68 protein-coding genes, 1 other RNA gene, 1 pseudogene and 1 other annotated feature (2 of these 71 only partly in view) are annotated in these 54,236 nt (G+C 60.9%); of the genes and pseudogenes, 59 read left to right on the forward strand and 11 right to left on the reverse strand.

Annotated elements, in window-relative coordinates:
- From recN to INF37_RS04305, 5 genes are all read left to right on the forward strand, one after another.
- Positions 1-1,100: the 3' portion of a DNA repair protein RecN gene (gene recN / locus INF37_RS04285; protein WP_193536637.1), read on the forward strand. 601 nt of this gene lie to the left of the window's left edge; the window shows 1,100 of its 1,701 coding nt (coding positions 602-1,701); the start codon falls outside the window, past its left edge; it ends in the stop codon at positions 1,098-1,100.
- Positions 1,101-1,164: 64 nt separating this feature from the next.
- Positions 1,165-1,405: a binding site (T-box leader), on the forward strand.
- Positions 1,406-1,450: 45 nt separating this feature from the next.
- A complete protein-coding gene (locus INF37_RS04290) occupies positions 1,451-1,750 on the forward strand; it encodes a zinc ribbon domain-containing protein (protein WP_193536639.1) in 300 nt (99 codons plus the stop codon).
- A 50-nt stretch (positions 1,751-1,800) separates the two neighbouring features.
- On the forward strand, positions 1,801-3,027 hold the full coding sequence (tyrS, locus tag INF37_RS04295; protein ID WP_101693054.1) for a tyrosine--tRNA ligase: 1,227 nt from the start codon (positions 1,801-1,803) through the stop codon (positions 3,025-3,027).
- Positions 3,028-3,059: 32 nt separating this feature from the next.
- Positions 3,060-4,280 carry an AI-2E family transporter gene (locus tag INF37_RS04300; RefSeq protein WP_207730439.1) on the forward strand — a complete coding sequence of 407 codons (1,221 nt, stop codon included), beginning with the start codon at positions 3,060-3,062 and terminating at the stop codon, positions 4,278-4,280.
- Between the two features lie 67 nt (positions 4,281-4,347).
- Positions 4,348-4,812: a GNAT family N-acetyltransferase gene (locus tag INF37_RS04305; protein WP_193536640.1), complete on the forward strand. Its 465-nt coding sequence runs from the start codon at positions 4,348-4,350 to the stop codon at positions 4,810-4,812.
- Here INF37_RS04305 and dapA read toward each other — a convergent pair.
- Positions 4,788-5,723, reverse strand: a complete 936-nt coding sequence (gene dapA / locus INF37_RS04310) for a 4-hydroxy-tetrahydrodipicolinate synthase (protein ID WP_235964206.1) — start codon at positions 5,721-5,723, stop codon at positions 4,788-4,790. The genes INF37_RS04305 and dapA overlap by 25 nt on opposite strands.
- Positions 5,724-5,727: 4 nt before the next feature.
- Complete coding sequence (gene asd / locus INF37_RS04315) at positions 5,728-6,816, reverse strand: aspartate-semialdehyde dehydrogenase (RefSeq protein WP_193536644.1); 1,089 nt, start codon at positions 6,814-6,816, stop codon at positions 5,728-5,730.
- 279 nt (positions 6,817-7,095) lie between these two features.
- On the opposite strand from asd, the gene INF37_RS04320 reads away from it, so the two are divergent.
- The 22 genes from INF37_RS04320 (at position 7,096) to INF37_RS04425 (ending at position 25,230) form a co-directional block, all read left to right on the forward strand.
- Positions 7,096-8,754 (forward strand): SpoIID/LytB domain-containing protein, encoded by a 1,659-nt coding sequence (locus INF37_RS04320; RefSeq protein ID WP_193536646.1) that lies wholly within the window; start codon positions 7,096-7,098, stop codon positions 8,752-8,754.
- Positions 8,751-9,821, forward strand: a complete 1,071-nt coding sequence (gene queA / locus INF37_RS04325; RefSeq protein WP_193536648.1) for a tRNA preQ1(34) S-adenosylmethionine ribosyltransferase-isomerase QueA — start codon at positions 8,751-8,753, stop codon at positions 9,819-9,821. The genes INF37_RS04320 and queA overlap by 4 nt, the downstream gene beginning before the upstream one ends.
- A 189-nt stretch (positions 9,822-10,010) precedes the next feature.
- Entirely contained in the window at positions 10,011-10,433 is a 423-nt protein-coding gene (locus tag INF37_RS04330) for a DUF3842 family protein (RefSeq protein ID WP_101693060.1), read from the forward strand.
- A 103-nt stretch (positions 10,434-10,536) separates the two neighbouring features.
- Positions 10,537-11,667: a tRNA guanosine(34) transglycosylase Tgt gene (gene tgt / locus INF37_RS04335; RefSeq protein ID WP_193536650.1), complete on the forward strand. Its 1,131-nt coding sequence runs from the start codon at positions 10,537-10,539 to the stop codon at positions 11,665-11,667.
- A 114-nt stretch (positions 11,668-11,781) separates the two neighbouring features.
- The gene (yajC, locus tag INF37_RS04340; RefSeq protein ID WP_328821024.1) at positions 11,782-12,105 is read left to right on the forward strand and encodes a preprotein translocase subunit YajC; all 324 of its coding nucleotides are present in this window, start codon (positions 11,782-11,784) and stop codon (positions 12,103-12,105) included.
- Positions 12,106-12,224: 119 nt separating this feature from the next.
- The gene (locus tag INF37_RS04345) at positions 12,225-12,647 is read left to right on the forward strand and encodes a TIGR04086 family membrane protein (protein ID WP_193536652.1); all 423 of its coding nucleotides are present in this window, start codon (positions 12,225-12,227) and stop codon (positions 12,645-12,647) included.
- A gap of 68 nt (positions 12,648-12,715) precedes the next feature.
- Positions 12,716-12,859, forward strand: a complete 144-nt coding sequence (gene scfA / locus INF37_RS04350; RefSeq protein ID WP_101693063.1) for a six-cysteine ranthipeptide SCIFF — start codon at positions 12,716-12,718, stop codon at positions 12,857-12,859.
- Between the two features lie 122 nt (positions 12,860-12,981).
- Positions 12,982-14,343: a thioether cross-link-forming SCIFF peptide maturase gene (gene scfB, locus INF37_RS04355; protein ID WP_193536654.1), complete on the forward strand. Its 1,362-nt coding sequence runs from the start codon at positions 12,982-12,984 to the stop codon at positions 14,341-14,343.
- Between the two features lie 294 nt (positions 14,344-14,637).
- The gene (locus tag INF37_RS04360) at positions 14,638-15,261 is read left to right on the forward strand and encodes a stage II sporulation protein M (protein WP_101693065.1); all 624 of its coding nucleotides are present in this window, start codon (positions 14,638-14,640) and stop codon (positions 15,259-15,261) included.
- Positions 15,262-15,294: 33 nt separating this feature from the next.
- The gene (xerD, locus tag INF37_RS04365; protein WP_193536656.1) at positions 15,295-16,176 is read left to right on the forward strand and encodes a site-specific tyrosine recombinase XerD; all 882 of its coding nucleotides are present in this window, start codon (positions 15,295-15,297) and stop codon (positions 16,174-16,176) included.
- 218 nt (positions 16,177-16,394) lie between these two features.
- Positions 16,395-16,931 carry a crossover junction endodeoxyribonuclease RuvC gene (gene ruvC / locus INF37_RS04370; RefSeq protein ID WP_101693067.1) on the forward strand — a complete coding sequence of 179 codons (537 nt, stop codon included), beginning with the start codon at positions 16,395-16,397 and terminating at the stop codon, positions 16,929-16,931.
- 23 nt (positions 16,932-16,954) lie between these two features.
- Positions 16,955-17,560: a Holliday junction branch migration protein RuvA gene (ruvA, locus tag INF37_RS04375; protein ID WP_193536658.1), complete on the forward strand. Its 606-nt coding sequence runs from the start codon at positions 16,955-16,957 to the stop codon at positions 17,558-17,560.
- Positions 17,557-18,075 carry an AAA family ATPase gene (locus INF37_RS04380; RefSeq protein ID WP_328821025.1) on the forward strand — a complete coding sequence of 173 codons (519 nt, stop codon included), beginning with the start codon at positions 17,557-17,559 and terminating at the stop codon, positions 18,073-18,075. The genes ruvA and INF37_RS04380 overlap by 4 nt, the downstream gene beginning before the upstream one ends.
- 4 nt (positions 18,076-18,079) lie before the next feature.
- Entirely contained in the window at positions 18,080-19,144 is a 1,065-nt protein-coding gene (ruvB, locus tag INF37_RS04385; protein WP_101693070.1) for a Holliday junction branch migration DNA helicase RuvB, read from the forward strand.
- 58 nt (positions 19,145-19,202) lie between these two features.
- The gene (glmM, locus tag INF37_RS04390) at positions 19,203-20,555 is read left to right on the forward strand and encodes a phosphoglucosamine mutase (RefSeq protein WP_193536660.1); all 1,353 of its coding nucleotides are present in this window, start codon (positions 19,203-19,205) and stop codon (positions 20,553-20,555) included.
- An 87-nt stretch (positions 20,556-20,642) separates the two neighbouring features.
- Entirely contained in the window at positions 20,643-21,278 is a 636-nt protein-coding gene (locus INF37_RS04395; protein ID WP_101693072.1) for a sigma-70 family RNA polymerase sigma factor, read from the forward strand.
- A gap of 79 nt (positions 21,279-21,357) precedes the next feature.
- On the forward strand, positions 21,358-21,639 hold the full coding sequence (locus INF37_RS04400; RefSeq protein ID WP_101693073.1) for a zinc-ribbon domain containing protein: 282 nt from the start codon (positions 21,358-21,360) through the stop codon (positions 21,637-21,639).
- Between the two features lie 332 nt (positions 21,640-21,971).
- Positions 21,972-22,184, forward strand: a complete 213-nt coding sequence (locus tag INF37_RS04405) for a DUF1858 domain-containing protein (RefSeq protein WP_101693074.1) — start codon at positions 21,972-21,974, stop codon at positions 22,182-22,184.
- Positions 22,185-22,254: 70 nt separating this feature from the next.
- Positions 22,255-22,971, forward strand: a complete 717-nt coding sequence (locus INF37_RS04410; protein ID WP_193536662.1) for a class I SAM-dependent methyltransferase — start codon at positions 22,255-22,257, stop codon at positions 22,969-22,971.
- Positions 22,958-23,752 carry a Nif3-like dinuclear metal center hexameric protein gene (locus INF37_RS04415; protein WP_101693076.1) on the forward strand — a complete coding sequence of 265 codons (795 nt, stop codon included), beginning with the start codon at positions 22,958-22,960 and terminating at the stop codon, positions 23,750-23,752. The genes INF37_RS04410 and INF37_RS04415 overlap by 14 nt, the downstream gene beginning before the upstream one ends.
- A 115-nt stretch (positions 23,753-23,867) precedes the next feature.
- A complete protein-coding gene (locus tag INF37_RS04420) occupies positions 23,868-24,596 on the forward strand; it encodes a YebC/PmpR family DNA-binding transcriptional regulator (RefSeq protein WP_101693077.1) in 729 nt (242 codons plus the stop codon).
- Positions 24,597-24,855: 259 nt separating this feature from the next.
- Positions 24,856-25,230: a DUF6291 domain-containing protein gene (locus INF37_RS04425; protein WP_193536664.1), complete on the forward strand. Its 375-nt coding sequence runs from the start codon at positions 24,856-24,858 to the stop codon at positions 25,228-25,230.
- A 54-nt stretch (positions 25,231-25,284) separates the two neighbouring features.
- Here the strand turns inward: INF37_RS04425 and rnpB are convergent.
- Positions 25,285-25,743, reverse strand: an RNA gene (rnpB, locus tag INF37_RS04430) — RNase P RNA component class A.
- Positions 25,744-25,776: 33 nt separating this feature from the next.
- Entirely contained in the window at positions 25,777-26,004 is a 228-nt protein-coding gene (locus INF37_RS04435; RefSeq protein WP_193536666.1) for a hypothetical protein, read from the reverse strand.
- Between the two features lie 258 nt (positions 26,005-26,262).
- Here INF37_RS04435 and murD point away from each other — a divergent pair, with 258 nt between their 5' ends.
- The 9 genes and pseudogenes from murD to INF37_RS04480 all read left to right on the forward strand — a co-directional run.
- Positions 26,263-27,651 carry a UDP-N-acetylmuramoyl-L-alanine--D-glutamate ligase gene (murD, locus tag INF37_RS04440; protein WP_193536668.1) on the forward strand — a complete coding sequence of 463 codons (1,389 nt, stop codon included), beginning with the start codon at positions 26,263-26,265 and terminating at the stop codon, positions 27,649-27,651.
- A 48-nt stretch (positions 27,652-27,699) separates the two neighbouring features.
- Positions 27,700-28,734 (forward strand): zinc-binding metallopeptidase family protein, encoded by a 1,035-nt coding sequence (locus INF37_RS04445; RefSeq protein WP_193536847.1) that lies wholly within the window; start codon positions 27,700-27,702, stop codon positions 28,732-28,734.
- The gene (locus tag INF37_RS04450) at positions 28,728-29,753 is read left to right on the forward strand and encodes a M42 family metallopeptidase (protein WP_193536670.1); all 1,026 of its coding nucleotides are present in this window, start codon (positions 28,728-28,730) and stop codon (positions 29,751-29,753) included. Before INF37_RS04445 ends, INF37_RS04450 begins: the two co-directional genes overlap by 7 nt.
- 16 nt (positions 29,754-29,769) lie before the next feature.
- Entirely contained in the window at positions 29,770-30,768 is a 999-nt protein-coding gene (locus tag INF37_RS04455; protein WP_193536672.1) for a M42 family metallopeptidase, read from the forward strand.
- 43 nt (positions 30,769-30,811) lie between these two features.
- Positions 30,812-32,062: a methionine gamma-lyase family protein gene (locus INF37_RS04460; RefSeq protein ID WP_101693083.1), complete on the forward strand. Its 1,251-nt coding sequence runs from the start codon at positions 30,812-30,814 to the stop codon at positions 32,060-32,062.
- A 64-nt stretch (positions 32,063-32,126) separates the two neighbouring features.
- Positions 32,127-32,807: a sporulation protein YunB gene (gene yunB / locus INF37_RS04465; protein WP_193536675.1), complete on the forward strand. Its 681-nt coding sequence runs from the start codon at positions 32,127-32,129 to the stop codon at positions 32,805-32,807.
- 62 nt (positions 32,808-32,869) lie between these two features.
- A complete protein-coding gene (gene ligA / locus INF37_RS04470) occupies positions 32,870-34,852 on the forward strand; it encodes an NAD-dependent DNA ligase LigA (RefSeq protein ID WP_193536677.1) in 1,983 nt (660 codons plus the stop codon).
- Between the two features lie 248 nt (positions 34,853-35,100).
- Entirely contained in the window at positions 35,101-35,601 is a 501-nt protein-coding gene (locus tag INF37_RS04475; RefSeq protein ID WP_235964209.1) for a spore coat protein CotJB, read from the forward strand.
- Positions 35,601-35,696 (forward strand): annotated as a pseudogene (locus INF37_RS04480) (manganese catalase family protein); the annotation flags it as partial. The gene INF37_RS04475 and the pseudogene INF37_RS04480, both read left to right, overlap by 1 nt.
- Positions 35,697-35,715: 19 nt before the next feature.
- Here the strand turns inward: INF37_RS04480 and INF37_RS04485 are convergent.
- From INF37_RS04485 to INF37_RS04505, 5 genes are all read right to left on the reverse strand, one after another.
- Positions 35,716-37,179 (reverse strand): recombinase family protein, encoded by a 1,464-nt coding sequence (locus INF37_RS04485; RefSeq protein ID WP_193536679.1) that lies wholly within the window; start codon positions 37,177-37,179, stop codon positions 35,716-35,718.
- Positions 37,176-37,754 (reverse strand): Uma2 family endonuclease, encoded by a 579-nt coding sequence (locus INF37_RS04490; protein WP_193536681.1) that lies wholly within the window; start codon positions 37,752-37,754, stop codon positions 37,176-37,178. Before INF37_RS04490 ends, INF37_RS04485 begins: the two co-directional genes overlap by 4 nt.
- 105 nt (positions 37,755-37,859) lie before the next feature.
- A complete protein-coding gene (locus tag INF37_RS04495) occupies positions 37,860-38,540 on the reverse strand; it encodes an Ltp family lipoprotein (RefSeq protein WP_193536683.1) in 681 nt (226 codons plus the stop codon).
- A 138-nt stretch (positions 38,541-38,678) separates the two neighbouring features.
- The gene (locus tag INF37_RS15660; protein WP_328821027.1) at positions 38,679-39,332 is read right to left on the reverse strand and encodes a DUF4236 domain-containing protein; all 654 of its coding nucleotides are present in this window, start codon (positions 39,330-39,332) and stop codon (positions 38,679-38,681) included.
- 236 nt (positions 39,333-39,568) lie between these two features.
- Positions 39,569-39,958, reverse strand: coding sequence for a helix-turn-helix transcriptional regulator (locus tag INF37_RS04505; RefSeq protein ID WP_193536685.1), 390 nt, complete (start codon positions 39,956-39,958; stop codon positions 39,569-39,571).
- Between the two features lie 147 nt (positions 39,959-40,105).
- Here INF37_RS04505 and INF37_RS04510 point away from each other — a divergent pair, with 147 nt between their 5' ends.
- Both INF37_RS04510 and INF37_RS04515 read left to right on the forward strand, forming a co-directional pair.
- The gene (locus INF37_RS04510; protein ID WP_193536687.1) at positions 40,106-40,255 is read left to right on the forward strand and encodes a hypothetical protein; all 150 of its coding nucleotides are present in this window, start codon (positions 40,106-40,108) and stop codon (positions 40,253-40,255) included.
- A 43-nt stretch (positions 40,256-40,298) separates the two neighbouring features.
- Entirely contained in the window at positions 40,299-40,499 is a 201-nt protein-coding gene (locus tag INF37_RS04515) for a hypothetical protein (protein ID WP_193536689.1), read from the forward strand.
- Positions 40,500-40,670: 171 nt separating this feature from the next.
- Here the strand turns inward: INF37_RS04515 and INF37_RS04520 are convergent, their stop codons facing one another.
- The gene (locus INF37_RS04520) at positions 40,671-41,042 is read right to left on the reverse strand and encodes a hypothetical protein (protein ID WP_193536691.1); all 372 of its coding nucleotides are present in this window, start codon (positions 41,040-41,042) and stop codon (positions 40,671-40,673) included.
- A 231-nt stretch (positions 41,043-41,273) separates the two neighbouring features.
- Between INF37_RS04520 and INF37_RS04525 the strand changes: the two genes are divergently transcribed.
- The 13 genes from INF37_RS04525 to INF37_RS15850 all read left to right on the forward strand — a co-directional run bounded on the left by INF37_RS04525 (position 41,274) and on the right by INF37_RS15850 (position 47,720).
- A complete protein-coding gene (locus INF37_RS04525; RefSeq protein ID WP_193536694.1) occupies positions 41,274-41,513 on the forward strand; it encodes a hypothetical protein in 240 nt (79 codons plus the stop codon).
- Between the two features lie 16 nt (positions 41,514-41,529).
- Positions 41,530-41,784 (forward strand): hypothetical protein, encoded by a 255-nt coding sequence (locus INF37_RS04530; protein ID WP_193536696.1) that lies wholly within the window; start codon positions 41,530-41,532, stop codon positions 41,782-41,784.
- Positions 41,777-41,989, forward strand: coding sequence for a hypothetical protein (locus INF37_RS04535; protein WP_193536698.1), 213 nt, complete (start codon positions 41,777-41,779; stop codon positions 41,987-41,989). Before INF37_RS04530 ends, INF37_RS04535 begins: the two co-directional genes overlap by 8 nt.
- On the forward strand, positions 41,980-42,312 hold the full coding sequence (locus INF37_RS04540; RefSeq protein WP_193536700.1) for a hypothetical protein: 333 nt from the start codon (positions 41,980-41,982) through the stop codon (positions 42,310-42,312). The genes INF37_RS04535 and INF37_RS04540 overlap by 10 nt, the downstream gene beginning before the upstream one ends.
- Positions 42,313-42,460: 148 nt before the next feature.
- Complete coding sequence (locus INF37_RS04545; protein ID WP_193536702.1) at positions 42,461-42,826, forward strand: helix-turn-helix transcriptional regulator; 366 nt, start codon at positions 42,461-42,463, stop codon at positions 42,824-42,826.
- A gap of 1 nt (position 42,827) precedes the next feature.
- On the forward strand, positions 42,828-43,226 hold the full coding sequence (locus tag INF37_RS04550; protein WP_193536704.1) for a hypothetical protein: 399 nt from the start codon (positions 42,828-42,830) through the stop codon (positions 43,224-43,226).
- 14 nt (positions 43,227-43,240) lie between these two features.
- Positions 43,241-44,926 carry a PcfJ domain-containing protein gene (locus INF37_RS04555; RefSeq protein WP_193536706.1) on the forward strand — a complete coding sequence of 562 codons (1,686 nt, stop codon included), beginning with the start codon at positions 43,241-43,243 and terminating at the stop codon, positions 44,924-44,926.
- An 11-nt stretch (positions 44,927-44,937) separates the two neighbouring features.
- Positions 44,938-46,119 carry a DUF3102 domain-containing protein gene (locus tag INF37_RS04560; RefSeq protein ID WP_193536708.1) on the forward strand — a complete coding sequence of 394 codons (1,182 nt, stop codon included), beginning with the start codon at positions 44,938-44,940 and terminating at the stop codon, positions 46,117-46,119.
- The gene (locus INF37_RS04565) at positions 46,112-46,357 is read left to right on the forward strand and encodes a hypothetical protein (RefSeq protein WP_193536710.1); all 246 of its coding nucleotides are present in this window, start codon (positions 46,112-46,114) and stop codon (positions 46,355-46,357) included. The genes INF37_RS04560 and INF37_RS04565 overlap by 8 nt, the downstream gene beginning before the upstream one ends.
- Complete coding sequence (locus INF37_RS04570) at positions 46,354-46,521, forward strand: hypothetical protein (RefSeq protein WP_193536712.1); 168 nt, start codon at positions 46,354-46,356, stop codon at positions 46,519-46,521. The genes INF37_RS04565 and INF37_RS04570 overlap by 4 nt, the downstream gene beginning before the upstream one ends.
- Entirely contained in the window at positions 46,509-47,150 is a 642-nt protein-coding gene (locus tag INF37_RS04575; protein WP_193536713.1) for a DUF551 domain-containing protein, read from the forward strand. Before INF37_RS04570 ends, INF37_RS04575 begins: the two co-directional genes overlap by 13 nt.
- Positions 47,150-47,596 (forward strand): hypothetical protein, encoded by a 447-nt coding sequence (locus INF37_RS04580; RefSeq protein WP_193536715.1) that lies wholly within the window; start codon positions 47,150-47,152, stop codon positions 47,594-47,596. The genes INF37_RS04575 and INF37_RS04580 overlap by 1 nt, the downstream gene beginning before the upstream one ends.
- Position 47,597: 1 nt before the next feature.
- On the forward strand, positions 47,598-47,720 hold the full coding sequence (locus INF37_RS15850; RefSeq protein ID WP_268960687.1) for a hypothetical protein: 123 nt from the start codon (positions 47,598-47,600) through the stop codon (positions 47,718-47,720).
- 14 nt (positions 47,721-47,734) lie between these two features.
- Here the strand turns inward: INF37_RS15850 and INF37_RS04585 are convergent, their stop codons facing one another.
- Entirely contained in the window at positions 47,735-48,136 is a 402-nt protein-coding gene (locus INF37_RS04585; RefSeq protein WP_193536716.1) for a hypothetical protein, read from the reverse strand.
- A 296-nt stretch (positions 48,137-48,432) separates the two neighbouring features.
- Between INF37_RS04585 and INF37_RS04590 the strand changes: the two genes are divergently transcribed.
- The 8 genes from INF37_RS04590 to INF37_RS04625 form a co-directional block, all read left to right on the forward strand.
- On the forward strand, positions 48,433-49,200 hold the full coding sequence (locus INF37_RS04590) for a hypothetical protein (RefSeq protein WP_193536718.1): 768 nt from the start codon (positions 48,433-48,435) through the stop codon (positions 49,198-49,200).
- The gene (locus INF37_RS15980; RefSeq protein ID WP_193536720.1) at positions 49,193-49,405 is read left to right on the forward strand and encodes a helix-turn-helix domain-containing protein; all 213 of its coding nucleotides are present in this window, start codon (positions 49,193-49,195) and stop codon (positions 49,403-49,405) included. The genes INF37_RS04590 and INF37_RS15980 overlap by 8 nt, the downstream gene beginning before the upstream one ends.
- Before the next feature lie 79 nt (positions 49,406-49,484).
- Complete coding sequence (locus INF37_RS15855; protein WP_193536721.1) at positions 49,485-50,234, forward strand: AAA family ATPase; 750 nt, start codon at positions 49,485-49,487, stop codon at positions 50,232-50,234.
- A 59-nt stretch (positions 50,235-50,293) separates the two neighbouring features.
- The gene (locus tag INF37_RS04605) at positions 50,294-50,692 is read left to right on the forward strand and encodes a hypothetical protein (RefSeq protein WP_193536723.1); all 399 of its coding nucleotides are present in this window, start codon (positions 50,294-50,296) and stop codon (positions 50,690-50,692) included.
- On the forward strand, positions 50,689-52,347 hold the full coding sequence (locus INF37_RS04610; RefSeq protein WP_193536725.1) for a terminase large subunit: 1,659 nt from the start codon (positions 50,689-50,691) through the stop codon (positions 52,345-52,347). The genes INF37_RS04605 and INF37_RS04610 overlap by 4 nt, the downstream gene beginning before the upstream one ends.
- Positions 52,348-52,365: 18 nt before the next feature.
- Positions 52,366-53,604 (forward strand): phage portal protein, encoded by a 1,239-nt coding sequence (locus tag INF37_RS04615; protein WP_193536727.1) that lies wholly within the window; start codon positions 52,366-52,368, stop codon positions 53,602-53,604.
- Positions 53,564-54,139, forward strand: coding sequence for an HK97 family phage prohead protease (locus INF37_RS04620; RefSeq protein WP_235964211.1), 576 nt, complete (start codon positions 53,564-53,566; stop codon positions 54,137-54,139). The genes INF37_RS04615 and INF37_RS04620 overlap by 41 nt, the downstream gene beginning before the upstream one ends.
- A gap of 3 nt (positions 54,140-54,142) precedes the next feature.
- Positions 54,143-54,236, forward strand: the start of a protein-coding gene (locus INF37_RS04625; protein ID WP_193536730.1) for a phage major capsid protein. It continues 1,034 nt past the right edge of the window; only the first 94 of its 1,128 coding nucleotides appear in the window; its start codon is at positions 54,143-54,145; its stop codon lies beyond the right edge, outside the window.

Consider the following 54,236-nt stretch of genomic DNA (forward strand, 5'->3'; position numbering starts at 1 on the left):
TGAAGGAGGGCGAGGAGGAGAGCCTCACCGAGCGTCGCACCCTGCTGCGCAACGCCGAGCGGCTCATCTCCGCCGTGGAGGGGGCCCATTTCGCCCTCTCCGGGGACGACGAGCGGGAGGGAGCGGCCTCCCTCATCGCCGCTGCCGAGGGCTCCCTCTCCAGCGTGTCCGGGATGAGCGAGGAGATCGCCGGGGTGACCGAGCGCCTGGTGGAGCTGCGCTCCGCTGCCGAGGACGCGGCCGAGCTGGTCCGGGACCTACGGGAGTCCTTTTCCTTTGAGCCGGGGGAGCTGGACGAGATCGAGAGCCGTCTGGACGTGCTCTACCGGCTCAAAAAGAAGTACGGCAACAGCGTGAGCGAGATGCTCGCCTATCTGGAGAAATGCCGGGCTGAGCTCTCCGAGATCGAGTACTCCAGCGACACCATCGCCAAGCTGGAGCAGCGGAAGGCGGCCGTCCTGGCCAAGGCCAAACGCCAGGCCGAGGCCCTCTCGGCCCGGCGGCGGGAGGCGGCCGAGGCCCTGCGGGAGCGCATCCAGTCCGAGCTGCGCCAGCTGGACATGCCCAAGGTCCGCTTTCAGGTGGACTTTTCCCCCAGGGGCGGGGAGTTTGGCATGGACGAGACCGGCATGGATGAGGTGCAGTTCCTCATGTCGGCCAACGTGGGGGAGGACCTCAAGCCCATCCAGCGCATCGCCTCGGGCGGCGAGCTCTCCCGCATCATGCTGGCCCTCAAGAACGTGCTGGCGGAAAATGAGGCGGTGGCCACGCTGATCTTTGACGAGGTGGACACCGGTGTATCCGGCCGGGCGGCCCAGAAGGTGGCCGAGAAGATGGCCGACGTGGCGGGGCACAAGCAGGTGCTCTGCGTGACCCATCTGCCCCAGATCGCCGCCATGGCGGACACCCACTTCTCCGTGGTGAAGGGGGAGCGGAAGGGGCGGACCTACACCGAGGTGGAGCTCCTGACCCGCACCCGGCGGACCGAGGAGCTGGCCCGGCTCACCGGCGGGGCCCACATCACCCCGGCCATCCTGGCCGGAGCGGAGGAGCTGCTCTCGGCTGCCGAGGGGTACAAGGCGGCCAGACGGGGGTGCTGACTGTCCGCCGCACGCGGAAATCTCTATTTGACAAACCGGGAGGACTGCGCTATAATACATCTCAATCACTGTGATGATGGGGAGAAGTAACGGCCCCACCGCTGCAAAGAGAGCCTCTGGATCGGTGAAAAGAGGAGAGCGGACGCCGTGAATACACCCCGGAGCAGCCCCCTGAACGCTCAGGTCAAATAGGGAGGGTCGGGTGCGCCCGTTATCGCGCTGGGAGTGTGATGGCACTCGACGAGGTCTCCCGCCGTGAGGGGGAGACGAACCAGAGGTGGTACCGCGTGATCCACGCCCTCTGTCCGAATGGGGACAGAGGGCGTTTTTTTGCGAAAAGGGGGGAGAATATGGAGCGGGATACCTGCATCCGCTGCGGCGGTACGATGGCGCCCATGGGATCACATTTTCTGAAGAAAGGTGCTCCCGGCTGGCATCTGCGGGGCAACCTGGAGCATTTCGACGGGGAGAATCTCCTGCCGGTCGAGGTCTGGTGCTGCCAGAACTGCCGCCGGCTGGATTTTTACCTGGATGAGAGCGCTTCCGGCAGCTCCGGCTCCGGTATCGCCCAGACCCGCTGTCCTGTCTGCGGAACGCTCCATGATCTGGATGACCCCAAATGTCCCCACTGCGGAACGCGGCTCTATTAAACTGTAACAAAACGGATTCCCATCAGAATCCGATCAAAGGAGAATGGAAGATGACTTGCTACGAAGAACTGAAGGCCCGCGGCCTGATCGCCCAGGTGACCAACGAGGAGGAGATCTCCAAGATGATCAACGAGGGCAAGGCGGTATTCTACATCGGCTTTGACCCCACCGCCGACTCCCTCCACGTGGGCCATTTCATGGCCCTGTGCCTGATGAAGCGGCTCCAGATGGCGGGCAACCGGCCCATCGCCCTCATCGGCGGCGGCACCGGCATGGTGGGCGACCCCTCCGGCCGCACCGACATGCGCCAGATGATGACCCCCGAGACCATCCAGCACAACTGCGACTGCTTCAAGAAGCAGATGGAGCGCTTCATCGAGTTCGGCGAGGGCAAGGCCCAGATGGTCAACAACGCCGACTGGCTCATGAAGCTCAACTATGTGGAGCTCCTGCGGGAAGTGGGCGCCTGCTTCTCGGTGAACAACATGCTGCGGGCCGAGTGCTACAAGCAGCGCATGGAGAAGGGTCTGTCCTTCCTGGAGTTCAACTACATGATCATGCAGTCCTACGACTTCTACCACCTCTTCCAGCACTACGGCTGCAACATGCAGTTCGGCGGCGACGACCAGTGGTCCAACATGCTGGGCGGCACCGAGCTCATCCGCCGCAAGCTGGGCAAGGACGCCCACGCCATGACCATCACTCTGCTGCTCAACTCCGAGGGCAAGAAGATGGGCAAGACCCAGTCCGGCGCCGTGTGGCTGGACCCCAACAAGACTTCTCCCTACGAGTTCTACCAGTACTGGCGCAACGTGGGCGACGCGGACGTGCTCAAGTGCCTGCGGATGCTCACCTTCCTGCCCATCGAGCAGATCGACGAGATGGACCATTGGGAGGGCGCCCAGCTCAACACCGCCAAGGAGATCCTGGCCTTTGAGCTGACCCAGCTGGTCCACGGCACCGAGGAGGCCCAGAAGGCCCAGGACGCCGCCAAGGCTCTCTTCGTGGGCGGCGGCGACATGAGCAACGTGCCCACCACCACGCTGGAGACCGGCGACCTGACCGAGGGCTCCATCGGCGTGCTGGATCTGCTCCTCAAGTGCGGCCTGGTCCCCTCCAAGAAGGAGGGCCGCCGTCTGGTGGAGCAGGGCGGTGTGTCGGTCAACGGCGAGAAGGTCTCTGATGTGAACGCCGCCTTTGACGCCGCCTCCTTCGGCGACGAGGGTCTCATGATCAAGAAGGGCAAGAAAGTGTTCCACCGTGCCCTGCTGGGCTGATTTGCCGGACCAGTACCGATGAGAAGGGTGGAATGCCTGTGAAGGAAAAGAAGAAATGGTTCTCGCTGGACGAGCGCATGTGGTCCAATCTGCTGGTAGTCCTGGCCGGAATCGCGTTTTACCTGATCTTTTCCCATTTTGATATGGTGCGCGGGGTGGTCTCCATGATCACCGGCGTGCTGATGCCGTTTATCGTGGGGTTCGCCTTTGCCTACCTCCTCAACGGCCCGACCAACTATTTTGAGCAGAAGGTCTTCTATCGATTCAAATGCCGGCGGGGCCTTGCGGTGCTGTTGGTGTATCTCCTGGTCATCGCGCTGCTGGCCGTTCTGGTCAAGCTCATCCTGCCCCAGATCGTGCAGAGCATCGTGGCGCTGTACAGCATCATCCAGAGCTTTTTCCTGAATATCAACACCTGGATGCAGGAGGCGGCGATCCAGCTGAATATCGACCAGAATGCCCTCAACGAGTTCCTTTTGGACCTGAATTCCTCCTATAAGGACATCATGACGAACCTGTCCAACATGCTCTCCAAGGCGGTGCCCTATGTGCTGAGCATGGGCGTGGCCGTGGGCAGCGGGGTGGTGTCCGGCGTGATCTCGGCCATCACCACCGTGATCTCCTCGGTCTACATGCTGCTGGACAAGGACCGCCTGTCCCTTCAGTCCAAAAAGCTGGTCTATGCGATTCTGCCCACCAGAAAGGCCAACCGGCTCATCACCGTGTGTGCCCAGGCCAACGGCATCTTCTCCGGTTTCATCAACGGCAAGATCCTGGACAGCGCCATCATCGGCGTGCTGTGCTTTTTCCTGACCTCGCTCCTGCGGATCGAATTCCCGGTGCTCATCAGCGTGGTCATCGGGGTGACCAATGTGATCCCCTTCTTCGGCCCCATCGTGGGCGCGGTCCCCTGCGTGCTCATCCTGCTGCTGGTGGACCCCTGGCAGGCCCTGCGCTTCGGCATCCTGGCCCTGGCCCTGCAGCAGTTCGACGGGAACATCCTCGGCCCCAAGATCCTGGGCGACAGCACCGGGATCTCGGCCTTCTGGGTGCTCATCTCCATTGTGGTGGGCGGAGGCCTGTTCGGCTTCCCTGGGATGCTGCTGGGCGTGCCCACCTTTGCGGTGATCTATGCGCTGGTAGGCGAGTGGACCCGGGCGCGTCTCACCCAGAAGGGCATCCGCCCCGTCAAGGGCGGCGAGCCGGAGGTGATCCCGCCGGAAGGGCCGGACGATCCCACCAATCAACCATAAAAGCGAAAAAAGGACTCTGCTTCTTACAAAGCAGAGTCCTTTTCTACCCAAAAGAAAGGAGTCCATCATGAATCTTCGACCTTATCGCCCTTCTGACGTATCGGCGCTGGCGGAGCTCTTTTACCAGACCGTCCACAGCGTGAACCGGCGGGACTATACCGCGGAGCAGTGCCGGGTCTGGGCCACGGGGCACCCGGACCTTTCGGCCTGGGACGCGTCCTTTCAGGCCCACCGGACCTGGATCGCGGAGGAGGACGGGCACATCGTGGGCTTTGCCGATCTGGACGTGGAGGCCGGATATCTGGACCGGCTCTACGTCCACAAGGACGCCCAGCGAAGGGGCGTGGGCACCGCCCTGTGCGATGCCGCCGAGGCCTGTGCCCGGGCGGCCGGGGTGCGCCGATTGGAGACCCACGCCTCCATCACCGCCCGTCCATTCTTTGCCGCCCGGGGCTACGCCCTGCTGCGGGAGCAGGAGGTGGAGCGGGGCGGAATTTTGCTGAAAAACTACGTCATGATCCTGGAGCTCTGAGCCGGGGAGGGTGTGAGGGCCGGGAGGACCCCTGAGCGCTCCATGGCCTCCCGCAGCTCCCTCCGGTGTGCCTCCGAGATGGGGCAGAGGGGGAGGCGGAGGGGCCCCACCGGGTACCCCGCCATCTCCAGGGCGGCCTTGATGGGAATGGGGTTGACCTCCAGAAAGAGGGCGTTGATCAGCTCCAGATAGCGGAGCTGAAGCTGCGCGGCCTCCGCAAAGCGCCCCTCCAGACACAGATGGCTGATGCGTCCCATCTCCCGGGGGATCAGGTTGGAGGCCACCGAGATGACCCCCTTTGCCCCCAGTGCCATGAGGGAGACCACCTGATCGTCATTCCCCGACCAGAGGAAGAGGTCCTCCCCGCACAGGTGCCGGGTCTGGGCCGCCAGGGAGAAGTTCCCGCTGGCCTCCTTGACCCCGTTGATCCCCGGGTTCTGGGAGAGGACCCGGTAGGTCTCGGCGGTAAAGGAGAGCCCCGTGCGGCTGGGCACGTTGTAGAGCAGGATGGGAAGAGACACGCGCTGGGTCAGAAACTCATAGTGCCGGATGAGCCCGGCCTGGGTGGTCTTATTATAGTAAGGAGTGACATGAAGCAGAGCATCGGCCCCCGCATCCTGGGCTTGCTGGGAGAGGTAGAGGGCGGCGGCGGTGTCATTGCTTCCCGCCCCCGCGATCACCTTCACCCGGTGGTTCACCTGCGCGACACAGAAGGCCACGGCGTCGTGGTGATCCCGGATGCTCATGGTGGCGCTTTCACCGGTGGTGCCGCAGACACAGATGGCGTCCACGCCGCATGCGATCTGCTCCTCGATCAACCTTCCGAAGACGTCATACGCGATGGCGCCGTCCGGTTCGAATGGTGTGACGATAGCGGTGCACACACCGGTAAAAACAGGCTCTTTCTTCAATCCATTACCTCCTTGTGATGTATCCCTCCGCACACAGCAGCTCGGCCAGCAGCACCGCGCCGCCGGCCGCGCCGCGCAGCGTGTTGTGGGACAGGCAGACGAACTTGTAGTCATACTGGGTATCCGGACGCAGACGGCCGGCGCAAACGGCCATGCCGCGCTCGGTCATGCGGTCCAGCTTGGTCTGGGGACGGCTGGGGTCCTCGAAATAGTGCAGGAACTGCTGGGGCGCGGAGGGAAGGCCCAGCTCCTGGGGACGGCCCCGGAAGGACGCCCACGCCTCCTTGATCTCCTCCTCCGTGGGCTTGCGGTCAAAGCTGGCAAAGACCGCGGCCATGTGGCCGTCGGAAGCGGCTACCCGGAAGCACTGGGCGGTGATGGCAGGGGAGTCGGCATTGACGATCACACCGTCCTCCACGTGACCCCAGAGCTTGAGGGGCTCCCGCTCACTCTTCTCCTCCTCGCCGCCGATGTAGGGGATCACGTTGTCCACCATCTCGGGCCAGGTCTCAAAGGTCTTGCCCGCGCCGGAGATGGCCTGATAGGTACACACCAGGGCCTTGGAGAGGCCGAAGCGCTCCCGCAGGGGATGGAGGGCAGGTACATAGCTCTGGAGCGAGCAGTTGGACTTGACCGCGATGAAGCCGCGCTCGGTCCCCAGACGGCGGCGCTGGGCGGGGATCACGCTCAGGTGCTCCGGGTTGATCTCGGGGACCACCATGGGCACGTCGGGCGTCCAGCGGTGGGCGGAGTTGTTGGAGACCACCGGGCACTCATGCTTGGCATAGGCCTCCTCCAGCGCCTGGATCTCCTCCTTCTTCATATCGACCGCGGAGAACACAAAATCCACCTGGGATGCGATGCGCTCAATATCGGTCTCGGCGTTGAGCACCACCATGTTTTTGGCCGCCTCCGGCATGGGGGCCTCCATGGCCCAGCGATTGCCGATGGCCTCCTCGTAGGTCTTGCCGGCCGAGCGGGCACTGGCCGCAATGGCGGTGAGCTGGAACCAGGGATGCTCCGCCATCAGAGTGACAAACCTCTGTCCTACCATACCCGTGCCGCCGATCACGCCTACTCTGTACTTTTCCATTCTGATGACCTCCCGTTGTTCTGATAGATTCTATGCTGGTACAGAAGAAATCAGGTCTGTCCATTGAAAAAAATCCAAGGGAAAAAAAGAAATCAGCGGGTTTACACACCGGCTGATTTTGTACTATAATGGCATAAGGTATGTGGATCGGCCTGATCTGTACTTACTGTATGGACAGGTATCCGCCGGAAACGAACGCCTGACGTTGCTCTTAGAGTAGCACAGGAATTCTTTCGTGTCAATACTTTGCTGTGTTAAATGATAAAACAGGAGAAAACCATGAAGGGAAAATGGATCAAATGGACCGCCCTGTGTCTGGCCGTCGCCCTGTCCGCCTCCGGCCTGCCCGCCCGGGCAGCCCCGGCGGAGGAGACCATTCTGCGCATCGGGCTCTACTATGGAAGCAACGCCATGCCGTCGGCCAATCTGGAAAACAGCGTTGGCTCCGGCTACCGTCTGGGGTATTTTGACGACGCCAATCAGTTTGTGGAGCTGGGACGGACCAGCAAAACGAAACTGTCCATGCTGAAAACAAAGACCCTCTACCTCTCTGGGGGGACCTATCAGACCACGCCCAGCAGCGGGGCCCAGACCATCGGGGGATATTCCCTCCAGTGGCCGGGGACTTATTCTGATTTTACCTCCGCCCAGACGGCGGCCGCTTCCGTGTCGGGGGGCTTTCCCGCCTGGGTAGAGGGGACCTATCAGGTCCGCTCCGGGGCCTATGCCACCCAGGCGGAGGCCGAGGCCGCCGCCCTGGGGACCACTGCCCAGGTGGTCCAGACCAGCTCCTCCGGGATCAATGTGGTGGAGACCGGCACGGCCCAGATCCTCTTTCAATTCGACGGGGGCAGCAGCTATGTGTTCGGCGTCATGCCCGACATCACCGGGGTGAGCCAGCCGGTCACCTGGTTCAAGGGCTATAAGTATTACGGCGGCTTCCGCTATGAGAGGGTGGGGGGCGACAACATCACCGTGGTCAACCTCATCGGCATGGAGGACTATATCAACTGCGTCATCTCCCAGGAGATGAGCGACTCCTGGCCGCTGGAGGCCCTCAAGGCCCAGGCCTGCGCGGCGCGGACCTATGCCATGCGCAAGCCCAACAGCAGCAAGCACGCCGCCGACCACTTCGACCTGTGCAACGGGACCCACTGTCAGGCCTATCCGGGCATGAAGCTGACGGGAAGCAACACCCTCCGGGCCACCCAGGAGACGGCCGGCATGGTCATCCGGTATAACGGCGCGCTCATCGACGCCGTGTACTCCTCCAGCGACGGCGGAGCCACCGAAAATTCCGAAAACGTCTGGAACGACGCGCTGCCCTACCTGCGGGGCAAGGCGGACCCCTACGAGGCCACCATTTCCAGCCAGATCCCCAACTATAACTGGAGCGTGACCTATACCGCCGACGAGCTGACCCAGAAGCTGCGCAGCAGCGGGCGCTCCTGTGACCAGATCGTGGACTTCCGGGTCTCCGAGACCACCCCCACCGGAAATGTGAAAGCCATCACCTTCACCGACGCCTCGGGCAAGAGCTGGACCTTCCAGAAGGAGCAGGCCCGGACCTTCCTGGGCCTGCGCTCCCAGCGCTATACCGTGACGGGCGGCGGGGGGAGCAGCTCCTCCAGCTCCGGCGGGCTGTATGTCAACAACGCCCAGACTCCGCTGGAGGGGAGCTCCTTCTACGCCATCGGCGGGGACGGCTCCACCGGACAGGTGGATCTCTCCGCCTCGCCCTATGTGATCACCAGCAATGGGACCGCCCTGCTGGGCGGGGGGACCGCCGCCGGTTCCGACCGCTTTGTGATCCAGGGCTCCGGCTACGGCCACAATGTGGGCATGAGCCAGTATGGCGCCAACGCCATGGCCAAGCAGGGCTATACTTACCAAGAGATCTTACAATTCTACTACACAGGAGTCGACATATCCCGATGAAAACATCTGATTTTTACTTTGACCTTCCGGAAGAGCTGATCGCCCAGACCCCGCTGGAAAAGCGGGACACCTCCCGGCTGCTGGTTCTGGACCGGGAGAGCGGCCAGACCGCCCACATGCACTTCTTCGATCTCCCCAAGCTCCTGCGGCCGGGGGACTGCCTGGTGCTCAATGACTCCCGGGTACTGCCCGCCCGGCTGCTGGGCCACCGCATCCCCTCCGGCGGCGCGGCGGAGGTCCTCCTCCTGGTGGACCGGGGCGAGAAGGTGTGGGAGTGCCTGGTCCGGCCCGGACGCAAGGTGCGCACCGGGACCCGGCTCTCCTTCGGCGACGGCCTGCTCACGGCCGAGGTGGTGGAGGTGCTGGACAACGGCAACCGCCTGATCCGCTTTGAATACGAGGGGATCTTCCTGGAGCTGCTGGAGCAGCTGGGGAAGATGCCTCTGCCGCCCTATATCAAGGAGGAGCTGAACGACCCCGAGCGGTATCAGACCGTCTATTCCAAGGAGGTGGGTTCGGCCGCAGCTCCCACTGCCGGACTCCACTTCACCAAGGAGCTGCTCCACGAGATCGAGGCGATGGGCGTGCGTATCTGCTATGTCACCCTCCACGTGGGCCTGGGCACCTTCCGGCCGGTCAAGGAGGACGACATCCTGGACCATGAGATGCACTCGGAGTACTGCATGATCTCCGCCGAGACCGCTGAGACCATCAACCGCACCAAGCGGGAGGGGGGACGCGTCATCTGCGTGGGCACCACCTCCTGCCGTACCATCGAGAGCTGGGCCGCCCCGGACGGCACCATGCAGGAGAGCGCCGGCTGGACCAATATCTTCATCTACCCGGGCTACCGCTTCAAAGTGCTGGACTGCCTGATCACGAATTTCCACCTGCCCGAATCCACGCTGGTGATGCTGGTCTCGGCCCTGGCCGGGCGGGAGCACATCCTGAACGCCTACCGGGAGGCAGTGGAGCAGCGCTATCGCTTCTTCTCCTTCGGGGACGCCATGTTCATTACAGACCAGATGCCCGCCCTGGAGGAAACCCAGCACAAATCCGACGTGTAATCCGTTCTATCCACTGCGCTGCAATATATGAAAAGTTATTCTACTTTACAGTTAACTTTTTGAGGCTTCAAAAAGCCCTTCTTAAAATAAACTGTATAGCGATATTACTTTACAGGCATTGCGGCACAATCTATATAAGCTAATGTGATATAAAAATACCCCTGAGAGAGAGAAAGAGGAGATGCCCCCATGAAGGTTCTTGTGATTGATGGCCAGGGCGGCGGGATCGGCCGTCAGCTGGTCGCCGCCATTCGGGAGACCTGCCCCGACGCGGAGATCACCGCCGTCGGCACCAACAGCCTGGCCACCAGCGCCATGATGAAAGCGGGGGCCCATCTGGCCGCCACCGGAGAGAACGCCGTCCTGGTTGGGTGCCGGAAAGCGGACGCCATCATCGGGCCCCTGGGCATCGTCATCGCCGACGCTCTGCTGGGGGAGATCACTCCGGCCATGGCCGCCGCCGTGGGGCAGAGCCGGGCCAAGCGCATTCTGATCCCGGTGAACCACTGCGACAACCTGGTGGCCGGGGTGGGGAAGCAGTCCATGGGCAGCCTGGTCCAGGACGCGGTGGACCTGCTCCGGTCTTTACAGGGAGAAGCGTGCGGGCTCTGATTGCAGGGGATTTTATCCTGTGGTATAATAGCGAATAGCGATATTATGAATTGGAAGAACGAGTGCGGCCAGGCGCGGCGTTCTCCATCAAAGGAGTTTTTCTGTGTTTGAAGTAATTAAGACGGAGGGGCGGGCCCGCCGGGGCGTCTTCCAGTGCGCCCACGGCACGGTGCAGACCCCTGTTTTCATGAATGTGGGAACCCAGGGCGCCATCAAGGGCGCGGTATCCGCCCACGACCTGAAGGAGATCGGGTGCCAGGTGGAGCTCTCCAACACCTACCACCTGCACCTGCGCCCGGGGGACAAGGTGGTCCGGGACATGGGAGGCCTCCACGCCTTCATGGACTGGGACGGCCCCATCCTCACCGATTCCGGCGGATTCCAGGTGTTCTCCCTCTCCGGGCTGCGCAAGATCAAAGAGGAGGGCGTCACCTTCGCCTCCCACATCGACGGACGGCGCATCTTCATGGGTCCGGAGGAGTCCATGCAGATCCAGTCCAATCTGGGATCGGACATCGCCATGGCCTTTGACGAGTGCGTGGAGAATCCCGCCACCTATGAGTACGCCAAGGCCTCCTGCGAGCGGACCCTCCGCTGGCTGGAGCGGTGCAAGAAGGAGCACGACCGGCTCAACGCCCAGCCCGACGCGGTGAACCCCCAGCAGATGCTCTTCGGCATCAACCAGGGCGCCACCTTCCCCGACCTGCGGGTCTGGCACATGAAGGAGACCGCCAAGATCCCCTGTGACGGCTATGCCATCGGCGGCCTTGCGGTGGGTGAGCCCACGCAGGTCATGTACGACATCATCGACGCGGTGGAGCCCCACATGCCCCAGGACAAGCCCCGCTATCTCATGGGCGTGGGCACTCCCTCCAACATCATCGAGGCGGTGGCCCGGGGCGTGGATTTCTTCGACTGCGTGATGCCCGCCCGCAACGCCCGCCACGGCAAGCTCTACACCTGGGAGGGCTCCATCAACATCAAGAACGAGAAGTACAAGCTGGACCGGAGCCCCATCGATCCGGAGTGCCGCTGCCCCGCCTGTCAGCACTTCTCCCGGGCCTACCTGCGCCATCTCTTCGCCGCAGGGGAGATGCTGGCCATGCGCCTGGCCGTGCTGCACAACCTGTACTTCTACAACAGCCTCATGGCGCGTATCCGCGCCGAACTGGACGCCGGGACCTTTGCCCAGTTCCGGGCCGAGTACAGCGAAAAGCTGGACCGCCGCCTGTAACGTGCGGCCCATTCTGGGAAAAATCGCAAAAACACTTGTCAAACGGACAAGCCTGCCGTATAATATCTTTCACGTGCAAAGCGTGATGGAACTTTGATTTTGGAGGAGATTATTTTGAACGGAATCGGAACTGCACTTCTGACGGGCAGTGATACTGCAAGCATGGTCAGCATGATCCTGCCCTTTGTCCTGCTGATCGCCATTTTCTACTTTATGCTGATCCGTCCCGAGAACAAGAAGAAGAAGGCCATGGAGAAGATGCGCTCCGAGCTGGCCGTGGGCGACGTCATCACCACCATCGGCGGCATCGTGGGCACCATCTGCGCCGTCAAGGAGGAGACCATCGTCATCGAGACCGGCGCCGACCGCGTGCGCATCGAGTTCACCAAGTGGGCTGTCTCCACCAAGGGCCAGCAGGCGGACGCTGCCGCGAAATAATGGATCAAAAGATTCCTGTCTCTCCGGAGGCGGGAATCTTTTTTTATCTCCGGTCCGGCATGACCGCTCCATGCGCCTCATAGAATGGGAGCAGAATCGATGAGGAAGGGGAGAGCGCTGTGCCGAAAAAAGAAGAGGGGCCGAAAGAATTGTGGACCCGCTACGCAGGCGGCATCCTCCTGGGCGGATGCATCGCCCTGGGCCTGTGCCTGCTTTTACTGCTTGCCGCCTCGGCGGCCATCTATCTGGGCGCCCTGAAGGAGTCTCATATGGACCGCATCACACTGGCCGCGTGTGTTCTGGGGACCTTTTTGGGCGCGCTGTGGGCCGTGAAGCGCTGCGCACGGCGGGCGCTGCCCGTAGGCGCGGGGACCGGAGCGGTGGTTTTGCTCCTGCTGCTCCTGGTGGGAAGCCTTGCCTTTCACGCCCAGCCCCTGGAAAACGGAGGGGTCGCGCTGGCGCTGGCCTGCCTGCTGGGCGGGTGCGGCGCGGGGCTGTGCAGTCAGTTGATGACGCCCCGCCGGAAAAAACGGCGAAAGTGATTGAAATTTCTTCCGGTCTATGCTATACTAATTGCGGTTATCCTATATCAAATGGGAGGGAAACAGAAATGAAGCATATCAAGACGCTCAACGGCGCTACCCTGAAGAACAGCGCTGCTCACGGCGGCTGCGGCGAGTGCCAGACCTCTTGCCAGTCCGCCTGTAAGACCTCTTGCACCGTCGCCAACCAGAAGTGCGAGAACAACAAGTAAGAGGCAGAACCAACACACATGGTTGAAAAGGGTGGGGCTTCCCACCCTTTTTCCATGCTACGTAAGCGCATACGTCCCCGCGATACCGGGACGCTCAATCTGATTTGGAGGATCGAAAGAACATGGTACATACCTTTCAAGCCCTTGGGGTCAATATCGCGGTGGATGTCAACAGCGGCGCGGTCCACGTGCTGGACGAGGTGACCTACCACCTGCTGGAGAAGGTGACCCCTCCCATGGGGGAGCACTGCCCGGAGGACATCAAGGCCGCTCTGTCCCAGTACGATCCTGCCGCGCTGGAGGAGGCGTGGCAGGAGCTGCGCGGTCTGGCCGCCGAGGGACTCCTCTTTGAGGAGGACGACTACATCGACCGGGAGAAGGCTGCCTCCATGCAGCAGTCCGCCCTGGTCAAGGCCCTGTGCCTCCACGTGTCCCACGACTGCAACCTGCGGTGCAAGTACTGCTTCGCCTCCACCGGCGATTTCGGCACCGGCCACCGCATGACCATGGACGTGGAGACCGCCAAGAAGGCCATCGACTTCGTCATCGAGAAGTCCGGTCCCCGCCGCAACATCGAGGTGGACTTCTTCGGCGGCGAGCCCCTCATGGCCATGGAGACCGTGAAGGAGACCGTGGCCTACGCCCGCTCCATCGAGAAGGAGAAGGGGAAGTGCTTCCGCTTCACCATTACCACCAACGGCGTGCTCCTGAGCGACGAGAACATCGAGTACATCAACCGCGAGATGTCCAATGCGGTGCTCTCCATTGACGGACGCAAGGAGGTCAACGACGACCTGCGCCCCACCGTGAACGGGAAGGGGAGCTACGACGTGATCGTGCCCAAGTTCAAGAAACTCATCGAGGGCCGGGGCACCAAGGACTACTACCTGCGCGGCACCTTCACCCGCTTCCACAAGGACTTCGCGGAGGACGTGAAGGCTCTGGCCGCCATCGGCCGGAACATCTCGGTGGAGCCGGTGGTGGGCAAGGAGGACGATCCCTATGCCCTCCAGGAGTCCGATCTGCCCGAGCTGGAGGCCGAGTACGAGCGCCTGGCCGAGTACCTCAAGGACCACCCCGAGACCAACTTCTTCCACTTCAATGTGGATCTGGCCCAGGGTCCCTGCGTGATCAAGCGCCTGCGCGGCTGCGGCGCCGGATGTGAGTATGTGGCCATCACGCCGGAAGGGGATATCTACCCCTGCCACCAGTTCGTGGGCAACGAGGAGTACAAGCTGGGCAACATCTACGACGGCACCTTTGATATGGAGCTGTCCGGAAAGTTTGCCGGTCTGAACATCTACACCCGCGAGGAGTGCGGCAACTGCTGGGCCCGCTTCTACTGCAGCGGCGGGTGCAGCGCGTCCAACCTGCTGGTCAACGGCGATATCAAGCACCCCCACCATGTGGGATGCGTGCTGGAGCGCAAGCGGCTGGAGTGTGCCATTGCACTGCGCGCCATTGCGGCCGGGATGGCGGATTAACTTTGACAACAAAACGGATACCGCTATATTTTGCGGTATCCGTTTTGTATATCGCTATATCTTGCGCTTTGTGGCCTCCGAACGGGGGCCACATCTTTTTTCGCATTCTGAAATTTACATAATACTGTATACATAATGCGTTATCATAATTGACAAAAATCGGGTAGTTTTGGAAATCCTCTTGCATAATTGTATTATGTAGATTATTATAATTATGGATGAATCCAGTCCGTTGTTTTTCTGTGCTTCTAAAGGCCTCCCTCCTCCGCATAGGATGGGGTGGAGGTGAGAGAGATGCATAAACCCACTGCAAAAGTCTGGGACGTGCCGTCCGGCCTGAGTGCGGCGCTCGCTGTGACATCGATCTGCTTTTTCCTGGGCGGATGCCTGGGATGTCTGTTGGCGGTGCGGGTCGGCGGGGGAGGGAACGACCTCCTCGCGGAATATCTGACCTCCTTTTTACAGAGCGTGCAGGTGCAGCCCGCATCTCCTCCGCTGCTGATCTCCGTCTGGGAGACCATACGCTGGCCGCTTCTGGTGTTCGGACTGGGGTTTACCACGCTGGGGCTTCTGGGTATCCCGCTGGTTTTTTCCGTGCGGGGATTTCTCCTGGCCTTTTCCATCGCCTCGTTCGTCAAGATGTTCGGGGCGAGCGGCGCGCTGCTGGCCTTCGTGGTCTTTGGCGTGTCCGGCTGTATCGCGCTTCCGGCGCTGTTCGTCCTGGGCGTACAGGGTTGGATCGCGTCCCGCTGTCTGGCCACCCGCATGCTGGGGGACGGACGGCGTACCCTCCCGTATGGGAGACTCTATTTTTTGCGCTGCGGGGTGTGTGCCTGCGCGCTGTGTGTGTGTATCTTTTTAGAATCCGTGGTCGTCCCCTCGCTGCTGGCGGGCGCGGCCGGACTGTTTCCCCTCTAGGAAACCGGTAAATAGCGAAAAAGAAGGTGTTGGATGATGGACTGTTATCAAGAGTATGAGCGTTATCTGGCGGAGGAGAAAAAAGTAGCCTCCAATACATTGAGCTCGTATCTTCGTGATATCCGCCAGTTTTTGCACTGGCTGGAGGGTGCAGGCAAGCTGCCTGAGCAAGTAAAACAGTCAGACGTCGAATCCTACACCCAGTTTCTCTCCTCCGAGGGGAAATCGGCCGCGACGGTGACCCGTTCTCTGGCCTCGCTGAAATCCTTTTACAGCTTCCTGATCCGTCAGGGCGTGGTGGAGGTCAACCCCGCCCGGGGCCTCTCTCCGGCCAAGGTGGAGCGCAAGCTCCCCCAGATCCTGACCAGCAAGGAAGTGGAGCTCTTTCTGGAGCAGCCCGACGCCTCGGACGCAAAGGGCTGCCGGGACCGGGCCATGCTGGAACTGCTCTATGCCACCGGCATCCGGGTGAGCGAGCTGATCGGCCTGAATATGGACCACATCAACCTGAGCGCCGCCTTTATCCGCTGCTCCGGCCGGGACCGGGAGCGGATCATCCCCCTGTATCCGGCGGCGGTGCGGGCCCTGAGCGATTACATCGAGCATGTGCGCCCCCAGATGATCGAGCACCCGGACGAACGGGCCCTCTTCGTCAACATGAGCGGTGAGCGGATGAGCCGCCAGGGCTTCTGGAAGCTCATCAAATACTATCAGGAGAAGGCGGGCATCCAGAAGGAGATCACCCCCCATACCCTGCGTCACTCCTTTGCGGCCCACCTGCTGGAGAACGGGGCCGACCTGCGCTCCATTCAGGAAATGCTGGGACACGCCGACATCTCCTCCACCCAGATCTACACCCAGATCGTCAGCCAGAAGCTGAAGGACGTCTACCGCAAGGCCCATCCAAGGGCATAAACCTGTCTCAAAAACGCATGGCATTTTTGAGAGGGGATACACTTTCTCGTCATGCCGAAAGCCGGTGCGCGGATGCGCGCCGGCTTTTCCTATCTCCACACGAGAGAGGCAGAGAAATCTCCTTTTCATTTTCAAACGTCTGTGCTACAATAAAGAAGATTGAGCGCCGGGTCTATGCCCGGCCCAGAGGATCGGAACACCGGGCAGGGAGGAAGGACATGGTTATTTTAGGCATCGACCCGGGATTTGCCATCGTGGGCTTCGGCATCCTGGAGGCCGACCGGAATGCCCAGCGTCTGCTCCGGTGCGGGGCCATCACGACACCGGCTGGGGTGCCCCTCCCGGGGCGCCTTCGGCAGATCTTCGAGGATATGCACCAGCTGCTGACCACCTTCCGGCCGGACGCCATGGCGGTGGAGGAGCTCTTTTTCAATCAGAACGTGACCACCGGTATCGGTGTGGCCCAGGCCAGAGGGGTGATCCTCCTGGCCGCCGAACAGGAGGGGGTCCCCATTTTTGAGTACAGCCCCTCCCAGGTCAAGCAGGCCGTGGCCGGCTATGGAAAGGCCGAAAAGCGCCAGGTCATGGAGATGACCCGCAAGCTGCTGCGCCTCTCCGCCGTCCCCAAGCCGGACGACGCCGCCGACGCGGTGGCCATCGCCCTGTGCCACGCCAGATCCTTTACCTCGCGGCTGAGTCTTCTGGACTCCGCCCGCCCGGGCAGCGGCCGCTACGCCGCCCGGACCAGATCATAACAGGATTGGAGAAACAACAGCGTATGTTTTACTATGTCAGCGGTACCGTGGCCCATGTGGAGCCCTATCTGGCGGTGATCGACTGCGGTGGGGTGGGCTATGCCTGCCGGACCACCAACCAGAGTCTCTCCCGCCTCACCGTAGGGGAGAAGGGGAAGCTCTTCACCCATCTCTACGTGCGGGAGGAGATCTTTGAGCTCTACGGCTTTGCCACCGAGGATGAGCTCAACTGCTTCCGGCTGCTCATCGGCGTGTCGGGCGTGGGACCCAAGGCCGCCCTCTCCATCCTCTCGGCCACCACGCCGGAGGGGCTGGCCATGAGCATCATCACCGGGGACGAGAAGGCCCTCACCGTGGCCCAGGGCATCGGGAAGAAGATCGCCCAGCGCATCATCCTGGAGCTCAAGGACAAGCTGGCCAAGGGACAGATCGCCCCCAAGGGCGAGAGCTACGGCGGCACCGGTGTGACCGTCATCCCCCAGAACAAGTCCAGCGAGGCGGCCGCCGCCCTGGCCGTGCTGGGATACAGCCAGAGCGAGGTGGCCATGGCCCTCAAGGGCATCGACGTGGAGGCCCTCAGCCTGGAGGACATCATCAAGCAGGCCCTGAAGAAGATGGTGAAGCAGTGAAACAGCTTCTCCTGATCGGCGGACCCATGGGCGTGGGTAAGACTCAGGTGTGCCAGTGCCTGCAAAAGCGGCTCCAGCCCAGCGTCTACCTGGACGGGGACTGGTGCTGGAACCTGAATCCCTTCCGGGTGACCGAGGAGACGAAGGCCCTGGTTCTGGACAACATCGGGACGCTGTTGGGCCGCTTTCTCCGGTGCTCGGAGGTGGAGTATGTCATTTTCGGCTGGGTCATGCACCGCCAGGAGATCGTGGACGAGATCTGCGCCCGGCTGCCCCTGGACGGGGTGGAGGTCCACGCCTTTTCGCTGCTGGCCGCACCCGCCGTACTGGAGGAGCGGCTGCGGCGGGATATCCGGGCGGGAAAACGGCAGGAGGACGTGATCGGGCGGAGCCTGGCCTATCTTCCGCTGTATCGGGACATGGATACGATCCCCGTCTGGACCGACGGCAAGGGCGTGGAGGAGGTCGCGGCGGAGATCGAGATGGATTTGAAACGCATCAGAGACAGGAAGTGAGATTTTGAGCATTGACTTTTCGGACGACGGGAGCCTGGAGACCAGAGAGCCGCTGGTGACCACCTCGCTGCTCCAGGAGGACGAAGGGGAGTACTCCCTCCGGCCCAAGGTCCTCTCGGAATACATCGGACAGCGCAAGGCCAAGGACAACCTGGAGGTCTTTATCCAGGCCGCCAAGATGCGCAATGAACCCCTGGACCACGTGCTGCTCCACGGCCCTCCGGGCCTGGGCAAGACCACCCTCAGCGGGATCATCGCCAACGAGATGGGGGTCCATATCCGCATCACCTCCGGCCCGGCCATCGAGAAACCGGGGGATCTGGCCGCCCTCCTCACCAACCTGAATGAGAACGACATCCTCTTCGTGGACGAGATCCACCGGCTCAACCGCTCGGTGGAGGAGATCCTGTATCCCGCCATGGAGGATTTCGCCATCGACATCATCATCGGAAAGGGTCCCTCGGCCAACTCCATCCGCCTGGACCTGCCCAAGTTCACCCTGATCGGGGCCACCACCCGGGCGGGCCAGCTCTCCGCCCCTCTGCGGGACCGGTTCGGCGTCACCCTGCGGCTGGAGCTCTATACCCCGGAGGAGCTCTCCCTCATCGTCACCCGGAGCGCGGGCATCCTGAACGTCCCCATCGAGCCCGACGGGGCCATGGAGATCGCCCGGCGCAGCCGCGGCACCCCCCGCATCGCCAACCGGATGCTCCGCCGGGTGCGGGATTTCGCCCAGGTGAAGGCCGGGGGCGTCATCACCCGCGCAGTGGCCGACCAGGCCCTCACCGCCCTGGAGGTGGACGACCTGGGGCTGGACGCGGTGGACCGCCGGATGCTGCGCGCCATCATCGAGCACTACGGCGGCGGCCCGGTGGGGCTGGAGACCCTGGCCGCCACCATCAATGAGGAGTCCATCACCCTGGAGGACGTCTATGAGCCCTATCTCATGCAGATGGGTTTTCTCACCCGCACGCCCCGGGGCCGCTGCGTCACCCGGCAGGCCTATCTCCACCTGGGACTTCCCGTCCCGGGGGGCGCCGCCGGCGGCATGGAGCAGCTCACCTTTTAAGCCCTGCGGGGAACTGCCATCGAATCTGACTCACATTCAACGAGAATGAGGTGTATTTATGGGAAAATTGTTTGGTACGGACGGCATCCGCGGCGTGGTCAACGCCGGTCTGGACGCCACTCTCGCCTATCAGGTGGGCCTGGCGGCCGCCGTGGTCATGGCCAAGGAGACCGGAAAGAGCCGCCCCCAGGTGGCCATCGGAAAGGATACCCGCATTTCCTCCGACCTGCTGGAGAGCGCCCTGATCGCGGGCCTTTGCTCCGCGGGAGCGGACGTGCTCCATCTGGGCGTGGTGCCCACCCCGGCGGTGGCCTTCCTCACGGTGGAGATGGGGGCCGACGCGGGCATCGTCATCTCGGCCTCTCACAACCCCTTTGAGCACAACGGCATCAAGATCTTCAACAGCCAGGGCTACAAGCTGCGCGACGCCCTGGAGGGGGAGATCGAGGAGATCATCCTCTCCGGACAGCTGCCCGCCCTCAAGACCCACGGGGACCTGGGCCGGGTCATCCACAAGGACGAGGAGGAGACCCGGGCCTACATCGACCACCTGCTCTCCACCGTGGACACCGATTTTGCCGGTATGCGCATCGTGGTGGACTGCGCCAACGGCGCGGCTTCGGCCACGGCGCCGGGGCTGTTCGCCCGCTTCCCCAAGCTGCACGCCGACATCCTGCACGCCCAGCCCGACGGCATCAACATCAACAACGGCTGCGGCTCCACCCATATGGAGGACCTGAAGGCCGCTGTCGTGAAGGGCGGGTACGACCTGGGTCTGGCCTATGACGGCGACGCCGACCGCTTCCTGGCCGTGGACGAGAAGGGCGAGGACATCGACGGCGACCAGATCATGGCCGCCTGCGCACGGGTGCTCCAGGCCGAGGGCAAGCTCAACGGCAACGCCATGGTGGGCACCGTCATGAGCAACATGGGCCTGCACATCTTCGCCAAGGAGAACGGCATGGAGCTGCACTGCACGCCCGTGGGCGACCGCAACGTGCTGGAGAAGATGCTGGAGCACGACTTCGTCATCGGGGGAGAGCAGTCCGGCCACACCATTTTCCGCGCCTATGCCACCACCGGCGACGGAGAGCTCACCTCCCTCCAGTTCCTCCAGGTGCTCCACCGCTCGGGCAAGAAGGCCTCTGAGCTGGTGGCCGACTGCCGCCGGTATCCCCAGGTCCTCATCAACCTCCCGGTGGAGAGCAAGGAAAAGAAGGAAGAAATCATGGCCGCCCAGGCCCTCAAGGACGCGGTCCAGGCCAAGGAGGCCGCCCTTCAGGGGACCGGCCGCATCCTGGTGCGCCCCTCCGGAACCGAGGCCCTCATCCGCGTGATGGTGGAGGCTCAGACCGAGGAGGCAGCCCGTGCCTGCGCCGAAGAACTGGTAGATGTCATAAAAATCCTGTGAGATTTTTTGGCATAATATAAATATTTTGCATAAACGCTTGACAACAAGATATACTCTTGCGTATAATAACAGACAAGGAGCAAGAGCATGAGTGCTTTCCAACCCCAAAACTCCAATCCTTCCGACGAATGCCTGTGCGTCAGGAGCAAATCCGGCGATCGCAGCGCGGCAGAGGAGCTGGTTCTGCGCTATAACCGCGTGGTGCGTGTGTGCGCCCGGCCCTACTTTCTGGCGGGCGGTGACAGCGAGGATCTGATCCAGGAGGGGATGTTGGGACTTTGGAACGCCATCCGCGAGTACGATCCCCGGCGGGAGGTCTCCTTTCGGACCTATGCCGAGACCTGTATCCGCAACCGTTTGCGCTCCGCTATTAAAGCAGCAGCAAGAGATAAGCATTCCCCGTTGAACAATTCTGTTTCTTTCGAAACCCCGCTTTTTGACGGATTTGCCGTCCATGACATCTGTGGCAGGGAGTATCGCTGTCTGGAAAATCCGGAGGATACTCTGATCGGTCAGGAAGAAGTCCGTGAGCGAATGAATGTGCTAAAGGGCCAGTTGTCCGGTTTCGAAGCGAAGATCCTCGGGCTCTATCTGGAAGGGTTGTCCTATTCCGAGATTGCCGCTGAGGTAAAACGGTCCCCGAAATCGGTGGACAACGCTGTGCAACGTATCCGGCGGAAGGTCGCGCAGCACTTTTCATCTGGCGATGTCAGCGAGAGCTGAACGCAATATTAATCTGTCCCAGCACTTCACGGTTTCAATTCCGGACCTGGGCAAATGAGTCAAAGAGAGGGTATTTATCATGTACGAAGACAAGACTTTGGTATGCAAAGAGTGTGGCCAGGAGTTCGTGTTCACCGCTGGTGAGCAGGAGTTCTACGCAGAGCGCGGCTTCCAGAACGAGCCCCAGCGCTGCAAGGCCTGCCGTGACGCCCGCAAGGCCGCTTCCCGTGGCCCCCGCGAGTACTTCACTGCTACCTGCGCCGCCTGCGGCGGTGAGGCCCGCGTGCCCTTCGAGCCCAAGTCCGACCGTCCCGTGTACTGCAGCGATTGCTTCGCTCGTATGCGCGGCGAGCAGCAGTAAGCTCTGTATGTAAGACAAGGACGCCCTCCGGGGCGTCCTTGTTTTTTTCTCAAAAATGCAAGCATTTTTGAGAGGGGGATGCAGGCCGCGGCGCGCACGCGCGGATGCGCGCACACTTGCAGCCTGAGCTGTGTTTTTTCCGACGTACACGCCGCCGGAAAAAACGCCTTCACTTCCTTCCGCCGTCTGCGGACGGCGGAACTCTGCGAGGCGCTTGCCCCACAGCGCGCAGAAATACGCTGCCCTCGCCCGGAAAAAGAGTTGAAAAAGGGCGACAAATAGGATATACTACTCACGTATCCTTTTATCTTCTGATTTGGAGGTTTACCCATATGGTTCAGATTACGAAAGACACCATCATCGGCGACATCCTGGATATCGCCCCCCAGACTGCTCCTCTCTTCATGTCCATCGGCATGCACTGCCTGGGCTGCCCCTCTTCTCGCGGCGAGACCGTGGAGGAGGCCTGCATGGTCCACGGCGTCAATGTGGAGGCCCTGCTCAACGCCATCAACGAGCAGATCGCCGCTTCCGAGCAGCAGTAATCGGTACGAGAAAAAAAGAGCGGCTTTTCGGCCGCTCTTTTTTGAGTTTCTCAGATCAGGAGGGAAGTTCTTGAAAACCATTGAGCTGTCGCCGCGCCTGCAGGCCGTGGCGGACCTGGTCCCGCCCCAGACCAGGTTTGTGGATGTGGGGACGGATCACGCCTATCTGCCTGCCTATCTGATCCAGAAGGGGATCATCCCCAGCGCGGTGGCCTCCGATCTGCGGAAAGGGCCCCTGGAGCGCGCCCGGCAGACGGCGGAGCGTTACGGAGTCACCAATCAAATGTCCTTCCGCCTGGGCAACGGGCTGGAGCGGGTGCAGCCGGAGGAGGCCCAGACCATCGCCATTGCCGGGATGGGAGGGGAGACCATCTCCGCCATCCTCTCGGCCGCCCCCTGGTGCCGCCTGGGGGATCGGACGCTGATCCTCCAGCCCATGAGCGCGCTGCCCGAGCTGCGGGCCTGGCTTCAGCGCAGCGGCTACCGCATCCTGCGGGAGCGCCTGTGCCGGGAGGGCAACACCATTTATACCATTATGCAGGTGGCAGCGGGGGAGATGCCCCCTCTGACCCCCGCGGAGTGCTGGGCCGGTTCCCGGGAGACTGCCGGGAGCGAACCGCTGCGCCCGGCGCTGCTGGAGCACCTGCTGGCCCGGGTGGAACGGGCCCTCGCCGGCATCCGCCACTCGACGCGCCCGGAGGACATCCCCTGGAAAACAGAGCTGGAGTCCGTCCGGGAGGGACTCATCACCATGCAAAGGGAGTTGAAGCAAGATGAAAGTAAATGACATCTACGCCTATCTGGATCAGAGAGCGCCTTTCTCCATCCAGATGGACTTTGACAACGCCGGTTTTCTGGTGGGCCACGGGGAGCGCACGGTCTCCAAGGTCCTGATCGCCCTGGACATCACGGAAGAGGTGGTGGCCGAGGCCGCCGAGCTGGGGGCCGAGCTCATCGTGTCCCACCACCCGGTGATCTTCCATCCGGTGAAGAGCATCCGGGACAACGATCCCACCGGGCGCATCCTGCTCTCTCTGATCGAGCACCAGATCGCCGCCATCTGCGTACACACCAACCTGGACGCGGTGGCCGGCGGCGTCAACGACGCCCTGGCCCAGAAGCTGGGTCTCACCCAGCTGGAGCTCCTCCACACCGACGGGGTGGACGGGGACGGCCATCCCTACGGCGTGGGCCGTGTGGGCATGCGGGAGGGCATCCCCGAGTACGCCCCCGCCTTTGCCCAGTTCGTGAAGGAGACCCTGGGCGCCAACGGCGTGCGCTATGTGGACGCCCGCCGTCCCGTGCGGCGTGTGGCGGTGGGGGGCGGCGCCTGCGGCGACCTGCTGACCGACGCCTTCCGGATGGGCTGCGACACCTTCGTGACCTCCGACGTGAAGTACAACGGTTTCCTGGACGCCAAGGCCCTGGGCATCAATCTGATCGACGCCGGACACTATCCCACCGAGCAGGTGGTCTGTCCCGTTTTGGAGAAATGGCTGCGCGGCGCCTTCCCCGGGGTCGAGTTTGTGCAGACAAAACGGCACAAAGAGGTCTTTTCTTATCTATAATCGTCACGTTTAGGGGTTGCAAAGGCCTGTGGGCTGTGCTAAACTAGTCTAGCTGATTTTTGTCGGCTGCCCGCTGGGGCAGACGTATTGATTTCTGGAGAAGGGAACGAATTGTATGTCCGGACATTCCAAGTGGCACAATATTCAGAAGACCAAGGGCGCGGCTGACGCCAAGCGGTCTCAGCTCTTTACCAAGATCGCCCGCGAGATGATCGTGGCGGTCAAGCAGGGCGGCAGCGGCGACCCCGCCAACAACTCCCGTCTGGCCACCGTCATCGCCAAGGCCAAGGCGGCCAACATGCCCAACGACAACATCAAGCGCACCATCGACAAGGCTCTGGGCGCCGGGAACAGCGACAACTTCGAGAGCGTGGTCTACGAGGGCTACGGCCCCAACGGCGTGGCCGTCATCGTGGAGGCTCTGACCGATAACCGTCAGCGCACCGCCCCCGAGGTCCGTCACCTGCTGGACAAGTACGGCAAGGGCCTGGGCGCCACCGGCTGCGTGTCTTGGTCCTTTGACCAGAAGGGCGTCATCGTCATCGAGCGGGAGGACCTGGACGAGGACACCATGATGATGGACGCCCTCGACTGCGGCGCCGACGACATGCAGGTGGAAGAGGAAGTCTTCACCGTCTACACCGCCCCCGACGCTTTCGGCGATGTGCTCGCCCAGCTGGAGGAGAAGGGCTACGCTTTCCTGGAGGCCTCCGTGCAGATGGTGCCCCAGAACTATGTCAAGCTCACCGATGAGACCGACATCAAGAACATGGAGAAGCTCATCGACCTGCTGGAGGAAAACGACGACGTGCAGAACGTCTACCACAACTGGGATCAGGACTGATCCATACCAGCAACACAAAAGAAGTCAGGTCTCCTGCGCTTTGCAGGGGCCTGACTTTTTTTGCCTTCTCACACCAAACATCTTCGCACACAAGGCCCCGCCCCACCGGGGCACGGTGGCTGTGCCTATGACCCTATCCATTTCTATGTCTATCTTTATTTCTATTTCTTTTTCTATTTCTATCCCTATATGGCGTCCCAGGTGTACGCAAACGTACACCAAAGGGCGGTTGGACGGGTAGGGGTAGGAGGTGCTTTTCATGGCACAGAAGAAAAGTTTTCTCGTCTATTTTGACAACTACCCCATGGTCCAGGCTCTGCCGCTGGAGCAGCGGGGCCTGCTGCTGACCGCCCTCTTCGAATACGGCATGGCCGCCGGAGAGCCGGACAGTCCGTCCATCCCGGAGATCCTGGAGGCCTTTCCCGCCATGACGGAGGAGACCCGGATGGCCTGCCTCTTCATGTGTTCCAACATCCACCGGGACACCCAGCGCTGGCTGGGCCGCCAGGCCGCCCAGGAGCGCCGGCGGACGGGGCAGGGGAGCGGCCCGGAAACCGGGGAGCGCACCTATCAGGCCCGGGACGTCCTGGCCCAGATCCGCCAGGATCTGGCCCACCGCTGGGAGGTGGAATAGCCCTCTTCAGGGCAGCAAAAAACGCCCCGGCCATACAGCCGAGACGTTCTTTCTGGTACAAGCAGGCCTGTAAGCCGGGTTCTGTCATTTAAGACAGCCATCTATCTCGACGCACCGTTGCCGGTACGCTCCAGCCGCCTCCATGGGACGGTCGGGCCGACCATATGTCCCTCCACGGCGTTGCTCCGGATAGAGTTTACAGCGATGGACTGTTCCCAGCCATCGGGCGGGCTCTTATCTCCGCCTTTCCACCCTTACCTCGTCGGCGCAAGCTTCCTATCCCTCGCTTCGTCCCAAGGGACAAAGCTCGCTCAGTCCGCTGCGCCTCCTCTCCCAACAAAAACATCTGTTTTTGTTGGGGCCCCAGAAAAGGGGACGAGGCGGTTTATCTCTGTTGCACTTTTCCTAGGGTCGCCCCCGGCGGGTGTTACCCGTTATCCTTGCCCTGCGGAGCCCGGACTTTCCTCACAGGCGGGCCTTTCGTCCCGTCTGCGCGGCTGTCCAGCCTACTTGCAAAGGGTATTGTACCCTATGGAAGAAAAATTGTCAAACAAAAAGAACACCTCGATTCTCTTCCCACTGTTTGATATAGTGCGCAAGGTCGTGGTAATCATCCTGTTCTGCCGGCTGCAAATCACAGATAAAGCCGGCGATATCCTCTGCACTTCTGTAATATTTCTGCAGGTGAGAATTGCCCTGCTGCAAAATGTACGATTTGAGTGCAATGGTCAGCATCTTTTTTCTTGTAAAAAACATATTCTTGGAAAAATCCATAAAAAATACTCCTTACCCTGTGTTGAGTAAAGAGTAGCATGCAACTTCATTTATGTCAATATTAATTTTATATTATATCACTCTGTATAAACAATGTCAAGTGTTTTTTCGAGAGAAACCAGCAAGCCCATCTTCCGCAACCTGCGGGCAGCACTCACAGCCGACGGATAACCGCAAGAATGGTTTGAAATTTTTGGGCGGAGGAGATATAATATATCAGTTAAACAACTGGAGTGATCCGGAAAGGGGAACGAGACCATGAGTTCCATGATACAGCAATACCTGGATGATCTCAGGGGGAAGCGGGTGGCCGTCATCGGCATCGGCGTGTCCAATACGCCCCTGATTAAAATGCTGGTGCGCGCCGGCGTGCAGGTGACCGCCTGCGACAAGCGGGACCGGGCCGACTTCGGCGGTCAGGCCGAGGCCCTGGAGAGCCTAGGCGTGACGCTGCGCCTGGGGGAGGATTATCTGGAGGGGTTGGATCAGGATGTGATCTTCCGTACCCCGGGCCTGCGGCCGGATGTTCCCCAGCTCCTGGCCGCCCGGGAGCGGGGCGCGGTCCTCACCTCGGAGATGGAGGCCTTCTTCGAGGTCTGTCCCTGCCAGATGATCGGCGTCACCGGCAGTGACGGAAAGACCACCACCACCACCATCATCGCCGGGCTCTTGAAGGCCGCGGGCTATACCACCTATGTGGGCGGCAACATCGGCAAGCCCCTGCTGCCCGACGCGGACGGGATGGAGCACGGGGATGTGGCCGTGCTGGAGCTCTCCTCCTTCCAGCTGATGACCATGCAGCGCAGCCCGGACATCGCGGTCATCACCAACCTGGCCCCCAACCACCTGGATGTACACACCTCCATGGAGGAGTATGTCTCCGCCAAGGAGAACATCTATCTCCATCAGGAGGAAGAGGGCCTGGTGGTCCTCAACGAGGACAATGAGATCACCCGCAGCTTTGCCGCCAAGGCCCCCGGCCGGGTGATGTGCTTCAGCCGGAAGCAGGAGCTGGAGCGGGGCGTCTACGTGAAGGACGGGGCCATCTGGGTCTCCGATGACAACGGCAAGCGGGAGGTGCTCCCCATCGAGGGCATCCTGCTGCCCGGCATCCACAACGTGGAGAACTACATGGCGGCCATCGCCGCCGTGAACGGCCTGGTGCCCGATGACGTGATCCGGGAGTTTGCCGCCGCCTTCCAGGGGGTGGAGCACCGCATCGAGCTGGTGCGCACCCTGCGGGGCGTGCGCTACTACAACGACTCCATCGCCTCCAGCCCGTCCCGGACGGCGGCGGGGCTGCGCTGCTTCGACCAGCCGGTCATCCTGATCGCCGGAGGATACGATAAGCACATCCCCTTCGACACCCTGGGGCCGGAGATCGTCTCCCACGTGAAGAAGCTGGTCCTCACCGGACCCACCGCCGGCAAGATCCGCGCCGCGGTGGAGGGGGCTCCGGGTTACGCCCCGGGCCGGCCCGCCATCGTGGAGGTGGAGGACTTCGACGAAGCGGTGGCGGAGGCCAACCGGGACACGGTTCCCGGCGACGTGGTCATCCTGTCGCCCGCCTGCGCCTCCTTCGACCGGTTCAAGAACTTCATGGAGCGGGGCAACGCCTTCAAACGAATCATCCACGCGCTGGACTGAGCGCTATTCGGTTTTACCCAACACAACAGGAAGTGATATGGATTGAATATGCGAAACGCACTGGAGCAGCTGTGTGCCCAGAACGCGCCCTCCGGCTTTGAGGCCCCCGCGGCCCAGGTGGCCCGGGCGCTGCTGGAGCCCCTGATGGACGAGGTCTGGACCGACCGCATGGGCAATGTGATCGGGGTGCGCCGCTGCGGAAAGCCGGGCGCCAAAAAGCTGCTGCTGGACGCCCATCTGGACGAGATCGGGCTCATCGTCACCGGCATCGAGGAGGGCTTCCTCCGCTTTCAGACCATCGGCGGGGTGGACCCCCGGATGCTCCCCAACCGGGAGCTGAACGTGCTCACCGACCCGCCCCTCTTCGGGGTGGTGGCCTGCCTGCCCCCCCACGTGCAGAAGGAGGGGGACGACAAGCGCTCCATTCCCATCTCTGAGCTCTACGTGGACATCGGCATGAGCCAGGAGGAGGCCGAGCGCCGGGTGCCCATCGGCACCCCCATGACCTTCCGGGGAGGCTGCTTCCCCCTGGGCGAGCGGGAGATCTGCGGAAAGTCCATGGACGACCGGGCCTGCTTCGTGACCCTGCTGCGGGCAGCTGAGCTGCTCCAGGGGAAGGAGCTGGACGTGGACCTCTATGTGATGGGCTCCACCCGGGAGGAGATCAGCGGCTCGGGCGCCCAGTGCGCCACCTTCGCCATCGCCCCCGACTTCTGCGTGGCGGTGGACGTGACCCACGGCCGCACGCCGGACGGTCCCAGGGAAAAGAGCTTTGAAGTGGGCGGCGGCCCGGTCATCGGGGTGGGTCCCAACATGACCCGCTGGATGACCCGCCGGGCCATGGAGAAGGCGGACGAGCGGGGCATTCCCTACCAGCTGGAGGTCATGGCCGGGCACACAGGGACCAACGGCTGGTTCATGCAGATCTGCCGGGAGGGGATCGCCACACTGGTGGTCAGCCTGCCCCTCAAATATATGCACAGTCCCATCGAGGTCATGGATGAGCCGGACGCCGAGCAGGTGGCCCAGCTCCTGGCCGCCTTTGCCGAGGGACTGGGAGAGGAGGCGGAGACCCTATGCTGAAGCTGCTGCAAGAGCTGTGCGCCTGTTCCGGCGTCTCCAGCTTCGAGGACGAGGTCCGCGCCTGTATCCGGGCTCATGCCCAGCCCTACGCGGACGAGATCCGGGTGGACGCCCTGGGGAACCTGATCGTGAAAAAGCGCGGCAGGAAGGCCACCGGCGACAAGCTGGTCCTGTGCGCCCACATGGACGAGGTGGGCCTCATCGTGCGCCACATCACCGACGAGGGGTATCTGAAATTCTCCGCGGTGGGGGGCATCGACCGCCGCGTCCTCATCGGAAAGCCCGTCAAGGTGGGGGAGAAGGGCCTCCCCGGAGTCATCGGCCTGAAGGCCTACCACTTGGTCAGCGCCGAGGAGGAAAAGGTGGTCCCCAAGCTGGACGACTACTATATCGACATCGGCGCCCGCTCCAAGGCGGAGGCCCAGGCGCTGGTCTCCCTGGGGGACTGCGCCGTCTTTGAGAGCGACTGGGTGGAGTTCGGAGAGGGTATGGTCAAGGCCAAGGCCCTGGACGACCGGGCTGGCTGCGCGGTGCTCCTGAAGCTCCTGGAGGAGGAGCTCCCCATGGACTGCACCTTTGTCTTCACCGCCCAGGAGGAGGTGGGGACCCGGGGCGCCTTCGGCGCGGCCTTCTCGGTCAAGCCCGAGATCGCCCTGGTGCTGGAGACCACCACCGCGGCCGATCTGCCCGGCATGGAGGGGCACCAGAAGGTCTGTGTCCCCGGCGCGGGCGCGGTGATCCCCTTCATGGACAAGGGCTCCATCGCCGACCGGGGGCTCTTCGAGCTGCTGCGCTCCCTGGCGGAGGAGCATCAGATCCCCTGGCAGACCAAACACTGGATTTCCGGCGGGAACGACGCCGCCGCCTTCCAGCGCGCCCGGGAAGGGGTGCGCACGGCCACCGTATCCCTGGCGGTACGGTATCTCCACGCGCCGGCCAGCGTGGCGGCCAAGCGGGATCTGGACGCCATCCTGCATCTGACCCGGCTCTTCATCGGCGCGATCGCCGCGCGCGCATAAACAGGGAGGTACCAAGATGGACATCGTAAAGATCATAGAAACACTCAACGCCTGCCACGCCCCCTCGGGAAACGAGCGGGAGATCGCCCAGGCCATTCAGACCCTCGCCGCCCCCTATGCCGACGACATCTCGGTGGATACGCTGGGCAATGTGATCGTGCACCGGAAGGGAATCGGTCCCAAGGTGATGTTCGCCGCCCACATGGACTCCATCGGCGGGATCGTCACCCACGTGGACGAGAAGGGCTTTGTGCGCTTCGGCGCCATCGGCGGGCTCCACGCCCCCGATCTGGCCGCCACGCCGGTCCGGTTCCAGAACGGGACCCATGGTGTGCTCTGCGTGCCCGAGAGCGCCGACCCCAAGGAGCTCAAGCTGGACGACCTCTATGTGGACATCGGCGCCTGTGACGAGGCCGAGGCCCGCAGCCAGGTGACGCTGGGAGACACCTTTGTGTATGACACCGCCTCCTTTGTGGCGGGCAAGCGCATGGTGGCCCCCTATATGGACAACCACATCTCCTGCGCCGTCCTGCTCCTGGCGCTGGAGCAGCTCCAGAAGAGCGAAAACGACCTCTATTTCGTCTTTACCGTGCAGGAGGAGGTGGGACTCCGGGGCGCCAAGACGGCGGCCTTCGCCATTGATCCCGCCTATGCCATCGCGGTGGACGTGACCTCCGCCGACGACGAGCTGGGGAGCAAGCACACCGCCACCAGCAAGCTGGGCGCGGGCGCGGCCGTCAAGGTCATGGACCGCTCGGTCCTCTGCCATCCCAGCATGGTCCGGAAGCTCAACGCACTGGCCAAGGAGCAAGGCATTCCGGTCCAGGGCGATATCATCAAGGCCGGCGGCACCGACGCCGGGGCCATCCACCAGAGCCGGGCGGGCGTGTATACCGGCGGGATCTCCATCCCCTGCCGCTACATCCACACCCCCCAGGAGATGGTGGACCTGCGGGATGTGGAGGCCTGCGCCAAGCTGTCCGCGGCCTTCGCCGGGGCGGCCCTGGAGGGCTGAGCCCATCATAGATTCAGATTTCAGATAGGATAGGAAGAGAGAGATGTCTTTACAGATCAGCGAGCGGGTCCGGAGCCTGGCGGCCCGGGCTCAGTCGGAATTGAGAGAACAATTTGACCGGATCGACGCCATTGCGGAGGTCAACACCCAGAAGGTCCTGGCCGCCTTCCAGAAGCACCATGTGGCCGAGAGCTATTTTGCCGGCACCACCGGCTACGGCTACGACGACCTGGGCCGGGACAAGCTGGAGGAGATCTATGCCGATATCTTCGGCACCGAGGACGCCCTGGTGCGCATCGGGTTTGTGAACGGCACCCACGCCATCTCCTGCGCCCTGTTCGGGGCGCTCAAGCCGGGGGATATTCTGGTCTCCGCCGTGGGCGCCCCCTATGACACCCTTCTGGGCGTGATCGGCGTAGTGGACAAGGGCCCCGGCTCTTTGAAGGACTACGGGATCGAGTACCGGCAGGTGGAACTGGTGAACGACGCCCCCGATCCCGAGGGCCTGGCCCGGGCCGTGCAGGACCCCCGGGTCAAAGCGGTGCTCATCCAGCGCTCCAAGGGCTACTCCACCCGCTCCTCCCTCTCGGTGGAGGAGATCGGCGCCCTGTGCGCCGTGGTGCGGGAGCACAATCCCAACGCGGCCATCCTGGTGGACAACTGCTACGGGGAGTTCGTGGAGGAGCAGGAGCCCACCCAGGTGGGCGCCGATCTGGTGGTCGGCTCCCTCATCAAGAACCCCGGCGGGGGTCTTGCCCCCACGGGCGGATACCTGGCCGGGCGGAAGGATCTGATCGAGGCGGCCTCCATGCGCCTCACCGTCCCCGGCATCGGCCGGGAGTGCGGCTCCACCCTGGGACAAAACCGCGCCCTCTACCAGGGCCTCTTCCTGGCCCCCCACACGGTGGCCCAGGCGGTCAAGACGGCGGTCTTCGCCGCCAAAATGATGGAGCTTCTGGGCTACGCCACCGAGCCCACCTCCGACATGGTGCGCCATGACATCATCCAGATGATCCACTTCGGCACCCCCGAGCCCCTCAAGCAGTTCTGCAAGGGCATCCAGTTCGGCGCGCCGGTGGACTCCTACGTGACTCCGGAGCCATGGGACATGCCGGGCTATGACTGCCCCGTCATCATGGCGGCGGGCGCCTTCATCCAGGGCGCCTCCATTGAGCTCTCCTGCGACGCGCCCATGCGCGCCCCCTACACCGCCTATCTCCAGGGCGGCCTGACCTACGAGTCGGGCAAGCTGGGCGTCATGCTGGCGGTGGAGGAGCTGCTGCGGAGCGAGTAATCGGCCAAGCCGGCGGCGGCATATACTCCCTCAAGTGAGGTGAGTCTATACCATGCGGCGATGGATGCGACATATCTGGCTGCGCCGGCCCGCCCGGCCCGGCCGCTCCGTTCCCCGCAGGGGAGGGAAGGGCCTGCCCGCCCTGATCGGGGTGGGGCTGGCCCTTCTGCTGATTCTTCCGCTGGACGCGCTGCTCTCCCAATCGGTGCTCGCCCTGGCCTCCGCCCAGGTCCAGGCCCTTCTCTCGGAGGAGGTGAACGCCGCGGTGGCCTACCATCTGGAGGAGTACCCTCTCTCCTATGAGAACCTGGTCTCCCTTCAGGTGGGGGAGGACGGCACGGTCCAGACGCTCACGTCGGACCCCTTTGCCCTCAATCAGCTCCGCGCCCAGCTGGTGGAGGAGGTCAGCCGCCGTCTGCGCGCCATGGAGCCCATGACGGTGTCCCTTCCCCTGGGCAATCTGACCGGCGTTTCCGTGCTGGGCGGGTACGGCCCCTCCATCCAGGTGCAGCTCCTGTCGGTCTCGGTGGCCGGGGCGGAGCTGCGCAACGAGTTCTCCGAGGCCGGGATCAACCAGACCCTCCACCGGATCTGGTTCGATGTGACGGCCAGCGCCACCCTCGTCCTGCCGGGGCACAGCCTGGACATCCAGACCAAGGTCCCGGTCTGTGTGGCCGAGACCATTCTGGTGGGGCAGGTCCCCCAGACCTATGTGCACATCTCCGGCGGGACGGAGAACCCCTGAGGGGGGTACACGGGCACACCCAGTACAACAACCATCTGAAACATTCCAACGGGAGGTCCCTTATGGACGCAAAACAGGAAATACAGCAGCTGCGCCAGGAATTGGAACAGGCCAACTATGAATACTATGTACTGGACTGCCCCAGTATGAGCGACTACGACTTTGACCACAAGCTCCGCCGTCTGGAGGAGCTGGAGGCGGCCCACCCGGAGTACGCCGACCCCAGCTCGCCCACCCAGCGGGTAGGCGGGACCGTGGCCGACGGCTTTTCGCCCGTGGTCCATCCGGTTCCGCTGGAGAGCCTCCAGGACGTCTTCGACGGGGAGGAGGTAGCCGACTTCACCGTGCGGGTGCAGGAGGGCCTGGGCGCGGACCAGGTGGTCTACGATGTGGAGCCCAAGGTGGACGGCCTCTCGGTGGCCCTGGAGTACCGGGACGGCGTCTTTGTCCGGGGGGCCACCCGGGGCGACGGCCAGGTGGGGGAGGACGTCACCGAGAACCTGCGCACCATCCGCTCCATCCCCATGGTGCTGCCCGAAAAGCTCCCCAGTCTCATCGTGCGCGGGGAGGTGTATATGCCCAAGCAGGTCTTTGAGCAGCTCAATGCCGCGCTGGAGATCCAGGGGAAGCCCCTCTTCGCCAATCCCCGCAACGCCGCGGCCGGCTCTCTCCGGCAGCACGATCCCCGGATCGTGGCCGAGCGCCGTCTGGACATCCAGGTCTTCAACATCCAGCGGGCGGAGGGGAAGACCTTCTCCACCCACACCGAGACCCTGGACTACCTGAGGGAGCAGCACTTCAAGGTCATCCCCTATCGCCTGTGTACCGGCATCGACGAGATCCGGCAGGAGATCGACCGCATGGGGGAGGAGCGGGAGGACTACCCCTTTGAGATCGACGGCGCGGTCATCAAGCTCAACGATCTCGCCGACCGCACCATCCTGGGCAGTACCGCCAAGTTCCCCCGCTGGGCGGCAGCCTACAAGTACCCGCCGGAGCAGAAGCCCTCCCGGATCGTGGACATCGTGGTCCAGGTGGGCCGGACGGGGGTGCTCACCCCCAAGGCGGTCATCGAGCCGGTGCGCCTGGCCGGGACCACGGTCACCAACGCCACGCTGCACAATCAGGACTTTATCTCCGAGAAGGACATCCGCATCGGGGACACGGTCCTGGTCCAGAAGGCGGGGGAGATCATCCCCGAGATCGTCCGGGTCCTGCCCGAGCTGCGCCCGGAGGGGACGCAGGCTTATCATCTGCCCTCGGTCTGTCCGGTCTGCGGGGCCCCTGTGGTCCGGGATGAGGACGGCGCCCACATCCGCTGCACCGGCGCGGAGTGCCCGGCCCAGCTGCTGCGGCATCTGGTGCACTTTGCAAGCCGGGACGCCATGGACATCGAGGGTCTGGGCCCCGCGGTGGTGGAGGCGCTGGTGAAGGCCGAGCTGGTCAAGTCCCCGGCCGACCTCTACCGTCTGGAGGTGGCGCAGGTGGCCGCTCTGGAGCGGATGGGACAGAAGAGCGCGGAAAACCTGATTTCCGCCCTGGAGGCCTCCAAGGAGCGGGACCTCTCCCGGCTCCTCTTCGCCTTCGGCATCCGGCAGGTGGGGCAGAAGGCGGGCAAAGTGCTCTCGGCCCACTTCCGCACCCTGGACGCGCTGATGGCGGCCACCATCGAGGAGCTGACTGCCATCCCCGACATCGGGGAGATCACCGCCCGGAACATCGTCTCCTGGTTCGAGAGTCCCCAGAGCCGCCATCTGATCGAGTCTCTCCGCGCGGCGGGCGTCAATCTGGAGAGCCGGGAGGCCCCCGCCGGCGATCAGCTCGCGGGCAAGACCTTTGTCCTCACCGGCACACTGGAGCACTTCACCCGGGACGAGGCCAAGGCGCGCATCGAGGCCCTGGGCGGAAAGGTCTCCGGCTCGGTCTCCAAAAAGACCACCTATGTGGTGGCGGGGGAGGCGGCCGGCTCCAAGCTGCGCAAGGCCAATGAGCTGGGCATCCCCGTGCTGACCGAAGAAGATCTGATCGGACTGTTGGAATCCTGATCACAAGAAATCCGGCGGCCTCTGCATCACCATAGCAGAGGCCGCCAGAATTTTTATTTTTGTCCCTTTGCTCCGTCCGGAACCGAAAAGAGAGCGGGAACCCGTCCATTTTCGCAAAGGGACCCGCTGTGGAGCGGGGAGCCCCTCCCCGCAAGGCGTTCCTGACCGGGGGAGGGGCGCATAGGATGGTCCGGAGACGCAGAAGTCCCCCCGCACCTGTCTCCAATCCATCTGAGGAGGAATCACACTTGTATCCAGATACCAACTCCCGCGCCCCGGGCAGCCGCATGGAGCAGGCACCCGGAGCGGAGAATGACCGCTGCTCCGACGGCTGCGGCCCGCTTCCCGAATGTGCGCCGCTTGCGGTCCCCTATGTGGCCTTCCAGCAGACCTACTCCAAGCGCTACAACCGGCAGGAGGCCCTCAACAACGGAACCCTCTTCCCGGGGCTGAATCTTCCCTTCCACCTGAAGCCGGAGGCAGCCGACGTGGTGAACGGCCCCCTGGCTGAGCTCCAGGCCCTGGAATTCGTCCTGGTGGAGCTGGGGCAGTACCTGGACACCCACCAGAGCGACCAGGAGGCCTTTGCCCTCTATCAGCAGTATGCCGCCATGGAGGAGGAGGGCCGCAGACAGTATGAGGCCCTCCACGGACCCCTTCGCCAGACCGCCACGGCCTCCAGCGAGAACTGGACCCAGTGGCTGAAAGATCCCTGGCCCTGGAACCTTGCGGAAGGAGGGAAACGCTGATGTTCGTCTATGAGAAAAAGCTGCAATACCCCATCAAGATCGAAAACCCCAACCCGCAGCTGGCCTCCTTTATTATCAGTCAGTACGGTGGACCATACAACAATAGACTATTATTCAAGCTAAAAAAATACGATAGTAGATCTGGATGCAGTTGGACGCCTTATCGAACACGCATTTCTCCACCGCGTCATGGACCGCCTTCTTCTTGGCGTCCAGTGTGGACTTGGGATCGGTCAGGACCGCGATGCACTGCTGGATGTTCTTCCGCAGAATGGCCTCCGCTTTTTGGGGGTCTTCCGGCCGGTCCAATTCTTCCAAACGCTTGGAAATATGGGCGGCCTGTTCCTCCAGCGCGGCCTTGGCAGCGCCGTAGCTGGACAGATCCTCCACGCCGGCAAGGTAGGCCTCCCGCAGGCGGGCCAGCTTGGCCGTGAGCTGCTTCTGCTGTTCCTGGAGCATGGCGGCCTCGTCGATCTGCTCCGGCCGGGACCGGACAATGGAATAGGACAGGGGAGCGGCCCCTTCCGCGTCGTACCGCATCCGGGAGAGGATCATGCCCTTCAGCTTTTCATCCGAGATGTGCTGAGAGGTCTTGCAGCCGCCCCGGACATAGTTGTTGCACTTCCAGTAATGGGGCTTGGAGAAAATGAGCGTGGTGCCGCAGGAGGCGCATCGGACCAGCCCGGTCACCCAGTCCCGGTTCTCGGACAGGGGCCGGCCGTGGTATTTGTGCTGCGCTTTGACCTGGGCCATCCGGGCCTGCACGGCGTCCCACAGCTCCTGTGAGATGAGCGGCTCGTGCTGGGCATCCGAGAGGATGATGTTCTCGTTGGTAAAATCCCGGCGGGTCCGTCCGGCGGGATTCCACCGCAGCTTTCCGATGTAGGCCGGGTTGCGGAGGATGTACTCCACCGTGCGGTTCTCGAAACGGCCGCCCCGGTGGGTTTTGGCCCCCAGGGAATTGAGCCACTTGGCCAGGGGGAACAGGCCCTCTCCATCCCGGAAGCGCTGGAAGATCGACTGCACCAGCGCGGCCTCCTCGGGGACCGGGACCAGGACATTGTGCTCCACCCGGTAACCGAAGGGGGGCGTGCTCTGGAGCCCGCCCCGGCGGGCCTTCTCCGTCATGCCGCGCTTGACCTCCTCGGCCAGATTGATGGAATAATACTCATCCATGGCCTCGATGATGGCCTCCATGAGGATGCTGGTCTTGTCATCGGTGAGGGGTTCGCTGATGGAGATGACCTCGATGCCCAGCTGCCGCCGGAGCATGGACTTGTAGACGATGCTGTCCTCCCGGTTGCGGGCGAAGCGGGAGAACTTCCAGAGGAGCACCGCGTCAAAGGGCTTGGGTTTGGTCTTGGCCAGGCCGATCATCTGCTGAAAGGCCTGGCGCTTGCCTGTGTGCTTGCCGCTGATGCCCTCGTCCAGAAAGACAAATTCGTTGGGGATGATATAGCCGTGGGCCGCGGCATACTTCCGGATCTCGACCAGCTGGGCGTCCGGGGAGTATTCGGCCTGGTCCTCCGTGGAGACCCGGATATAGGCCGCGGCGATCTGATAGTTCCGGCCGCTCATACCCCCGCCTCCGGAAAGACCTTGGACAAGTCGATAAAGCAGCCGTCCAGCACGTGGACCTTCAGCACATCCCCGGGGGTTCCCAGATCCTTGGCGGTGTAGTGGCCGCTTTCCAGCACGAAGGACTGGATGCTCCGGGCGGAGGGGTCCACGATCCAGTATTCCCGCACGCCGGCGCGCTGGTACAGGTTGTACTTGGTCAGGCGGTCGTGCCGCAGGCTGGAGGGGGAGAGGATCTCTATGATCAGATCGGGCGCGCCCTTGCAGCCCACCTCATCCAGCTTGTCGCGGTCGCAGACCACGGAGATGTCGGGCTCGACCAGGGTGCGGACATCCTCCGGCCGGTCACCGGGGCGCTCAAAGAGGCGCACGGCAAAGGGGGCCGGATAGACCCGGCACTGCTTGCCTTCCAGGTAGTTGGCCAGCTGCCGGGTGAGCTCGGTCAGGATCTCCTGGTGGGCCCGACTGGGCGGCGCCATCATCACCGGCGCGCCATCGATGAGCTCGACACGGTCCGGCTCCTCCCAGCTCAGCACATCGGCCAGGGTATAATGAGATTCTTTGGGGAGCGGCATAGTAAGACCTCCTCTTTCATATACGATATGAGAAAAGGGCAGATATATTCTTTCCGCGAATAGACCTGCCCTCTTACCTATATACCATGGTGCGAATAAGATTTTTTAATATCCAACGGAAGAAACTCCGTATTCCGCTTGTTCCGAAGTGAAGCCTTCATACAGAAGCTGATCAATCAGGCGCTCTCTGGAAAAAGAAGAGCTGTCAAGATAGTCTTGTGCCTTTTTGGCAGCCTGCTCATTCCAGTCTGCACCACAGTTATCAATACCATATTGCGCTTCCGCAGGAGTAAAGCCCTCATAAGTGAGCTGGTTAAACAGGCCACTATAAGAGAACGGAATCGTCGAAAGATAGTTGAGTGCGGACCCTAACGCCTGCTCGTTCCAATCTGCCCCGCAATTTGCGACGGCATAAGAAGCCTCTGTATCTGTATACCCTTCAAATTTCAACTGATCGATCAATCCAGAAGCCGAGAAGTAAGTAAAAGACAGATAATTTTTCGCGGATGAAAGCGCATTTTTCTGCCCAAGTGTTATGGAATCATCGATCGGTTGAGGGGTGACGGGCTGATTACCGTAGGAAGCGGTGGTGGGCGGAATTGAAGGAACCGATATCTGAGGTTTTTGGGAAGAGAACAGCTCTAAGAAAAGGACAAATATCAGGACAAAGAGGGCCGAAAAGAGAAAACAGAGAGCCAGCTTTTTGAGATCAACAGAGCGCTTGGAAGCTCCGCAATTGGGGCAAAAGTTACTATCAAACTCTGTGCCGCATCGTTTACAGGTCATGGAAAAGTATCACCCTTCACAGCAATTTTTATGAGCCGAGAATCCGATCCTGTATCAGAGAGCAATAAAAACTCCGAAATATAGACATCCATTTTACTGGTGGTGTCATTCAGAAAAGAGAACAGAAACTCACAAGGGTCAGTGGCAGCGCTTACATGCCGTATAACCGCGGGACTGTGCGTCACTGAGTGTGATCTGGATCGGATTATTCATGTTGCTACAAGAGGACTTGCTGTGATATTTAGTACCATTGCCGGAGCCGGCAATCCAAACCATTGCCTCCTGAGGCTCTGCGACTGGTTCGGGCGTAGGCTCTGGCGTGGGTTCCGGAGTGGGTACAGGTGTAGGAGTCGGCGTGGGTTCCGGTGTAGATGTGGGAGCGGGGGAGCTGATAGGTGCGGGAGAGGTGGTTGGGACAATAGATTCGGTCGGAAGCGCGGACGGGGTAGAGACAGGAGCCGGAGAATCGGAGTCCCCGTTGCACATCCCGAGGAGGGCAAGAAGGACCAGAACCACCAGAGCAGGCTTTATCCACGAATGCTTCTTGTTCGGAGAAGAGCCAGATGCAGACCTGGAAGAACTGGACCTGGTCTGGGAAGACTTCGAGCCACCGATTTTTTTGCTGTATGAAATACCGGTGCCGGGTGCGGAGACCCTGGCCCTGGCGCCGGTACGGCTGTTAAAAGAGACGCCGCCGAATTTGCCGCCTATACTGACGCCGGCACTCTTGCTGCCGAGATTAAATTTGACACCTGGAGCAATTTTAAAACTTTTTCGGAACCGAAAACCCACGATTCCTCTCTCCTCTCATTTTTTAGTCAGATGTGTTGACATGTGCGAACATATGTTCTAAAATGGAACAAGTATCATTTCGCATTGCGGAAGAAGAGGGAGGGCGTTATATGACGCGAAAAGAGATCATAGACCGCATCAACCGATTGTTGGCGCAGACCAACCGACGCAGATTGGAATTGATTTATCGAATCGTTCAATCTGTTATCAAATAACGTCCACCCAGGCGGGCCGGTTCATTCCGAGTCCGCCTTTTCTTTTTGCACTTCATCCGCCAATTTATGGGCCATATCGTCCAGAAGCTCCCACTGCTCCTCTGTGAGCCGGGACATGACGGACAGGAGCTTTGACCGGATGTCATCCGGTGGACCTTCCGCTATTTTTGTTACAAATTCAAAAAGAGCTTCATTTCGGCTTTTCGGCATAAACATCTCACCGTTTCCGGTACGAAGCCATTCCTCATTCACATTGAACTCTCGGCATATAAGGCAGACAACTGCATCAATTGGAGCATTTCTGCCGCTTTCATATTGTGCAATTGTGTTTCTTTTCACACCAATTCTATCTGAAAATTCTTGTTGCGTAAGGCCGAGCTCCTTACGCAATTCTTTTATACGGTTATCCATTCTGTCACCTCCCCTCTGCCATTTATACTATCATTTATTATTTTACGTGTCAATGAAAAACGTCACATAGTAACAAAATGAATATTGACATTTGTTTTTATGTGACATATAATAGTCTCATAAAAACAAACAGGAGGTGGAAATGTTATGACGGAAAAGGAAAAGAAGCTGGCGGCGGATATTCTAGATATATTTGAGCGTCTGCCGGAGCCTCAAAAACATCAGCTTTTGGGGGCGGCCCAGGGATTGGACATGTCCACCAAGGTGCAGAAGGAGGACGAACCGAAAGCCAGCTAAAAACCCCGCCCAGAAGGGCGGAGTAGGAGAGGAGGAAACCAAGATGGAAGAGACTGTCCATATCCGGGAGCTCAGGACCCGCAGGATACACCTGGACCACATCAAGGTGGAAGTGAGCGGAAGGGTCACGCCGGAGGAGCTGGTCAGCATCATGGCCATGCTGCGGCGGGCGGCGCGCATCCGGAAGCAGGAGGGAGCAGCGCCGCTGTCCTATGAGATCGTAAAAAGCCCCCGCCCACAGTGAGCAGGCGGGGAAAAGGGTCAGGGAGAAGCGGCGTCTGTGATTCTAGGATGGAACTCTTTATGTGGCAACTCAGAGCGGAGTTCCGAAAGGGGATGACAACGGTGGAGCGTGACCCTCCGTATGGCTGGCGCGGACTGTTCTGGTTTGCGGTTGGCTGTCTGGTCGGTCTTGTCATCGTGAAAGCCACGATAGTATAAGGCCACCGACAACCGTCACCAGGACGCCGGAAACAAAGCCGGAAATCCGCTCTTTCCAGCGTTCGCGTTTGGAGAGGATGCGCACGGTTTTCCATCGCTTGACCTCTATCCGGCCCAAATCGGTAGCCACAAGGTTATCAACCGGTGGGTCGGTGTAGTCTGACCCAGGAGGAAAGAACGGGGCAAGGTTGGATTTGTGCTCCTTTATGAGCTGGTTTTCCAGCAGAAAGTCCACGGTTTTCAAAATCTCAAAGCCGTGTTTCGACACCAGTTCTTCCCGAGACCATCCATCTTTGCAATCGGCGATATCAGCTAAAACCAACATATCAAATTCCGGTATATTCATCGCAGAGCCTCCTTTTGAAGCGATTCTATCAAACCAAGACGGATCTTGCAATAGAGGAGCATCCGGACCGACAAAAACGCCCCGCCCCGTGCGGCAACACGGAGCGGGGCATGGGTGGAACGGGAAAATCAGGCCCTGTTTCCACCCTCATTATGACGAACCAGAGCGCCGCTGTCAAGGCCCAGAATAGGACGGGCCGGAGGCGGCATAGCGTGAAGATGAGGTGATACTATGGTAGTTCTGACCACGCCGGAGGGCTGGACCTTCAACTCTCAGGCATTTGTCAACATCAAGGGCCGGTATTACGACATGGACGAACTCAACCAGGAGCAGAAGCGCTGGGTCAGTACCATGATCAACGTCCAGGGCCTCAACGCGGCCTTTGCCGGAGAGCGGGTATACCGCCCGGCCGAGCCGCTTCCCCCGCTGGAGGAGGTTTTCCCGGAATTTGCCGCAGAACCTACTACATAAGAAGGAGAGAAACACCATGTACAGTAAGACAACCAAGGCCATCGTGGCCGACCTGATGGACCTGTCCCTGGAGCACGGCCCCATGGAGCTGGCCGTCACCGAGGAGACCGAGGACGGGGATTTTATCCCCAGCATCCTCCTGCACACCGCGCCGGATGCGGTGATCCGATCCCTGGCCATGGATATGCGGGTGGCGGATCTGCGTCTGGAGGACGGAGGACTCATCGTCCTACCCGCTCCGGACTGCCTAGGAGGTGAGGAGGATGTTTGAGCCCTGCATCCTGGACACCGAGTGGAGCGTCATCCAGCGGGACGCAGCTGCCGAGCGGGAGCGGCGGGAAGCTGCGGGGAAGTACCGCAGCCGCAACCGGCAGCGCCGCCGGGCCGCCCGCCTGCGCCGGAAGGTGTATGCCTGTATTGGGGGGCTGCTGCTCCTGACCGTCCTGGCCACCATGGGACTTTATGTGTGGAGGTGATGGAGGTGGCCGCAAAAGAGCGACTCTATAACTATGAGGTGAGCCACCCGGAGTTCGGCGTGGTCACCGTCCAGACCATCGGGCCGGACTCGGCCACGTTGCTGGCCGCCGAGAGGTGGGGCCAGAAGGAGAACTGGAAGTACATCGTGGGCGGCATGAGCGTCCGGAAATGCGGCCGGGCCCTGGAGCCCACCTGCCGCCGGTGCGGAAAGCGCACCGCGGAGCCGGGTCTGTGCCGGGACTGCCGGGCGGCGGAGGAGTTTACCCGCCGCCAGATGGCGGATATCCAGACCAGGGACCGCCGTGCGGGGATGCGGCGATGAGGACAAAAACAGCCCCCTGCGTTCGGTGCGGTCAAACACAACGCAGGGGGCGGCAGAGACCAGCAGCGCAGACGCCGCCGGATACACCTATCCTATCACAGAGGTGTCCGGCGGCGCAACCATATTTCCTGGAAAGGACGTGGAAGCGATGAAATTGTTTTCCTCAAAGCAGGGGAAGGGCGTCTGGATCGGCGGCGGCGCAACAAGGCCGTGGGATGGCGCACCCTCTGAGGGCCCCGTGGAGCGGGAGCGCCATCACTATGCGCCGCCGGACAAGCGATGCTTTGACTGCAAGGTGCCCGGAGGGTGCGATAAGCGGCATCCCCTGTGCGCCCTCAAGCAGAAGAGCCGGGAAAGCGCGCAGGAGCGGCGGGAGACCTTCCTGCGGCTCTACGCCGAGGGAAAGAGCGACGGACAGATTTCCCGGGGAATGGGGCTCTCCCGCTCAACCATCGCCGGCCGCCGGAAGCGCCTGGGCCTGGAGCCCAACGGGAAAAAGAAAGGAATGGTGTGATATGGACAGGATTGATGAGGCTGTGCGGAAAATCGCAGAGGAGAAGACACGATTCAAGGGCGGAAGAAAAGAACAAGCCGTCAAGGATGAGGTCGCGGAGGCCCTGACGAGATTTGTCAGACAGGATGCGGAGTTTGCCCAGGCCGTGGTCCAGGCAGACGGAACGCTGAGCGATTGCTGCGCCGCAGCCATGAAAGGAGTCGGAAACTGTATCAGCGATCTGAAGCTCTATCAGAAAGCCGTGCAGTTCTATTTCCCAGGTGCAGATATCCGCTGCCAGATGACGATCGATCTGTGCGCGTCTGTACGCGGGGATGCGGAGCCAAATCCCGTACCAGTGCAAATGGACAAGCCTCCCCGTAAGGCCGGCGTGCTCCTAGACCTGACCGATTTTCTGTAAGGAGGCGCAGGAGTATGGGCAAGGAATATCCGAACGGATTCCCGGTCGTGACGGGGGAGGACATCAAACGACTCAATGCGCTCTTCCAACCCTATGTTTTTTACAGAACAGGCCGGAATGGAGATCGCAGCTGTACCTGCACACACTGTGGAGAGCGGTACATTATCGAGTCACTTCCACGCCTCATGACACCGGAATGGCAGAGCTTTATGGGGACGCGGCACAACGGGGCCGTGAACTGTCCCAAGTGCGGTGTACGGGCAATTTTAAAAAATATTGGTATCGCAAAAAGCAGAAAGAATCTGGTGGAGTGGTGTAAGGCGATCCTGTTCCACACAGACGGCGAAACCGTATGGGCCGAGGCGGCCTATGTGCGGAAGGACTACCGGGATGGGCTGTGCCCGGAACTGAAGGTCATGCCGAAAATGTGTTATCGCTTCACGCCCGGAAAAGCACAACAGTGGAAGATCCAGCATGATTGGACCGGGTTGGGACTATCACCGGGCGGAAAAGTCCTGGATGAGAGTTGGATCGAGACCCGGAGTATTTATGAGCCGTTTCCGGATGGATACGGGTATTGGGCCTATATGGCCGGAGGATATCATGCGGTGGGCCTGGATCGCCTGAAGGATTCCTTTCTCCGATATTGCGGATACGAGCAGTTTGAGCGGGAAGGGCACAAGGTATGGATGGACGGCTACATACACACGGCGCTCATGCGCTATCTGGGGGCCGCGACGCGTCGTCCCCAACTGGAAATGATGGTCAAGATGGGGCTCCGAGAGGCTGTGCTGGATCTGGTGATCCGAAAGAGAAGCGGAAAAGGCATCGACTGGACACAGACAGACCCAAGAAAGGGATTTGGACTGGATAAGGCAGAGCTGAAAGAGTTTCAGGCGGTAGAAGGACGGCTGGAGCTGCTCCGACTTTATAAAAGTCTGCGCACCGCCGGAAAAGAATGTACCTTCCGGCAGCTGGAGGATCTGCGCCTGTGTGTCGGAAGTGCAGAGCTAGGAAAGCTCATCCGTTGGTGTATCCGTCTGGATCTGAACGTGGGACAGGCTGTGAACTATTTGAAAAAGCAAGATGCAGACTGGCAGCGGCGTGGAGCCATTGCGGTATGGGAGGAGTGGCGGGACTACCTGGAGGCCGCAGAGTTCCTTCGTTATGACCTGACCGTACACAATGTACAGCGCCCGAAGTCTCTGAAGGATGCCCACGACAGGGCAACCGAGGCAAGAGGCATCCTGGAAGCAAAGCAGGCAAACAAAGAAGCCCGGGGCCTGGTAAAGCGCTTGATGCAGAAGTACCGATTTGAGTATGCGGGCTATCTGATCCGGCCTCCATACTCCGTCAGTGAGATCGTGGAAGAGGGGAAGGCACTCCGACACTGTGTAGGAGGCTATGCCGCCCGCCATGCGCAGGGGAAGCTTACGATCCTCTTTCTGCGTGATAAGCGTCATCCAATGAGGCCTCTTGTTACCATCGAGATGCACGGGAACCATTTGCAGCAGATCCATGGATACCGCAACGAACGGGAAAGCTGCCCGGAGAATCCGGAGCAGGAGGATCCAAAGGTAAGATATGCTGCAATCCTGGACCCGTGGCTCTCATGGGTAAAAAACGGAAGTAAACGCGACAAGGGCGGCGCGCCCATCCTACCCGCCGGTGCGGCTGCGCCCGCGGATCAGATCGCATAGGAGGATATACGATGGAAGATCGTGATTTTGAGGCCCGCTGCCTGGCGGCGGATGCCGGGATGGCCCTGGAGCCGGCGCCCGAGCGGACAGTGGAACTGGTCACCGTGGAGATCAAGGCCCTCCACAAGCAGGCACAGCAGATGGCGCTTGGATATGCCATCGAGATCGGACGGAGGCTGGTAGAGGTCAAGGCCATGCTGCCCCATGGCCAGTGGGGGGACTACCTACGGGACCGACTGGGATACAAGTCCAGCACCGCGAACAATTTCATGCGGATCTTTGAGGCCTACGGGGCGGAGCAGCAATCCCTCTTCGGACCGGTAGCAAAATCCCAAGCGCTTGGCAATTTGAGCTACACCAAGGCCCTGGCCCTGCTGGTTTTACCGGATGAGGAGCGGGAGAGTTTTCTGTCCGAAAACGACGTGGAGGGCATGTCCACCCGGGAGCTCCAGACGGCCCTCAAGGAGCTGGCTCAGGCCCGGGAGGATGTGCAGGCCGCAGAGGCTGCCCGGAAGAAAACCGAGGAGGACATCCGACTGGCCAACGAGCGGCTTTCCGGGATGGGCCGTGAGGTGGAGGCCGCCCGGGAGGCCCAGCGCACCGCGGAGAACCAGGCGGAGGGATACCGCCTCAAGCTGGAAGAGCAGCGCAGAAAGACCGAAGAGGCGGCGGCTTCCGCCGGCGAGGAGGTCAGCCGCCTGCGTGCGGAGCTGGAGGAGCTACGTGCCAGCCCGGTGGATGTGGCCGTAGAGAAGGTGGTGGACGAGGACGCTGTCCGCGCCGCCGCGGAACAAGCCAGGGCAGAGGCCGAGCGGGAGCTGGAGGAGCGCATCCGCAAAGCGGAGGCGGAAAAAGAGCGGGCCCGGGAGAAGGCCGCCAAGGCAAAGGGCGCGCTGGAAGAGCTGAAGCAGCGGCAGGAGAAGGAGCTGAAAGAGGCCCGCGCCGCCCGGGAGCGGGCCGAGGAGCAGCTGGCCCAGGCGGAAAAGCAGATCCAGGTGGCCAGCAGCGGGGAAGTGGCATCCTTCCAGGTCTACTTCTGCCAGGCGCAACAGATGGCGGAGGAGATGTGGGAGATCATCCGCTCCATGCGCGGCAACGGACAGGCGGAGACCGCAGACAAACTCGCGCGCGCCATGGAGGCTCTGGCCGACAAGCTGCGTGAGGAGCCGAAGCCGGAGGACACGCATGAATGAGCGGATATGGGAGCGTGTCTCCCTGGCGTTCCGGAGCTGCGCGCCAATCGAAGAGCGGTTGGTTTTTCTGGCCGGCGTGGAGCTTTTCATCCAGGTATGCCGTGCGCCGGCCGTCTGGAAGCCGGCGGCGATGGTGATCCAGATGCGCCTGGAAGAACCGGGGATGACACAGACCCAGACGTTCAGTTCTCTGGAGCAGGCCAGGGACACCCTGGAGAAATGGAGGAATCGCATATGAGTCAAAGACAGTGCAAGCGCGCCAGAAAGGCGCTGAAAGAGCTGGAACAGAGGGACCGGGAGCTGTGGGAGTTTTTTGTGTACCTGTGCCGCCGTCCGGCTCCGTGGCGGATCGCCGCATACCTCAGATGGAGGATGGAGGGAAAACGAACATGGGATATCTGAACCGAAAGGAGGAGGCCATCCGCTGGCTGACCCAGGAGCTTCGGTCGCTGCGCCTTGCACCGGACATCAACGGATGCGATATGCAGCCTCATTGGCAGGAGCAGATCGACATCCTGGAGGCCTGCCTGGAGGCGGTGCGGGCTTGCCATATCGGTGAAGCCACCGATATGGTTCCATTGCCACTGGAACAGCTGATGGGGATGGAGAAGCCAACTCCTGTGTGGGCCGAAGTCGAAAATAAAACGATTGAAGGATGGGGCGGATACTGGTGCCTTTGTGTTCGCGGACATATTCTGACACCTAGCCTTATCTCGATGTATGCAGAAAAAATGGAAGGAGTAAAGTTCTACTCACACCATCCAGCCCACATCGACCGGGAGGCGTGGGTGAGCGTCGAGGATAGACTTCCGGAAGATAATAAAGATGGAGAAACTGTGCTGGTAATCGTTTCTGGGAAGCCACATGAAAATATAACCTTACATAGAGCGATCATGACGGCTGGTTATTTCCAAGGTGAGGGGTGGGTAGTAAATGAATATCCGGAATGGGAAAGCCCGGAAGTAACTTATTGGATGCCGCTGCCGGAGCCACCAGGAAGCTGCCCGCTGGAGGGAGAGGAGGAAAGCTGATGGATCGGTTTTTCTGTTTTGGGAAAAAGGATTTTTGTGAATTAGATACATGTGCCAAGTGTGAGTACGAAGACGGAGATGGAGGTTTGACAGAAAGTCAAATGAAGTCTGTCATATCAAAATTGATTGGAGAAGAATACGACATTGACCGTCTGCGGAATATGGTGGAGGACAGCAAGTGGATAAGTGTAAAGGACCATTTGCCACCTGAGCGCGATAGCATATTTAAAAAGCTGATTGGTCTGGAAAAGTGGCGTGAAGGTATTGAAGGTCTGTGTCAAAGAGAGTCTGACTATGTAATTGTGTCTGTTCGATTCAGTGACGGAACGGAAAAGACTGGACGAGCGCGCACAGAAGATGGCCATTGGGTCGAACTCCCCACAATTGGCTGCCCAGTGGTGACCCATTGGAGACCATTCCCAAAGCCTTGTAATGGAGGAAAATGACATGACGCTGGACACGATGGACGGCTTGCTCCAGGCACTCAGACAGCTGCGCGATCATCCGAAAGGCCATGGAACGGCTTTCGGGGATGACATGTCCGTGACCAAACAAAAAGCCGCCCCCTGATGGGGCGGCAGAGATCACGGATCCCGGGAGAAGGTGGCCCACAGGGCCCAGAGGAACATGAGGAGCGAACACACGCCCAGCGCTCTGGACGAGAGATCATCCAGCATCGTACCGGCAAGGAGGCATACGATCAGCAGGAAGGCCGCGATGAACCAGATGATCCCGAGACAATTCAGGCTGTTCTCCCGAAAACGGGCGGTGGGGGAGGAGGACCGCTCGATCTGCTCGTCCAGCTCCCGCAGGCGGGCCTTCTTCTCCTCCAGCTGCTCCTCCAGATGGTTGAGAAAGGCGCGGCAGGGAGAATCGTGCGCCATCGCACGGACGGGCGCCATATCGGGACCGAGGGTGATGGAGGTCAGGCTGATGATTTGCTGGCGCAGCCTGGCGCGTTCCGCCTCCAGTTCCATCCGTGTCATAGCGATCTCCCCCTTTCTTATCTGCATCATAACAAAAATTGCAGAGAAGTCAAGGATGGTAATTATTTTGATAATCCAGAAAAAGGAAATTACGGAACAGCCCGGAGAGGGGGACAAGCCCTCTCCGGGCATCCGACTCTGTGATGACGCCCCGGGCACTCGCCGGGGGCGCGGTCAGAGAGCCGGCACTCCTTATATATAAGGATACGCGCGTTCTTATGCGGGGCCCTTAGACCGCTAATTATCGCACCAGAGCCACAGAAGAAAGAACAGAGAGCGGAGCAGGAGGAAAGGCAGTGAAGCAGCTCATGCGGTACAAAATCATATCCGGCCGGGTGGTGGAAAAACGGGATGTGCTCATGGAGGTCACCAGGACCCGCAAGCCAAGGGGAGGCCGCAAGGGAAAATCGACCATCAAGCAGGTAGAGCGGAACGAGCGGGAGAGCGTGCTTGCCCTGGCCCGGTTTCTGAATTGCAACTACCGGGGCGGGGATCTCTTCCTCACGCTGAAATATTCCGACGGACGTCTCCCGGCGGATCGGGCGGAGGCAAAGCGCATCGCCAAGAACTTCATCCGACGTCTGGCCAGGGCCTACCGGAAGAAGCACGGCAAGGCGCTGATCTGGGCGCTGGTCACGGCAGACCGCTCCTCAAAGACAGGAGACCCCGTGCGCCTGCACCACCATGTGGTGCTCAACGCCATGGACTGGGAGCTCATCGCCGCCAACTGGCCCGCCGATGAGTTCTCCTGCCGGCATCTGGATGACAGCGGGGACTATACCGCCGTAGCCCGGTACATGGTGCGCAATGCCGGATATGGACGAGGGGAGCAGTGCTGGAGCTCCGCCAAGAAGGGGGCAAAGCGGCCGGTCTACTCCACGCCGGTCCCGGTGCAGCAGGCAGGTTCTGTGCGAGTGCCCAAGGAGGCCAGAATCGTGGAGCGGGAACTGCATGAGAGCGCCGAGAGCGGATTCTCGGCGGCCTACATACGTTACATCATGCCCAGGGAGCGGGCGGAACAATCCCACACAGGGAGAAAGGCAGGTGGCAGACAGGATGAATGAGGGATTTCCCACACGCCTGCGCAGGCTCCGGGAGGCCAGGCGGATGAGCCGCAGGACGCTGTCCGAGCTGTGCGGGCTGAGCAAAGACATGATATCGATTTATGAACGGGGCGAAGCAGACCCGTCTACAAGTACAGTGTGCCTCCTGGCGGACTACTTTGAGACGACGACGGATTATCTGCTTGGAAGAACAGAAAAATTTTAAGTTGCCTAACAAATTAGGCAACTTGTCTCCAGAACGTGATAGGCTTACCCTGTGACACCACAGGTGAGGAGGTTTGGAAGTGAAAGCCTTCGCAAAAGCGTTCTACAATTCAAACGCCTGGCAGGCATGCCGGGCGGCCTACATCGCCCAGAGACGCCTGCTGGACGGCGGGATGTGCGAGAACTGCGGGGAGGCGCCGGGGGAAGAGCTCCACCACACGACCTTCCTCACACCGGGGAATATCCACGACGCTGAGGTCACGCTGAACCCGGAGAAACTGAAATGGCTCTGCAAGGAGTGCCACTTCAAGGCGCACCGGGAGGCTATCGTGCGAGGATTCCAGAAGCGGAAGAACCGGAAAGTCCTCACAAACGGCGTGTACTTTGGTGCGGATGGACAGCCGATCCCACAGCGGGTGGTCATCGTGTGGGGACCGCCAGCCGGGGGAAAGAGCACGTACATCCGTGAGCACATGGACCCGACTGATCTGGTGATCGATTTGGATCTGATCCGGCAGGCACTTACCATGGGCGGCCGGGACAGTACATCCAACAACCTGGTGGCGCTGGCGCTTTTGGTGCGGGAGTTCCTGTTCGGCCAGATCGAACGGCGGGAAGCGGTGGTAGACTGCAAGACGGTATGGATCGCAGCAACGCTGCCCAACCGCGCAGAGCGGGAGGGGCTGGCCAAAAGACTGCGGGCAGAGCTGATCTTTGTCGGTCAGCCGATGGGTCTGTGTATCGAGCGGGCCATGTCGGACCTGGAGCGCACGGACAAGCTCCTGCAGCGGGAAATCATTGAGCGCTGGTTTGAGCAGTACGAGGCCTGACCGTGGGGACCACTCCCCCCCGGTCGGCGGGGGCTGCTGACCCCCAGGAGACCGATGGAGTGGCAACTTTTTTTACAGCGGGGGTGTGCACGGAAGGGGGTGTGGTAATGGCAAAGAGCGTAAAGAAAAAAGACCTGGGTCGGTTCGCAGATACCTATAATGCGGCGGCGAAAGAGAAGCAGTCTCTGTGCCTGCAGCTCATCACAAACGCCGTGTTTATGGAGGAGCAATTGACCAAGTTGCAGGCCGAAATACGAGAAAAAGGCGTAGTCTCTGAGTATAAAAACGGAGAAAATCAGTACGGCACCCGGAAAAGCCCGGAGGTGGACGTATACAACGCCATGATCAAGAATTACACGTCCGTCATCAAGCAGATCAACGACCTGCTGCCCGATGCGCCGCCGGCAGACGATGAGCTCACCAAGTTCCTCAAAAATCGGAGCGGTGGCGCAAAATGACCGACATGGAGCTCTATTTCACCGCACTTCTGGACGGGAAGATACAGGCTTGCCGGCGTATGAAGCAGGTGGCCGAGCTGCTGCTGGAGAATCTGGCCTGCCCGGGTGAATTTCACTTTGACCCGGACATCGCCGCCCGCCACATAGACTTCATCGGGCTCTTCTGCAAGACACCGACCGGAAGGATCGGAACGCCTCTTCGGCTCCAGCTCTTCCAGAAAGCCAGGCTCCAGGCCATCTTCGGGTTCGTGGACGACAACGACCTGCGGCAGTACCAGGAGGTCCTCATCGTGGAGGGACGAAAGAACGGCAAAACCACGGAGACCGCCGGGATTGAGATCGATCTGCTGGTCAACGACGGAGAGGGCGCACCACAGATCTACAACCTGGCCACCAAGCGGGAGCAGGCGGCCCTTGGGTACGACGCCGTGGTCAAGATGGTCCGGCAGTCACCGCACCTGTCCCGGTACCTGCGCAAACGGGTGGCAGACATTTACTGCCCGGCCAACCTTGGCTTCATCAAGCCATTGGCCTCCAACACATCCAGCCTGGACGGACTGGATGTTCACGCCGCCACCATCGACGAGCTGTCGGCCATCAAAAACCGAGATCTCTACGACCTGGTCAAGCAGGGCATGGGCGCACGGTCACAGCCATTGCTGTTCTGTATTTCTACCAACGGCTTCATTCGAAACGGCGTCTTTGACGCACAGTTCCAGTATGCCTGCGATATTCTGGACGGGAAGGCAAAGAACCGGCGGTTCCTGCCGTTTCTGTACACCCTGGATGACCCGTCGGAATGGGACAAGCCGGAGTGCTGGGAGAAGGCAAATCCGGGACTGGGCACCATCAAGAGCCGGGACTATCTGGAGCAGATGGTGCAGAAGGCAAAAGATGACCCTACGTTCAAGCCCACGGTGATGGTCAAGGATTTCAATATGCCGCAGACCTCCGAGAGCGCATGGCTGCGCTGGGAGGAGCTGAACAACACGGCGAAATGGATTGGACTTATCCAATTTGATTACTGCATCGGCGGATTCGATGCAGCCGATACCACAGATCTCAATGCGGCCAAGGCAGTCTGCATGAGACCGGGAGACCCGAATATCTATGTGCGCTCCATGTACTGGATCCCGCAATCGGTACTGGATAAGCAGGCAGAGGAGGGAAACCGCCGCGAGCGGGATAATGCCCCGTACAGCCTGTGGGTAGAGCAGGGGCTCATGCGAACGTGTCCGGGAAATAAATGCGAGAAGCGGATCTTTCTGGAGTGGTTTAAAGAGCTGCGGGACCAGGATGGACTCTATGCCTCATACATCGGGTATGACCCGTGGCACATCGATGATACGCTGCTGCGCGAGTTCCGCGCCGAGTTCGGCCCGAACTGCATGATACCGGTACGGCAGGGGCCGCTGACGCTGTCGCAACCCATGAAAGACCTGAAGGCGGACTTCCAGGGGCATCGCATCATTTACGAAGATAATCCCATCGACAAGTGGTGTCTGGTCAACACGGAGGTAAAGACAGATGTGAATGGCAATGTCCAGCCCGTCAAATCGCTGGATGCCAGACGCAGGATCGATGGAACGGTGGCGCTGCTGTGCGCTTATACGGTGCTCCAGGACAAAAAAGACATGTACATCAACCTGAACTGAGGTGAGACCGTGGGGCTTTTGGAAAAATTATTCCCAAGAAAGACAGCGGAGGCCCAGGTATACTCCTACTTCCGTACACTGGGAGGTTATACGCCGGTATACACCAGCTTTGACGGAGGGGTCTATGAGATGGCCCTGACACGGGCCTGTATCCATACGTTTGCAAACCACGTGAGCAAGCTGCGGCCCGTGGTGATGGGACCGGGAAACTCCAGGCTGGACCGCGTGCTGTCATACCGGCCGAATCCATGGATGGACACAAAGAAATACCTGTACCGCCTGGCGACCATCTACAAGACCGAGAACACGGCATTTATCGCGCCGGTGTATGACGATGACCTCATGCTGCGCATCAATGGATTTTTCCCGGTGCTGCCCAGTCAGGCGGCGGTGGTCGAGCTGGAAGGACAGGAGTATCTGCGTTATCAGTTCCCGGTCGGGACTGGCGTGGTGGAGCTGGATCGCTCCGGAATTATGACGCAGATGCAGTACCGGGACGACTTTTTCGGGGAGAGCAACCGGCCCATGCGCCCGACGATGGAACTGATCCACGCGCAGAACCAGAGCATCATCAACGGGGTCAAAGCATCCGGTTCCGTCCGGTTCCTGGCAAAGCTGTCGCAGATCCTGAAACCGGAGGCAATGACCCAGGAGCGGGACAGGCTGGTCCGGGACAACCTGTCCGACACCAACGGCGGAGTGATGATCTTTGACGCCAAATACGAGGATGTCAAGGCCATTGACAGCAAGCCCTATGTGGTGGACGACAAACAGGCGGCCGCCATCCGGGAAAGCGTATTCGACTACTTTGGTATGTCGTCGGAGATCCTCCACAACAAGTATACCAGCGACCAGTGGTCTGCCTACTACGAGGGGCAGATCGAGCCTTTTGCCATTGAGGCGTCTCTGGTCCATACCAATATGACCTTTTCCCAGGATGAGATTGCCCGGGGAAAGCAGATCATTTTCTCCGTGAATCGGCTCCAGCACATGACCATGGCCGACAAGCTGAGTACCGTGACGCAGCTTTTTGACCGCGGCATGATGAACATGGATGAGGGGCGGGAGGTGTTCCAGCTTCCTGAGCTGGGGACGGAGGACAGCAAGCGCTATTACATCCGCCGCGACTATGCAGAGGTCAACGCGCTGAATCAGCAGAACGGAGTGAAGGGAGATGGGAAACATGCCGGTGAAACAGGACCGGGAGTACAGGGCAATGCCCCTGCTGATCCCGGCGCAGGCGAACAAGCGGTTTGATACCGATTATTACGTGGAGGGCTACGCGACGACCTTCGACGACCCCTATGTGCTCTGGGAGTACGACGGGGTGCAGTACAAAGAGGTCGTTGACCGGCATGCACTGGATGGAGCGGATCTGTCGGATGTGATCATGCAGTTCGACCACGGCGGGCGTGTGTTTGCCAGGACAGGAAAGAGCAATACGCTGCTGATCGAACCCCAGGAGCGGGGCCTTTTTATCGCTGCGGACCTGTCCAAGACAGAGCAGGCCAGGAGCATGCATGAGGACATCGCCGCAGGGCTGATTACTAAAATGTCCTGGGCCTTTGTGGTACAGGAGGACAGCTATGACCGGGAGACCCACACCCGGCGCATTCTCAAAATCAAGAAGGTGTACGACGTGTCGGCGGTATCCTTTCCGGCCAACCCATCAACCGATATTTCCGCCCGTTCCTGGATCGACGGAGTGATCGAGGCAGAAAAAGCGGAGCGACTTGCGGCCCTGGCCGCCGAGCGGGAAAAGAAAAAGATTCGGATTTTACTGGAGGTATGAAAAATGAGCATTACGAAGCGTGGCAAACTTGCCGGAATCGGCTTGCAGTTCTTTGCCGATCCCAGTTACGGGGCGGACCGTCTGGCCGAGATTGAGG

The sequence above is a fragment of the Pseudoflavonifractor gallinarum genome, from assembly GCF_014982855.1.
In the GTDB taxonomy this organism is placed as follows: Bacteria; Bacillota; Clostridia; order Oscillospirales; family Oscillospiraceae; genus Pseudoflavonifractor_A; species Pseudoflavonifractor_A gallinarum.

Bases quoted from the DNA above. Each gene is read 5' to 3' on its own strand.
- INF37_RS04290 (WP_193536639.1), top strand. From the start codon at position 1,451: ATGGAGCGGGATACCTGCATCCGCTGCGGCGGTACGATGGCGCCCATG.
- tyrS (WP_101693054.1), top strand. From the start codon at position 1,801: ATGACTTGCTACGAAGAACTGAAGGCCCGCGGCCTGATCGCCCAGGTG.
- INF37_RS04300 (WP_207730439.1), top strand. From the start codon at position 3,060: ATGCCTGTGAAGGAAAAGAAGAAATGGTTCTCGCTGGACGAGCGCATG.
- INF37_RS04305 (WP_193536640.1), top strand. From the start codon at position 4,348: ATGAATCTTCGACCTTATCGCCCTTCTGACGTATCGGCGCTGGCGGAG.
- asd (WP_193536644.1), bottom strand. From the start codon at position 6,816: ATGGAAAAGTACAGAGTAGGCGTGATCGGCGGCACGGGTATGGTAGGA.
- INF37_RS04320 (WP_193536646.1), top strand. From the start codon at position 7,096: ATGAAGGGAAAATGGATCAAATGGACCGCCCTGTGTCTGGCCGTCGCC.
- queA (WP_193536648.1), top strand. From the start codon at position 8,751: ATGAAAACATCTGATTTTTACTTTGACCTTCCGGAAGAGCTGATCGCC.
- INF37_RS04330 (WP_101693060.1), top strand. From the start codon at position 10,011: ATGAAGGTTCTTGTGATTGATGGCCAGGGCGGCGGGATCGGCCGTCAG.
- scfA (WP_101693063.1), top strand. From the start codon at position 12,716: ATGAAGCATATCAAGACGCTCAACGGCGCTACCCTGAAGAACAGCGCT.
- scfB (WP_193536654.1), top strand. From the start codon at position 12,982: ATGGTACATACCTTTCAAGCCCTTGGGGTCAATATCGCGGTGGATGTC.
- INF37_RS04360 (WP_101693065.1), top strand. From the start codon at position 14,638: ATGCATAAACCCACTGCAAAAGTCTGGGACGTGCCGTCCGGCCTGAGT.
- xerD (WP_193536656.1), top strand. From the start codon at position 15,295: ATGATGGACTGTTATCAAGAGTATGAGCGTTATCTGGCGGAGGAGAAA.
- ruvC (WP_101693067.1), top strand. From the start codon at position 16,395: ATGGTTATTTTAGGCATCGACCCGGGATTTGCCATCGTGGGCTTCGGC.
- ruvA (WP_193536658.1), top strand. From the start codon at position 16,955: ATGTTTTACTATGTCAGCGGTACCGTGGCCCATGTGGAGCCCTATCTG.
- glmM (WP_193536660.1), top strand. From the start codon at position 19,203: ATGGGAAAATTGTTTGGTACGGACGGCATCCGCGGCGTGGTCAACGCC.
- INF37_RS04395 (WP_101693072.1), top strand. From the start codon at position 20,643: ATGAGTGCTTTCCAACCCCAAAACTCCAATCCTTCCGACGAATGCCTG.
- INF37_RS04400 (WP_101693073.1), top strand. From the start codon at position 21,358: ATGTACGAAGACAAGACTTTGGTATGCAAAGAGTGTGGCCAGGAGTTC.
- INF37_RS04405 (WP_101693074.1), top strand. From the start codon at position 21,972: ATGGTTCAGATTACGAAAGACACCATCATCGGCGACATCCTGGATATC.
- INF37_RS04415 (WP_101693076.1), top strand. From the start codon at position 22,958: ATGAAAGTAAATGACATCTACGCCTATCTGGATCAGAGAGCGCCTTTC.
- INF37_RS04420 (WP_101693077.1), top strand. From the start codon at position 23,868: ATGTCCGGACATTCCAAGTGGCACAATATTCAGAAGACCAAGGGCGCG.
- INF37_RS04425 (WP_193536664.1), top strand. From the start codon at position 24,856: ATGGCACAGAAGAAAAGTTTTCTCGTCTATTTTGACAACTACCCCATG.
- INF37_RS04435 (WP_193536666.1), bottom strand. From the start codon at position 26,004: ATGGATTTTTCCAAGAATATGTTTTTTACAAGAAAAAAGATGCTGACC.
- murD (WP_193536668.1), top strand. From the start codon at position 26,263: ATGAGTTCCATGATACAGCAATACCTGGATGATCTCAGGGGGAAGCGG.
- INF37_RS04445 (WP_193536847.1), top strand. From the start codon at position 27,700: ATGCGAAACGCACTGGAGCAGCTGTGTGCCCAGAACGCGCCCTCCGGC.
- INF37_RS04450 (WP_193536670.1), top strand. From the start codon at position 28,728: ATGCTGAAGCTGCTGCAAGAGCTGTGCGCCTGTTCCGGCGTCTCCAGC.
- INF37_RS04455 (WP_193536672.1), top strand. From the start codon at position 29,770: ATGGACATCGTAAAGATCATAGAAACACTCAACGCCTGCCACGCCCCC.
- INF37_RS04460 (WP_101693083.1), top strand. From the start codon at position 30,812: ATGTCTTTACAGATCAGCGAGCGGGTCCGGAGCCTGGCGGCCCGGGCT.
- yunB (WP_193536675.1), top strand. From the start codon at position 32,127: ATGCGACATATCTGGCTGCGCCGGCCCGCCCGGCCCGGCCGCTCCGTT.
- ligA (WP_193536677.1), top strand. From the start codon at position 32,870: ATGGACGCAAAACAGGAAATACAGCAGCTGCGCCAGGAATTGGAACAG.
- INF37_RS04485 (WP_193536679.1), bottom strand. From the start codon at position 37,179: ATGAGCGGCCGGAACTATCAGATCGCCGCGGCCTATATCCGGGTCTCC.
- INF37_RS04490 (WP_193536681.1), bottom strand. From the start codon at position 37,754: ATGCCGCTCCCCAAAGAATCTCATTATACCCTGGCCGATGTGCTGAGC.
- INF37_RS04495 (WP_193536683.1), bottom strand. From the start codon at position 38,540: ATGACCTGTAAACGATGCGGCACAGAGTTTGATAGTAACTTTTGCCCC.
- INF37_RS04505 (WP_193536685.1), bottom strand. From the start codon at position 39,958: ATGGATAACCGTATAAAAGAATTGCGTAAGGAGCTCGGCCTTACGCAA.
- INF37_RS04510 (WP_193536687.1), top strand. From the start codon at position 40,106: ATGACGGAAAAGGAAAAGAAGCTGGCGGCGGATATTCTAGATATATTT.
- INF37_RS04515 (WP_193536689.1), top strand. From the start codon at position 40,299: ATGGAAGAGACTGTCCATATCCGGGAGCTCAGGACCCGCAGGATACAC.
- INF37_RS04520 (WP_193536691.1), bottom strand. From the start codon at position 41,042: ATGAATATACCGGAATTTGATATGTTGGTTTTAGCTGATATCGCCGAT.
- INF37_RS04525 (WP_193536694.1), top strand. From the start codon at position 41,274: ATGGTAGTTCTGACCACGCCGGAGGGCTGGACCTTCAACTCTCAGGCA.
- INF37_RS04530 (WP_193536696.1), top strand. From the start codon at position 41,530: ATGTACAGTAAGACAACCAAGGCCATCGTGGCCGACCTGATGGACCTG.
- INF37_RS04535 (WP_193536698.1), top strand. From the start codon at position 41,777: ATGTTTGAGCCCTGCATCCTGGACACCGAGTGGAGCGTCATCCAGCGG.
- INF37_RS04545 (WP_193536702.1), top strand. From the start codon at position 42,461: ATGAAATTGTTTTCCTCAAAGCAGGGGAAGGGCGTCTGGATCGGCGGC.
- INF37_RS04550 (WP_193536704.1), top strand. From the start codon at position 42,828: ATGGACAGGATTGATGAGGCTGTGCGGAAAATCGCAGAGGAGAAGACA.
- INF37_RS04555 (WP_193536706.1), top strand. From the start codon at position 43,241: ATGGGCAAGGAATATCCGAACGGATTCCCGGTCGTGACGGGGGAGGAC.
- INF37_RS04560 (WP_193536708.1), top strand. From the start codon at position 44,938: ATGGAAGATCGTGATTTTGAGGCCCGCTGCCTGGCGGCGGATGCCGGG.
- INF37_RS04565 (WP_193536710.1), top strand. From the start codon at position 46,112: ATGAATGAGCGGATATGGGAGCGTGTCTCCCTGGCGTTCCGGAGCTGC.
- INF37_RS04570 (WP_193536712.1), top strand. From the start codon at position 46,354: ATGAGTCAAAGACAGTGCAAGCGCGCCAGAAAGGCGCTGAAAGAGCTG.
- INF37_RS04575 (WP_193536713.1), top strand. From the start codon at position 46,509: ATGGGATATCTGAACCGAAAGGAGGAGGCCATCCGCTGGCTGACCCAG.
- INF37_RS04580 (WP_193536715.1), top strand. From the start codon at position 47,150: ATGGATCGGTTTTTCTGTTTTGGGAAAAAGGATTTTTGTGAATTAGAT.
- INF37_RS15850 (WP_268960687.1), top strand. From the start codon at position 47,598: ATGACGCTGGACACGATGGACGGCTTGCTCCAGGCACTCAGACAGCTG.
- INF37_RS04585 (WP_193536716.1), bottom strand. From the start codon at position 48,136: ATGACACGGATGGAACTGGAGGCGGAACGCGCCAGGCTGCGCCAGCAA.
- INF37_RS15980 (WP_193536720.1), top strand. From the start codon at position 49,193: ATGAATGAGGGATTTCCCACACGCCTGCGCAGGCTCCGGGAGGCCAGG.
- INF37_RS04610 (WP_193536725.1), top strand. From the start codon at position 50,689: ATGACCGACATGGAGCTCTATTTCACCGCACTTCTGGACGGGAAGATA.
- INF37_RS04620 (WP_235964211.1), top strand. From the start codon at position 53,564: ATGCCCCTGCTGATCCCGGCGCAGGCGAACAAGCGGTTTGATACCGAT.